This window comes from Pseudoxanthomonas wuyuanensis, assembly GCF_900215535.1.
Taxonomy (GTDB): Bacteria; Pseudomonadota; Gammaproteobacteria; order Xanthomonadales; family Xanthomonadaceae; genus Pseudoxanthomonas_A; species Pseudoxanthomonas_A wuyuanensis.
In genome coordinates, this window is sequence record NZ_OCND01000003.1 from 185,080 (window position 1) to 242,750 (window position 57,671).

The window sequence follows — 57,671 nt, forward strand, 5'->3', positions numbered from 1 at the left end:
CCCGGTGCCGCCGATGAACAGCTGCAGCAGGCACTGGCCGAGGTCAACCAGGGCTTGCCCGACTACGCACAGGTGCGCCGCTTCGTCCGCGCCGAGGTGCCTTTCAGCTTCGCCGATGGTCTGTTGACCAGCAATGGCCGGCCGCGCCGCGCCGCCGTCCTCGCGCGCTACGGCGATGCCATCGAACAGTGCTATCGCAGCGCAACCTTTCCCTCTCCCCAAGGAATCTCCGCATGAAGTTCCACGACCTGCTGCTGATGGAAACCCAGCGCGAGCGCGAGTCGCTGATCGCCATTCCCATCATCCAGTCCGCGCTGGCCGGCCAGATCGACCGGCAGGACTATGTCGCCTTTCTCACTCAGGCTTTCCATCACGTCCGCCATACCGTGCCCTTGCTGATGGCCTGCGGGGCGCGCCTGCCGGCACGGCTGGAATGGCTGCGCACCGCCATCGGCGAGTACATCGAAGAGGAAATGGGGCACCAGGAATGGGTGCTGGACGATCTGGAAGCCTGCGGCGCGGACCGCGATCAGATCGCCAACTCGGCGCCTGCGGAGGCCACCGAACTGATGGTGTCGTACGCCTATGACACGATCGCCCGCGGCAATCCGGTGGGATTCTTCGGCATGGTGCTGGTGCTGGAGGGGACCAGCGTGGCGCTGGCCACGCGCGCGGCGGAAACCATCGAGTCGTCGCTGGGCCTGCCGCGCAATGCCTTCAGCTACCTGCGATCGCACGGCGACCTGGACATCGAGCATGTCGGCTTCTTCGAGCAGCTGATGAACCGGCTGGATGATGAAGACGACCGGCGTGCCGTGGTGCACGCGGCCAAGCGCTTCTACAAGCTGTACGGGGATGTCTTCCGCACTCTGCGCCAGGATGCCCAGACATTGGCGGTGGCCGCATGATGCAGCTATCCGGCCGCACCGTACTGTTGACCGGCGCCAGCGGCGGCATAGGCGCGGCCCTGTGCGACGCCCTGGTCGCGGCCGGCGCGCGCGTAGTGGCCGTGGGCCGCAATGAGGCCCGGTTGTCGCAGATCGCGCAACGGCATCCGTCCGGAAAGGCGATCCCGTTGGTGGCCGACCTGTCCAACGATGCAGGATGCGCACGCGTAGTCGATACCGTCGGTCGTTTGCACGAGCCGCCCTCGGTGGTGATCCTGGCGCATGCGCAGAGCGCGTTCGGTTTGTTCGAGGAGCAGCCCCCATCTGTGGTCCGCGATCTGATCGGCATCAATCTGATGGCGCCCATCGCGCTGATCCACGGCCTGCTGCCGTTGCTCAGGCGCCAGGAACAGGCGGCGGTAGTGGCGGTGGGATCCACCTTCGGCAGCCTGGCGTTTCCCGGTTTCGCCGCCTACAGCGCCACCAAGTTTGGTCTGCGTGGCCTGATGGAGGGCCTGGCGCGCGAGTACGCCGATACCGGCGTGCGTTTCCAGTATCTGTCGCCGCGCGCCACCCGCACGTCATTCAACACGCCGGCGGTCGATGCGCTCAACCGCGAGATGAACGTGGCCCAGGATGAGCCCGGCAACGTCGCCGCGCAGCTGGTCGCGGCGATCGTGCAGGGACGACGACGGCTGCAGCTGGGCTGGCCGGAAAAGCTGTTCGCACGCCTCAATGGCGTCTTGCCGGGCCTGGTGGACCGCAACCTCAAATCGCAACTGCCCCTCATCCGGCGCCATGCGCGCCAATGAACGTTCCACACACGCTCCGGAGAATCCTCATGTCATTCACGTCACCCCATCTTTTCCGCCTGCTCGCAGGCTTGCTGCTGCTCGCGGCCTCGGCGCTGACGCTGGCGACCGAACCCACAACGCTTTCGCCACAGGTCGCCGCCGTGCGCGATCGCTGGGCCGAGGTCAACTACAACACTCCCAAGCCGCAGCGGGAAGCGGCATTCGAGGCATTGGTCAAACAGGCCGCCGCCGCGCGTGCCATGCGGCCGAAGGATGCCTCGGCACTGATCTGGGAAGGCATCGTGCTGTCCAGCACCGCCGGTGAGCGCGGTGGTCTGGGGGCGTTGGGGCTGGTCAAACAGGCGCGCAAGAACTTCGAGCAGGCACTGGCCATCGATCCCGATGCGTTGGATGGCTCCGCCTATACCAGTCTTGGCGCGCTGTACTACCAGGTACCCGGCTGGCCGGTGGGCTTCGGCAATGACGACAAGGCGCGCGAGCTGCTGCGCAAGGGCCTGCAGGCGAATCCCGAAGGCATCGACGCCAACTATTTCTACGGCGACTTCCTGCGCGACCAGGGCGACTGGACAGGCGCCGCCGCCGCGCTGGAAAAGGCCCTGGCCGCGCCGCCGCGTCCTGGCCGGGAACTAGCCGATCAGGGCCGCCGCAGCGAAGCCAGCGTGCTGCTGGCCAAGGTGCGTACGCATCTTGCCAGCGACTGAACCGCATCCCACACTGCCGGCATGCGTATCCTGCTGGTTGAAGACGATATTTCCCTGGGCGAAGGCATCCGCACGGCGTTGCGCCGCGCGGCTTACACGGTCGATTGGCTGCGCGACGGTGCCAGCGCATTGGCCGCCATCAAGGATGGCGGCATCGACCTGGCGGTGCTGGATCTGGGCCTGCCGCACATGGACGGTCTGGAGGTGATCCGGCAGACGCGGCGCTCCGGCGCCGAACTGCCCATCCTGGTGCTGAGCGCGCGCGAGCGCGCCAGCGATCGCGCGCTGGGACTGGATGCCGGCGCCGACGATTATCTTGGCAAGCCGTTCGATACCCAGGAACTGCTGGCGCGTGTGCGCGCATTGCTTCGGCGCAGCGGCGGGCGCGCAGTTCCTGTACTGGAGCTGGGCGAACTGGCGCTGGATCCTGCCAGTCTGTCGGTCACCTGGCGCGGCAAGCAGCTGGATCTGCCGCGCCGCGAGTTCGCCCTGTTGCGACTGTTGATGGAGCAGCGCGGCCGCCCCATCAGCCGCGATTCTGCGCAGCAGCGCCTGTACGGTTGGGATGAGGACGTCGCCAGCAACGCGATAGATGTGCACATCCATGCCCTGCGCAAGAAGCTGGACCCGGCGTTGATCCGTACCCTGCGCGGGATCGGCTACGCACTGGACGAGCGCATTGCGCGGCCAGCGGGCGGCGGAGATGTCGCATGAATTCGATTCGTCGTGTGCTGTTGGTTTCGCTGATCGGCGTGACTTCGCTGGTGCTGCTTGTGGCCGGGAGCTTCAGCTATCGCGCCGGCCTGCAGGAGGCAGGCGAGTTGTTCGACGCCAAGCTGGCCCATTCCTCGCGCGTGCTGATGAGCCTGGTGGACGAACCGCTGGCCGAACTGGCCGATCACCCCGGCGATCCGATCATGGTCAGCGTGTGGCATGGCAAGGCCGAAGGCGTGGGCCAGGCGCTGGCGTTTCCCAGCGGACATGCCTACGAAACCAAGCTGGCGTTCCAGGTCCGCGATACGCAGGGCCGGTTGCTGCTGCGCTCGGACAGCGGCCCCGCGCAATCGCTCGGGCCGCTGGAACCAGGCTACGCCGACGTGCGGATCGACGGTGAGCAATGGCGCACATTCACCCTGAGCTCGCCGGCAGGCTATTGGTATCAGTCCGGGGAACTCTCAGGCATTCGCGAGGAACTGGCCGAAGACATCGCCTTCGGTACGTTGCTGCCGTTGCTGCTGGCGCTGCCACTGCTGGCCCTGTTCGTCTGGCTTGCGGTCGAATGGGGAAGCCGCAGTCTGCGTCGTGTCTCCGACGCTGTGGAATCGCGCTCGCCGGATCGCTTGGAACCGATCCAGCTGGAGCGGGTGCCGCGGGAAATCCAGGGCATCGTCAAGGCGGTGAACGGCCTGCTGAAACGCCTGGACAAGGCACTGTCGCGCGAGCGCCGGTTCACTGCCGATGCCGCGCACGAACTGCGCACGCCACTGGCCGCGATCAAGGTGCATTCCTACAATCTGCGGCAGGCGCCGTGCGAAAGCGAACGCGGGCAGTCGCAACAGCAGCTGGATGCCAGCATCCACCGGATGGAACGTCTGGTAGGGCAGTTGCTGGCGCTCAGCCGGGTGGAAGGCGGTGCAGTGACCACCATGCGCCAGGCGGTCGATCTGGCGGCCATCGCGCAGCGGCAGTACAGCGACCACGCAACTCTGGCGGCTGCGCAGGGCAAGCGGCTGACGCTGGAAGCCGAATCGGTCAGTGTGCTGGGCGATGAACTGGCGCTGGAAGCGCTGGTGCGCAACCTGCTGGACAATGCCGTCCACTATGCACCGCCCAACGGCAGCGTGATGGTGCGGCTGGCATGTGAAAGCGACAGCGCGGTGTTGCTGGTCGAGGATTCGGGCCCGGGCATTCCGGTCGAAGCGCGCGAGCGGGTGTTCGAGCGTTTCCACCGCGAACTGGGTACCGGTGTGGAAGGCGGTGGTCTGGGGCTTTCCATCGTTGCCCAGACACTGCAATTGCACGGCGGCAGCATCGAACTGGACGAATCGCCCGAACTCGGTGGATTGCGCGTGCGGACGATCCTGCCGGCCATATGATTGGAGCGCCGTTGTTCCCGCCGACGCATCCGGCGTGGTTCAAGGGGCGAAGCTGCGTGCCAGGCTGGGGAGGATGACGGATTCGGCCATCGGATCGTAGCCGGTGTTGTTTCGGTGGACTGGCAGTTTCCCGACCAATCATCCCGTGCCTTGCCTTGTCATTCCGGTTGCAGCGGCGTGGTTTCGATGATTGCAGGGATGGTCCGAAAGCTGGCAATGGCGGTTCGAGGCCCCTATTCGACGCGGAAGGCCAGAGTGGCTTCCACCGCGCGCTTCCATCCGGCATACAGTTGCTCCCGCTGCCGTGCCGGCATCTGCGGCGCGAAGGTGCGCTCGACCTGCCGTTGCCGGGCGATCTGTTCGCGGCTTTCCCAGAAGCCGACCGCCAGGCCGGCCAGGTAGGCCGCGCCCAGCGCGGTGGTTTCCTTGACCATCGGCCGTTCCACCGCGATGTCCAGCAGATCGGCCTGGAACTGCGCGGTGAAATCGTTGGCGATGGCGCCGCCGTCGACCCGCAACGCGGTCAGCTCCAGGCCGGCGTCGGCCTGCATGGCGGCCAGTACGTCGCGGGTCTGGTAGGCCAGCGACTCCAGCACGGCGCGGATGAAGTGTTCCTTGCTGGTGCCGCGGGTCAGGCCGAACATCGCCCCGCGCACGTCGCTGCGCCAGTACGGTGCGCCCAGGCCGACGAACGCCGGCACGAAGTACACGCCGTCCGAGGATTGCGCGCGTTCGGCATAGGCCTGCGAATCGCCGGCCTTGCCGAACATGCGCAGGCCGTCGCGCAGCCACTGGATGGCCGAACCGGCGACGAAGATGCTGCCTTCCAGCACGTATTCCACTTCCCCATCGATGCCCCAGGCGATGCTGGTCAGCAGGCCGTTGTCCGAGCGCACCGCCTGCTTGCCGGTGTTCATCAGCAGGAAGCAGCCGGTGCCGTAGGTGTTCTTGGCCATGCCGGGTTCGAAGCAGGCGTGGCCGAACAGCGCCGCCTGCTGATCGCCGGCGACGCCGCAGATCGGTACGCGCCGGCCGAATACGCTCTGCGCGCCGGTGTACGCATAGATCTCGCTGCTGGAACGCACCTGCGGCAGCATGGCGGCCGGTACGTCCAGCATGCGCAGCAGGTCCGGGCACCACCGGCGCTGGTGGATGTCGTACATCAGCGTACGCGCGGCGTTGCTGTAGTCGGTGACGTGGGCACGGCCTTCGGACAGGTTCCACAGCAGCCAGCTGTCGATGGTGCCGAACAGCAGCTCGCCGCGTTCGGCGCGCGCGCGCGCGCCGGGCACGCGGTCGAGGATCCACTTGACCTTGGTGCCGGAAAAATAGGCGTCGATCAGCAGGCCGCTGCGTTCGCGCACCAAATCGGCATAGCCGTCGGCCTTTAGCCGCTCGCAGATGGATGCGGTCTGCCGCGACTGCCAGACGATGGCATTGTGGACCGCCTGTCCGGTATTGCGATCCCACACCACCGTGGTTTCGCGCTGGTTGGTGATGCCGACGCCGGCCAGCTGCGCGGCGCTTATCTGCGCCTTGGTCATCGCCTCGACGACGGTGCTCTGCACGCTGGCCAGGATCTCGCGCGGGTCGTGTTCCACCCAGCCCGGCTGCGGGAACAACTGCTCGAATTCGCGCTGGGCCATGCCGACCACCGTCCCGGCACGGTCGAACAGCATCGCGCGCGAGCTGGTGGTGCCCTGGTCGATGGCCAGGATGTAGCGCTTGTCCATCGGATGCGTTCCTCGGCAACTCCATGGGATGCGGTGAACGTGGCGAGCCGCATCGACCGCGTTCGATGCGTTTCGCGAGCTATGCGCATCCTACGACAATTGGCAAGACGGCTGCGGGAGGAGCAGCCCACCTCTGCCCTTGCGGGAGAGATCGACGCGCTTGCCGGCGGGAGAAGGGGAGAACGGGGCCGGGAAGCGGCAGATCAGGTTTCTCGAACGACGTTTCTGGGTGAACGCGACAGGCGCTGTGTCACGTATTCCTGCAGCTGCTCGCGCCCGGCCGCATCGATGCGCAGACCCAGCTTGGTCCGCCGCCACAGGATGTCGTCCGCGCTGCGCGCCCATTCGGCATCGACCAGATAGTCCGCCTCGGCCGCGTACAGATCGGAGCCGAAGCGCTTGCCGAGTCCGTCCATCGACCAGGCGCCATCGACGATCCGCAGCGCGCGGCTGCCGTAGTTGCGGCAGAGCCGCAGCGCCAGCGGGTCCGCCAGCCACGGCCGGCGCAGGCTGAAATCCTCGTAAAAGGCGCCGAAGTCGCCATCCGGAAAATCGCCGCCGGGCAACGGCGCCGTGCCGGTCCAGGCCGGGCGCGCCGTGCCGAGGTGCGGCGCCAGGATATCGACGGCTTCCTCGGCCAGCCGGCGTGCGGTGGTGAGCTTGCCGCCAAGCACATTGAGCAACGGTGCTCCGCCATGATCGAAGGCGAGCAGGTAGTCGCGGGTGATCTCCGAAGCCCGTTCGCTGCCATCGTCGAACAGGGGACGTACGCCGCTGTAGCTCCAGACCACGTCCTGCGCCTGCACAGGCTGGCGGAAATAGTGCGATACGGCTTGGCACAGGTAGGCGATCTCGTCGCCGTCGATGCGGGCGGCCGCCGGGTCGCCGCGGTACTCGACGTCGGTGGTGCCGATCAGGGTGAAGTCGTGCTCGAACGGGATGGCGAACACGATGCGGCGGTCGGGCTGCTGGAAGATATAGGCGTGGTCGTGCTCGAACAGTCGCGGCACGACGACATGGCTGCCCTTGATCAGGCGTAGCCGGTAGGCATGCGGCAGCCCGTTCTGCTCCAGGAACCGCGTCGCCCACGGCCCGGTGGCATTGACCAGGATGCGAGCCTGCACCTGCCGCACAACGCCGTCCTCGCTGCGCAGTCCGGCAAGCCAGCGGCCGTCTTCGCGCGTGGCCGACACGCAGGCGGTATGAGTAAGCACGGTCGCGCCGCGCTCGGCGGCGTCCATCGCGTTGAGCACCGACAGCCGAGCGTCCTGCACCCAGGCGTCGGAGTAGACGAAGCCGCGGCTGAAAGCTTCACGCAGCGGCCGTCCGGCGACATGCTTGCGCAGATTGATCGAACGCGAGCCGGGCAGGCCGCGCGCGCGCCGGCCGCCCAGGCGGTCGTAGAGGAACAAGCCCAGACGGATCATCCATGCCGGCCGCAGATGCGGCTGGTGCGGCAGCACGAAACGCAGTGGCCAGATGATGTGCGGGGCCATGCGCAGCAGCAGCTTGCGTTCGGCCAGCGACTTGCCGACCAGGGCGAACTGGAACTGTTCCAGATAGCGCAATCCGCCGTGGATGAGCTTGGTACTGGCGCTGGAGGTGTGCGCGGCGATGTCGTCGCGTTCGCAAAGCAGCACCGATAGCCCGCGGCCGCTGGCATCGCGGGCGATGGCAGCGCCGTTGATGCCGCCGCCGACGATCAGCAGATCGTAGCTGGGGGGGTGGTCGGGCATGGGGCGCTTGTATCGGGAAGTTCGCGCGAATCATTGCACGAATCACGTAGGGCGGAACCGCCGCATGCGATGCCGCCGATGGTTCGCGGAGATGGCGCGATCCGGTACGACCCGCACGGCGGGCTTCTAACAGCGAAGCTGGTCGTCCGCTTTGCGGGTCCCGCCTAACGGTTGCTGCGGATTTCCCTCCGCCCCGGTCGGCTGCCGGGGCGGTTCTTCAGGCATCTTCTCGAGCACCCGCGAAGCGGGGGCGGCAACGGTCAGTCGCGCAGCTCGGCGACATAGCAATGCGCCTGCATCTGCTCGATCACCGCCTGTGCTGCGGCGTCGGTGGACAGGTGTTGCCCGCTGGAGCTCAGATCGGCGGTGAAGGCGTGCGCGTTGAGCGCGCCATCGACGGCGCGTTCGATGCAGTCGGCCTCGTCGTACAGGCCCAGCGAGTGGCGCAGCAGCATCGCGCAGCTGAGGATGGTGGCGTAGGGATTGGCGATGCCCTTGCCGGCGATGTCCGGTGCCGAGCCGTGGATCGGTTCGTAGACGCCAATCTTGCCGTCGCCCAGCGATGCCGACGGCAGCAGGCCCAGCGAGCCGGCCAGCATCGAGGCCTCGTCGGTCAGGATGTCGCCGAACATGTTCTCGGTCACGATGACATCGTATTCGCGCGGCTTGGACAGCAGATGCATCGCCATCGCATCGACCAGCACGTGCTCCAGCCGCACGTCGGCGAACTCATCGCGGCCGATGCGGGCGGTGACATCGCGCCACAGCCGCGAGGTTTCCAGCACGTTGGCCTTGTCCACCGAAACCAGGTAACCGCGGCGCTGGCGCGCCAGCCTGAACGCGCTGCGCACCACGCGCTCGATTTCGTCGACGCTGTAGCTGCACAGGTCGCTGGCGCTGTCGGCGCTGCGGGTCTTGTCGCCGAAATAGATGCCACCGGTCAGCTCGCGCACGACCATGATGTCGACGCCGGTCAGCAGGTGCGGCTTGATCGGCGAAGCGTTCAGCGCCGCCGGATGCGGGCGCACCGGACGCAGGTTGGCGAACAGGCCAAGCCCCTTGCGCAGCGCCAGCAGGCCCTGCTCGGGCCGGATCCTGGCGTTCGGATCCGACCACTTGGGCCCGCCGACCGCGCCCAGCAGCACGGCATCGGCTTTCTGGCAGGCGGCCAGCGTGGCCGCCGGCAGCGGGTCGCCATGCTTGTCGATGGCGATGCCGCCGATATCGTGCTCGTGGAAAGCGAACTCGTGGCCATAGCGGCGCGCAACGGTGCGCAACACCGACAGCGCGGCGGCGGTGACTTCGGGGCCGATGCCGTCACCTGGCAGAACGACAATATTGGCTTGCATGGCGGGATTTCCTGGTTCAGAACGTGTGGGGTGTTGTCCGCTTGCCCGTGGATACGGGCGTGGGCGAATGGCTAGAGACGGTGTTCTTCGTAGCGGCCTATCTCGTCCGTACGGGCCAGCAGGTAGCCCAGTTCGTCGACGCCTTCGATCAGGCAGGTCTGGGCGAAGGCGTCCAGCGGGAAGCTGAAGGTGGACCCATCGGGCGTGCGCAGTTCGCGCGCCGCGATATCGATCACCAACTCGTCATCCGGGCGCTGCATCAGCGACTGCACGATGGCTTCGTCCAGCACGATCGGCAGCAGGCCGTTCTTCAGGCTGTTGCTGCGGAAGATGTCGGCGATTTCGCTGCTGACGATGGCGCGCAGGCCCAGATCGGTCAGCGCCCACGGCGCGTGCTCGCGCGAGGAGCCGCAGCCGAAGTTGCGGCCGGCCAGCAGGATGCTGCGGCCGGCGTTCTCCGGCCGGTTGAACGCGAACGCCGGATTGGGCGAGCCGTCGGCCTGCCAGCGCCAGTCGTTGAAGGCGTGCTTGCCCAGGCCGGCGCGCTCGGTAGTGGACAGGAAGCGGGCGGGGATGATCTGGTCGGTGTCGATGTTGGTCTCGCGCAGCACCACGCTGCGGGATTTCAATGTGTGGAAACCGGTCATGAGGAAAGGCCAGGAACGAGAGAGGAGGAACAGATGAAGAGGAACGAGTGAAGAGAAACGAGGAACGAGTGGAGAGGAGTGAGAAATGAGGGTGGGGAGTTGCTGCTTTTACTCATCACTCACTCCTCTTCACTCGTTTCTAGCTTCTGAGGAGTGAGGAGGAGGTGCCTTTACTCGTTTCTCACTCCTCTTCACTCGTTCCTCGCTTTTCAAGCCGCGGCGAACAGTTCGCGCGGGTCGCTGACGCGGCCGTTCACCGCAGCCCAGGCCGCGGTCAGCGGCGAGGCCAGCAGCGTGCGCGAACCGGGACCCTGGCGGCCTTCGAAATTGCGGTTGCTGGTACTGACCGCCAGTTGCCCGGGCGCGACCAGATCGCCGTTCATCGCGATGCACATCGAGCAGCCGGGCTCGCGCCATTCGGCGCCGGCATCGCGGACGATGCGGTCGATGCCTTCGGCTTCGGCCTCGCGCTTGACCTGTTCCGAACCCGGCACCACCAGCATGCGTACGCGCGGGTCGACCTTGCGGTCGCGCAGCACCGAGGCGACCGCGCGCATGTCGCTGAGCCGGCCGTTGGTGCAGGAACCGACGAACACCACGTCCACCGCAGTGCCTTCCAGCGCATGTCCGGATTCGAATGCCATGTAGTCCAGCGACTTCTGCGCGGCGGCATCGTTGGCGGCGGGAATCGGGCGGTCCACGGCGATGGCGGTGCCGGGGTGGGTGCCCCAGGTCAGGGTGGGGCGGATGTCGCGGGCGTCGATTTCGACCTCCACATCGAAGCGCGCGCCTTCGTCGCTGCGCAGCTGCGACCAGCGCGCCCTGGCGGCTTCGAACGCCTCGCCCTTCGGCGCACGCGGCGCCTTCGCCAGCCAGGCGTAGGTGGTGTTGTCCGGCGCCACCATGCCGGCGCGGGCGCCGGCCTCGATGGACATGTTGCACAGGGTCATGCGCTGTTCCATGTCCATCGCGCGGATGGTGGAGCCGCGGTATTCGATGACGTGGCCGGTGCCGCCGTTGACGCCGATCACGCCGATGATGTGCAGGATCACGTCCTTGGCGCCGACACCCGGCGCCAGTTCGCCGTCGACGGTGATCGCCATGGTCCTGGCCTTGCGCTGCAGCAGGCATTGGGTGGCCAGTACATGGCCGACTTCGCTGGTGCCGATGCCGAACGCCAGCGCACCGAACGCGCCGTGGGTGGAGGTGTGGCTGTCGCCGCAGACAATCGTCATGCCGGGCTGGGTGAAGCCCAGCTCCGGCGCGATGACATGGACGATGCCGCGATGATCCGAAGCCAGATCGAACAGCTCGATGCCGGTGGCGGCGCAGTTGCGCGCCAGCATGTCGACCTGGGATTCCGATGCCTTGGTGTAGTAGGGCAGCTTGCCATCGGGACCGGCCGGCAGGGTCGGCGTGGAGTGATCCATCGTTGCCTTGGTCAGATCCGGGCGGCGCGGCTTCAGGCCGCGCGAGGCCAGTTCGGTGAACGCCTGCGGCGAGGTGACCTCGTGGATCAGGTGCAGGTCGATGTACAGCACCGCGGGTGCGGCGTCGGTTTCGGGGACAACGACGTGGGCGTCCCACAGTTTGTCGAACAGAGTGCGTGGTGCGGTGGTCATGCGTGGATTCCGGAAGCGCCTGGCATGGTAGGTATCGGGAAGAACCCGTAGTCCGCTGCCGTCATCGCAGCGTTTCCGGGGGCGGCGGCGGTGCCCAGTGCGTTCATGCTGCCGCCATTTCCTGTTGCGCCGTACGCCGCTGCCGCAACAGGCGGTTGGCCACATCCAGCCAGGCCAGCGCGCTGGCTTCGATGATGTCGGGACTGGTGCCGCTGCCTTCGTAGTCCTTTTCCTCAAAGCGCACGCTCAGGTTGGCTTCGCCGCGCGCATCGGCGCCCAGGCCGACGCTGTGCACCTGGTAGCTCTCCAGCGTCAGGTCGACGCCGGTGGCGGCCGCCAGTGCGCCGAACAGCGCATCGACCGGGCCATCGCCTTCGGCGGTCTCGAACACGCGCTGGCCGTCCGGATCCGACAGCTCCACGGTGGCGCGCGCGCGATGGCCGGCATCGCTGACCGTCATCGATGCCAGCCGGTAGCCCAGCGTCTCGGCGCCTTCCTGCATCAGCGTCTGCAGATCCGCATCCTCGACCACGCGCTGCTTCTCGCACAGGGCCTTGAACTCGGCGAACACCAGGTCCAGTTCGCTTTCCTCCAGCAGATAGCCCAGCGCGCGCAGGCGCTGTTCGACCGCGGCGCGGCCACTGTGGCGGCCCAGCACCATCTGCGAGGACGGCCAGCCGACGTCTTCCGGGCGCATGATTTCGTAGGTGCCGCGATGGCGCAGCATGCCGTGCTGGTGGATGCCGGCCTCGTGCGCGAACGCGTTGGCGCCGACGATGGCCTTGTTGCGCTGCACCGGCATGCCGACCAGCCGCGACAGCAGTTGCGAGGTGGCGACGATGCGGCGGGTGTCGATGCCGGTATCGGCATCGAAGTAGGCGCCGCGCACCTTCAGCGCCATCACCACTTCCTCCAGCGCGCAATTGCCGGCGCGTTCGCCGATGCCGTTGACGGCGCATTCGACCTGACGCGCACCGCCCTCGATCGCGGCCAGCGAATTGGCCACCGCCAGGCCCAGGTCGTTGTGGCAGTGGGTGCTGAACACCACATCCCTGGCACCGGGTACGTTGGCGATCATGCGCTGGAACAATCCGCGGATTTCGTTCGGGGTGGTATAGCCCACCGTGTCGGGCAGGTTGATGGTGCCGGCGCCGGCGGCGATGGCCGCGGCGATCACCTCGGCCAGGAAGTCCTCCTCGGTACGCAGCGCATCCTCGGCCGAGAATTCGACATCGCCGACGAAGCCGCGCGCGAACGCCACGTTCTCGGCCACCGCATCCAGCACCTGCTGTTTGCTCATGCGCAGCTTGTGCTCGCGGTGCAGCGGGCTGGTGGACAGGAACAGGTGGATGCGCGGCCTGACGGTGCCGTCCAGCGCACGCACCGAAGCCTCGATGTCGGCGGGCCGGCAGCGCGACAGCACGCACAGCGAAGTGTCGCGCAGTTCGCGGCCGATCAGCCCGGCGGCCTCGCGGTCGGACTGCGAGCTGGCCGGAAAGCCGGTCTCGATGGCGTCCACGCCCAGCTCGGCCAGGGCGCGCGCCATCACCAGCTTCTGCTGCGGAGTCATGCTGCAGCCGGGCGACTGCTCGCCATCGCGCAGCGTGGTGTCGAAGATGCGTACGTACGCAGGCTTGGGGGCGGATTGGGAAGTCGTGTTCACCAGGTGGATTCCTCTTCTACTTCGACTGCGATACGCCGTGCCTTGACCGGCATGACGGTGGTGATGGGGGGTAGGGTGGAAACGGGAGACACCGCCGGCACGGCGGCCGCCGCTTCGGCAGTGCGCCGGCGCGGCTTGCGCGGCGGCCGCGGGCGCACTTCGGACAGCAGGCGCGCCAACACGGTGGCATCGATGTTGCCGCCGGACACCACCGCGCACTTGCGCTTGCCGGCCACGCGGCGGCCGGCCGCCAGCGCCAGCGCGCCGGCGCCCTCGGCGATGACGTGTTCTTCCAGCGCCAGCCGGACCAGGGTTTCGCGCAGTTCGGCTTCGCGGACGATGACGATGTCGTCCAGCAGGTTGGCGCACAGGCGGCGGGTGATGAAGCCGGGCACCTTGACCCGCACGCCGTCGGCCAGCGAGGCAACCGGGTCCTTGGCCGCGGTGTCGCCTTTCAGCGCGCGAACCATCGAATCGACGCCTTCGACCTGGGCGCCGACCACGCGCACGCCCTGCGATTTCAGCGCCAGCGCCACGCCGGAAGCCAGGCCGCCGCCGCCGATCGGAACGATCACCACATCCGGCGCATACGGTGCGATCTCGATGCCGACCGTGCCCTGGCCGGCGATGACATCGGGATCGTCGAACGCGGACAGGAAGCGGTAGCCGTTCTGTTCGGCCAGTTCGCGGGCGAACAGGAAGGCCTCGTCGTAGCTGTTGCCGTGCTGGCGCACGGTGGCGCCCCAGTGGGCGACGCCGGCAATCTTGGTTTCCGGCGCGCCATGCGGCATCACCGTGATCGCCTGCACGCCCAGCCGGTAGGCCGACCATGCCAGCCCTTGCGCATGGTTGCCGGCCGAGGCGCAGATGACCGGACGGCGATCGCCGCGTTCGCGCGCGGCCAGCAGCGCATTCAGCGCGCCGCGGACCTTGTACGAACCGGTGCGCTGCAGGTTCTCCAGCTTCAGCATCACGCCGAAACGCTCGGCGTGATGCAGCGGCGTGGCGGGCAGATAGCGCCGCAGCCGCGCCTGCGCCGCCAGCACATCGGCCACGGTGACGACGACGTCGCCGACGTCCGGATCGTTGCTGGCGGTGGCGAGACTGTCAGGCACTTTGAAGCCGGGAACGGGGAATCGGGAACGGGGAATGGAAGTGCGCTGGTGACGGTTGGAGAAGACGCCTCCGGGAAGCGGACGCTGCGATAGGACGGGCACGCGGCGCATCAGCAAAACGGAAGTTTCCGCTCGCCATTTGCCGCACCTCATTCCCGCTTTCGCTCGGCAATGCCTGCTTCATGTCGCAGCCTCCACCGTCTCCAGCGCCGTCACCACCACCGACTCGCAGTCGTAGATCTTCTGCATCTGCAGACGCAGGGATTCCGGCGGACGGTTGCCGTCCACCACCAGCTGCAGGCGCCAGCGGCCGTCGCCGGCGGCGGGTTCGCCGCTGATCGCCTGCGGGGTGAAGCCGCGGCGTTCGGCCATGCCGATCACGCGGGTCAGCGCGCCTTCGGCCGGTTTCAACACCAGGTCAAGCCGGTATCGCATGGGTCGTGGGTTCCTGGGTCTGTTTGGCCGGATTGGCGTCCAGCATCGTGCTGTTGGCGTGGTTGGGCGGCACCAGCGGCCAGACATTGGCCTTGATGTCGATGGCCACATGCAGCATCGCCGGACCCGGCTGGGCCAGCAGTTCGGCCAGCGCGTCTTCGACCTGGTTGCGCTGATCGATGCGGCGCGCCGGAATGCCGAACACCTGCGCCAGCGCGGCGAAGTCCGGGTTGTCGGACAGATCGATTTCGCTGTAGCGCTCGGCGAAGAACAGCTCCTGCCACTGCCGCACCATGCCCAGCGCGCTGTTGTCCAGCAGCACGATCTTCACCGGCAGCTTGCAGCGGGCGATGGTGGCCAGCTCCTGCACGTTCATCATGAAGCTGCCATCGCCGCTGACCAGCACCACGGTGCGGTCGGGGCAGGCGAACTGCGCGCCCATCGCCGCCGGCAGGCCGAAACCCATCGTGCCCAGCGCGCCGCTGGTCAGATGGTTGCGCGGATGGTTGAACTTGCAGTGCTGCGCCACCCACATCTGGTGCTGGCCGACATCGCAGGCGATGATGGCGTCGGCCGGCGCGACCTCGCTCAGCCGCTTCAGCAGGCCGGGCGCATAGATGTCGGTGCCGGGCGCGTCGTAGCGGAAACCGAACTTCTCGCGGTGCTGGTAGCAGCGTTTGCGCCAGTCCTCGCAGGTGCTGCGCGCTGCCGACAGCGCACGCAGGCCGGTGGCGACATCGCCGGGGATGGCGATATCGGCGGTGCGCAGCTTGGAGATCTCGTAGGCGTCGGCATCCAGGTGGATGACCCGCGCGAACGGCGCGAATTCGGCCAGCTTGCCGGTGGCGCGGTCGTCGAAGCGCGCGCCGACCACGATCAGCAGATCCGACTCCTGCACCGCCATATTGGCCGCGCGGGTGCCGTGCATGCCCAGCATGCCCAGGTAGTGCGGGTGGTTGCCGGGCAGCGCGCCCAGGCCGCGCAGGGTCAGCACGGTGGGGATTTGCGTGGCATCGACGAACTGGCGGAACGCGTCCACGGCATCGGCCAGGGCAATGCCGCCGCCGCCATAGATGACCGGCTTCTCGGCGCCGGCGATCGCCGCCAGCGCTTCGGCCAGCGCCGCTTCTTCCGGCGCGGCAGGACGCTCGACGGTGGCCGATACCGGGGCCGGCAGATGCGAGGCATCGGCCATCTGCACGTCCTTGGGCAGATCGATCAGGACCGGACCGGGGCGGCCTTCGCGGGCGATGCGGAAGGCTTCGTTGACGATGCGCGGCAGATCGTCGACATGACGGGCGATGAAACTGTGCTTGACGATGGGCAGGGTCAGGCCGAACACGTCCAGTTCCTGGAACGCGTCGGTGCCCATCAGCGGCGTCGCGACCTGGCCGGTCAGGCAGACCATCGGCACCGAGTCCAGCATCGCATCGGCGATGCCGGTGACCAGGTTGGAGGCACCCGGACCGGAGGTGGCCACGCACACGCCGACCTTGCCGCTGGCGCGCGCGTAACCGTTGGCCGCCAGCGCGGCGCCCTGCTCGTGCCGCACCAGGATGTGGCGCAGCTTCGAATCCACCAGCGCGTCGTAGAACGGCATGATGGTGCCGCCCGGGTAGCCGAACAGCGTTTCCACGCCTTCGGCTTCCAGCGCCCGGGTCAGCCAGCGGGCGCCATTGCACGGAGTCGCGGCAGTGGCGGCGGCGGCGTTCATGCGGCGGCGGCCCGGTCGTCGGGACTCGCGTCGTCGGTGTCCGGCTGCGAGGCGTTGGCCTGCAGCCACACCATCTTGGCGCGCAGCTGCTTGCCGACCGCTTCGATCGGGTGATCCAGATCGGCCTGCTTGAACTTGTTGTAGTTGGGCAGACCGGCTTCGTACTCGGCGACCCAGTTCTTGGTGAAGGTGCCGTTCTGGATGTCGGTCAGCACATCCTTCATGCGTGCCTTGACGCTGGCGTCTATCACGCGCGGGCCGCTGACGTAGTCGCCGTACTGCGCGGTCTCGGAGACGAATTCCAGCATGCGGGTGATGCCGCCTTCGTAGAACAGGTCGACGATGAGCTTCAGCTCGTGCAGCACTTCGTAGTAGGCGATTTCCGGCTGGTAGCCGGCTTCCACCAGGGTTTCGAAACCGGCCTGCACCAGCGACGACGCGCCGCCGCACAGCACGGCCTGTTCGCCGAACAGATCGGTCTCGGTCTCTTCCTTGAAGGTGGTCTTGATGATGTTGGCGCGGGCGCCGCCCAGGCCGGCCGCGTAGGCCAGCGCCAGCGCCTCGGCGTTGCCGCTCCGGTCCTGATGGACGGCGTAGATGCACGGCACGCCGCGGCCGATTTCGTATTCGCGGCGGACCAGCGCGCCGGGGCCCTTCGGCGCGACCAGCACCACGTCCAGGTCTTCGCGCGGGGCGACCAGGCCGTAGTGCACGTTCAGGCCATGCGCGAACAGCAGGCAGGCGCCCTGCTTCATGTTCGGCGCCAGCACGTCGTAGTACAGGTTCTTCTGCACCATGTCCGGGGTCAGCACGGCCACCAGGTCGGCATCCTTGACCGCCTCGGCCGGCGTCTTGACCACGAACCCGTCGGCCTGCGCCTTGGCCTCGGTCGGGCCGCCCGGCCGCAGGCCGACGGTGACGTCGAAGCCGGATTCGCGCAGGTTGAGCGCATGCGCGCGGCCCTGGCTGCCGTAGCCGACAATGGCAATCTTGGGTTGCGGGAGAGAGTTGGCGGCGGTGGTCATGTGGCGGAGTTCCTTGGGAGAGCGGGTTGATGGATGAAGGTGGTTGGATAGAAACCTGCGGCAACAAAAAACCCCGCATCTTTCGGTGCGGGGTTTTGCGAATCTGGCATCGTTTTCTGCTTACGCGCCTGTTCGTCCCGCACCTGTGGGCAAGGTAATAAGGACGAGGACGAGAATGGAGGCCGCGGGAATCGCGGTCTTCATGGCGTCCGGCAGGGGCGTGTGGCGTTGCAACATGCGGCAAGAGAAACACGCCGGTTTGCGTCTTGTCAAGCAAGCGGCAAGGATTTTCTGTAATGTCCTGACGGCCGGCATATTTGTATGGGGATGGTTGCAGATGCAACTATGAAAAACCCGCAGAATCGCCGCCCCCGCACCGCCTCGCAGCTCTCCGCAGACCATGCCTGAATACCGATCCAAGACCTCTACCCACGGGCGCAACATGGCCGGTGCCCGCGCGCTGTGGCGCGCCACCGGCATGACCGACGGCGATTTCCACAAGCCGATCATCGCCATCGCCAACTCGTTCACCCAGTTCGTCCCGGGGCATGTGCACCTGAAGGACCTGGGGCAACTGGTTGCGCGCGAAATCGAACGCGTCGGCGGCGTGGCCAAGGAATTCGACACCATCGCGGTGGACGACGGCATCGCGATGGGCCACGACGGCATGCTGTACTCGCTGCCCAGCCGCGAGGTCATCGCCGATGCGGTGGAGTACATGGTCAACGCGCACTGCGCCGACGCGCTGGTGTGCATTTCCAACTGCGACAAGATCACCCCGGGCATGCTGATGGCCGCGCTGCGGCTCAACATTCCCACCGTGTTCGTATCCGGCGGACCGATGGAAGCCGGTAAAACCAAGTTGGCCGATCACAAGCTGGACCTGATCGATGCGATGGTGATGGCGGCCGACCCGAATGCCTCCGACGAGCAGGTCGCGGCCGTCGAGCGCAGCGCCTGCCCGACCTGCGGCTCGTGTTCGGGCATGTTCACCGCCAACTCGATGAACTGCCTGACCGAAGCGCTGGGACTGTCGCTGCCGGGCAACGGCACCGTGGTGGCCACGCATGCGGATCGCGAGCAGCTGTTCCTGCGCGCCGGCCGCGTGGCGGTCGAGCTGTGCCACCGCTGGTATGGCGCCGAGGATCCGACCGCGCTGCCGCGCGGCATCGCCACTTTCCAGGCGTTCGAGAACGCGATGACGCTGGACATCGCCATGGGCGGTTCCACCAACACCATCCTGCATCTGCTGGCCGCCGCGCAGGAAGGCGAAGTACCGTTCGGCATGCGCGACATCGACCGCCTGTCGCGGCGCGTGCCGCAGCTGTGCAAGGTGGCGCCGAACACGCAGAAGTACCATATCGAGGATGTGCACCGCGCCGGCGGCATCATGGCCATCCTGGGCGAACTGGCGCGCGGCGGTCTGCTGCACACCGGAGTGTCCACCGTGCATGCGAAGACGCTGGGCGAGGCGATTGCCAGGTGGGACGTAACGCAGAACGCCGACGATGGCGTGGCCGAGTTCTACCGGGCCGGGCCGGCAGGCGTTCCCAGCCAGGTGGCCTTCAGCCAGTCGACGCGTTGGCCGTCGCTGGATACCGACCGCGCCGAGGGCTGTATCCGCGATGTGGCCCACGCGTACTCGCAGGAAGGCGGGCTGGCGGTGCTGTACGGCAACATCGCGCGCGACGGTTGCGTGGTCAAGACCGCCGGCGTGGACGAGTCCATCCATGTCTTCGAGGGCACCGCGCGCGTTTACGAGAGCCAGGACGCGGCGGTGAAAGGCATCCTGGGCGATGAAGTGAAGCCGGGCGATGTGGTGGTGATCCGCTACGAAGGCCCCAAGGGCGGTCCGGGCATGCAGGAGATGCTGTACCCCACCAGCTATCTGAAATCCAAAGGCCTGGGCAAACAGTGCGCGCTGCTGACCGATGGCCGCTTTTCCGGCGGCACGTCGGGCCTGTCCATCGGCCATGCTTCGCCGGAAGCCGCAGCGGGCGGCGCCATCGGCCTGGTCCGCGATGGCGATCGCATCCGCATCGACATTCCCCAACGCGGGATCGATCTGCTGGTGCGGGAAGAAGAACTGGCCGTTCGCCGCGGCGAACAGGACGCGAAGGGTTGGCGGCCGGCCCAGCCGCGCGCGCGCAAGGTCAGCACGGCGTTGAAGGCCTATGCGCTTCTGGCCACCAGCGCCGACAAGGGCGCGGTGCGCGACCGCGCGCTGCTGGACAGCGTCTGACGGCTACCGCACAGATATCGACGGCGGCCAGGCGTCGGATTCAGCGGGCCGGTCCGGGCTCGGTACCTCGGTGCTGGCCCCAAGAGGGTTGATGGCTCCGGATGGCGCCAACGCGCCGGCTTTGTCCGCCCGTCGGGCCGTTCGGCGGAAACCGCTCAAATTAGCGGCTGCGCTGCCGCTATCGGTAGGACAGTAGGACGCTCCCGGAGGGGAAGCCATGTCGTCGTCTGCAGCAACGGTCCCGGCGGGCGAAACCGCCGCGGCCTCATTCAGGTTGCCAGATGCACCGGTCGCTTTGTTGCGGCTGGATGCGGCCGGCGTGGTGAATGCCGCCAACCGGGCTGCGCTGGATATGCTGGGCGTCGATGCGCAGGCCTTGCACGGCGAGGCATGCGAACGGATCTGGGGTCTGCCCGCTGCAGCCCTGTGCGGGGAAGAAGGCGTATGGGTGGCGCCGGGCGAGGACGCGGCCAGGCGGGTGCGCTACCAGCGCGAACGCGATGGCAGCGGCTGGATGCTGTCATTGCCGCATCCGGAAACCGCAGCGCTGCTGCGCGATATGGCAATGCTGGGCCAGGACAGCGCGCCGTTGCCCACAGCGCCGGCGCTGCAGCCGCTGGCGCAGCGGTTGCGCGATGCGGCCACCGAGCGGCGACTGCTGGAAAGCATCGGCGAGCGGCTGAGCAACTGCGAGCTGGAACTGGCGCTGCCGGACGGGCAGCCGCCCTCGCCGACGCTGCGCCGGTTGTCCGCCGGCTTCGGCAACCTGGCCGAGGCCATCCGCCAGGCGGTGGCGCTGTCGGTCCAGATTGCCGCCGAAGTGCCGCATGTGGTCAGCGAGAACAGCGAACTGGTGCAGCAGTCGCAGGCCCAGGTGGCGGCGCTGGAAACCGTGCGCGAAGCCAGCGGACGGTTGATGGCCGGACTGCGTGGCGCAGGCGAGGAACTGCAGGCGGTGATTGCGGTGGCCGCCAACGCCAACGCCAGTTCGCGCCAGGGCGCCGAAGCCGCGCGCCTGTTGGGCGACGCCATGCGCGAAGTCGAGCGGCGCTCGGCGCGCGCCAGCGAGGTGATCGAAGTGATCGACTCGGTCGCCTTCCAGACCAATATCCTGTCCATCAATGCCAGCATCGAGGCGGCCCGTGCTGGCGAGGCCGGCCGCGGTTTCGCGGTGGTGGCCACCGAGATCCGCCGGCTGGCCGAACGCGCCGCGGTGGCTGCGCGCGATGTGCGCTTGATCATCGACCAGACCAGCGCGGCGTTGGGCGAAAGCGCGGTGTCGGCGCAGACCACCGAGCAGGTGCTGGGCGGCATCGGCGATCTGCTGGCGCGCGCCAGCGGCGCGATGGAATCGGTGGCCGAACGCGTCTCGGCGCAGGGCGATGAAATCGCCGCCATCGACCGCGCCGTCGAGGACGTGGTGGGACTGAGCCGAAGCAACCTGCAGCACGCAGCGCAGGTCGCCGAGCGTGGCGAAGCGCTGGCGCAGGGGGCGACCACGCTGCACGACTGCGTTGGCCTGTTCCGGTTGCCGGAAGACCCGATGCGCGTCCGCAGGCATGCGCGGGTTTATCAACTGGCGCAGCGGACGGTCGCAGGTATCGGCGCAGCGCTGGAGGCGGCGTTGGACGACGGGCGAATCGACGAGCAGGCCTTGTTCTCGCGCCAGTACACGCCGATTCCGGGCATCGAGCCGGCCAAGTTCAGCACGCCCTTCGACGCGCTCTGCGACGAACTGCTGCCGCCGCTGCAGGAACCGTTGCTGGCCCTGCACGACTGGATCGTATTCGCCATCTGCGCCAATCCCGACGGCTACGTGCCCACCCACAACCTGCGTTTCAGCCAGCCGTTGACCGGCGATGCCGCCACGGACCTGGTCGGCAACCGCACCAAGCGGCGGTTCAGCGACCGCGTCGGCCGCAGCGTGGGCGCGCACACCGATCCGTACCGGCTGCAGGTCTACCGCCGCGATACCGGCCAGATCATGTTCGATCTGTCGGTGCCGGTGTTCGTTGCCGGACGCCATTGGGGCGGTTTCCGGGTGGGCTATACGCTGGGGTAAGGCGCGCCCCGGGGGCTCGTCCAGTGGCGGCGGCTTCAGCCGCGAACTGCTGTGGCAAGGGCGTCGCGGCTGAAACCGTTCCCCCACAAGCTGCATTTTGCGGCCGGCTCGATAGCGGCGGACCCGCCGGACGGCGCCGGCGGCCCGCGCTTGTGGTGTAATACCGCCCGAAGCGGGGGTATCGCCAGCCCGGTGGGACGGCGATTGAGACAGACCCTTCGAACCTGATCCGGTTCAGACCGGCGTAGGGAAGCTTCGCAGGATGCGCCAGATCGCCAGATGCCTTGCCGATCCGTTGCTGTTCATGCGCCGCCGCTTCGTCCGTGATGCGAGTCCCCTCGCAGCCGACCGCACCCCGGTGCGGGCCATCCAAGAAACAGGACGATGCCGCCGATGAACGCCGTACCTTCCCCGCTGCAGCAGCAGACCGATCAGCTGTCCGAATCCGTGACCCGGCCGATTCCCGGTTCGCGCAAGATCTTCGTCGAAGGTTCGCGCCCGGACCTGCAGGTGCCGATGCGCGAGATCGCGCTGAGCCAGACGCCGACCATCTTTGGCGGCGAGGAGAATCCGCCGGTCACCGTCTACGACACTTCCGGCCCGTATACCGACCCGGACGCCCGCATCGACCTGTCGGTCGGCCTGCCGGCGCTGCGCGCGAAGTGGATCGAGGAACGCGGCGACACCGAGCTGCTGTCGCAGCTGAGTTCCGAGTTCGGCCGCGGACGCGAGGCCAACGCCAAGCTGGCCGGCGTACGTTTCCCCGGCCGCACCTTGCCGCGCCGCGCCAAGGCCGGCGCCAACGTCAGCCAGATGCACTACGCGAAGAAGGGCATCATCACCCCGGAAATGGAATTCGTCGCCATCCGCGAGAACCAGCGGCTGGAGGCTGTGCGCGACGCGATGCTGCTGGCGCAGCACCCCGGCGAAAACTTCGGCGCCAGCATCCAGAAGATCATCACGCCGGAATTCGTCCGCGACGAAATCGCCCGCGGCCGCGCCATCCTGCCCAACAACATCAACCACCCGGAAAGCGAGCCGATGATCATCGGCCGCAACTTCCTGACCAAGATCAACGCCAATATCGGCAACTCGGCAGTGAGTTCCGGCATCGCCGAGGAAGTGGAGAAGCTGGTGTGGTCGATCCGCTGGGGCGGCGACACGGTGATGGACCTGTCCACCGGCAAGCACATCCATGAAACCCGCGAGTGGATCATCCGCAATTCGCCGGTGCCGATCGGCACGGTGCCGATCTACCAGGCGCTGGAGAAGGTCGACGGCCGCGCCGAGGAGCTGACCTGGGAGATCTTCCGCGACACCCTGATCGAACAGGCCGAACAGGGCGTGGACTATTTCACTATCCACGCAGGCGTGCTGCTGCGCTACGTGCCGCTGACCGCCAAGCGGGTGACCGGCATCGTCTCGCGCGGCGGCTCCATCCTGGCCAAGTGGTGCCTGGCGCATCACAAGGAGAATTTCCTCTACACCCATTTCGAGGACATCTGCGAAATCATGAAGGCCTATGACGTGGCCTTCAGCCTGGGCGATGGCCTGCGCCCGGGCTGCATCGCCGACGCCAATGACGCGGCGCAGTTCGGTGAACTGGAAACGCTGGGCGAGCTGACCAAGATTGCCTGGAAGCACGACGTGCAGACCATGATCGAAGGCCCCGGCCATGTGCCGATGCAGCTGATCAAGGAAAACATGGACAAGCAGCTGCGCGAATGCGGCGAAGCGCCGTTCTACACGCTGGGGCCGCTGACCACCGACATCGCGCCAGGTTACGACCACATCACCAGCGCCATCGGCGCGGCGATGATCGGCTGGTTCGGTACCGCGATGCTCTGCTACGTCACGCCGAAGGAACATCTGGGCTTGCCCAACCGCCAGGATGTGCGCGACGGCATCATGGCCTACAAGATCGCCGCCCATGCGGCGGATCTGGCCAAGGGCCACCCCGGCGCGCAGGTGCGCGACAACGCGCTGAGCAAGGCCCGTTTCGAGTTCCGCTGGGAGGACCAGTTCCACCTGGGCCTGGACCCGGAAAAGGCCAAGGAATTCCACGACGAGACCCTGCCCAAGGACGCGCACAAGCTGGCGCATTTCTGCAGCATGTGCGGCCCGCATTTTTGCAGCATGAAGATCACCCAGGACGTGCGCGACTACGCGGCCGAGCACGGTGTGGATGAAACGGCCGCCCTGGATGCCGGCATGGCGGAGAAATCGGCCGAATTCCTGGCCCAGGGCGCGCAGGTCTACCGGCCTGGCTGAACCGCAGCGAAGGCAGGCAAGCCCGTCTCCGCCGCGGCCGGCGTATCGGGCTTGTCTGCGGGCGGGTTACGGAGCACCCTGTCGGCAAATCATCAGGGAGAGCCTTCATGCCTACCGTCACCGCCTTCGTACGCGCAGCGCTGGCGCTGGCGCTGCTGCTGATTCTGGCGGCTTGCGCCACCGGGCCGCGCATCAGCAGCGATAGCGATCCCTCCGCCGATTTCTCCCGCTATCGCAGTTTTGCGTTCTATTCGCCGCTGGCGATAGAAAGCCAGGGCTATACCACCTTGACCAGCGCCAGGATCAAGGCCGCTGCCCGCGCGCAGATGGAATCGCGCGGTTACGTCTACGACGAGAAATCTCCTGACCTGTGGGTCAACCTGAATGCCTACATGCAGGAGAAGACGGATGTGGTCAGCACGCCGGAAGTCGACTACGACTATTACTACAGCTATCGCGCGCGGCGTTATGTCGCCGTGCCGTACTGGCGCGACCGCACCGAGGTCTATCGCTATACCGAAGGCACGTTGAATGTCGATCTGGTCGACGCCGCCGGCAACAAGCTGGTGTGGGAAGGCGTGGCGGTGGGCCGGGTGGCGCGGGCCAAGCCGGAGGAGCGGGCAGCGCGGATCGATGCGGCCATCGCGGACATCTTCGCGCGCTATCCGTACCGCGCCGGCAGTGGCGCCGCGGCGACCAGGCCCTGAAGCACGCCCGGTACAAGTGACAGCGCGCCAACGATAGCCCGACCGGTTCATGCGGGCGTTGCGCGGCCAGGCGATGCCAATCTGTGACCGGCAGACAAAAAATTCGCGCCCGAGGGCGCGAATGGTGAAACGTATGTAATAGGACGTCGGCGAGAGAGAGAGGTTGCCTGTGTGGCTCCCGTTCAGGGGGAGCGCAAAGGGCACTGTAAGATCGCCGTCCTGAAAACGCTTTCCCAAACCCGTCATTGCGTTTTGCCAAACCTGTCGGTTCGATTTCCGGTAGGCATTCAGGCACATGACGGCGATGTAGCGGATGCGCAGCATACGGACGCATGTCAAGCCTAGAAGATCCGCGAGTCGACCGTTCCCCCGACATCCCTGCATCCGCAGACCGCCTGCGGATAGGCGATTGTCTGGTCGACGTTCCGCTGCGCGAGATCACGGCGCCCGGCGCGCGCCGTCCGTTTCGGATAACGCCAAAGTCGATGGGCGTGCTGTTGGCGTTGGTGGAGCAGGCGGGCAGGGTGGTCAGCCGCGACGCGCTGCTGGCCGGGGTCTGGCCCGATACGTTGCCGACCAATGACGTCATCACCCAGGCCATCACCCAGCTGCGCAAGGCATTCGGCGAACAGCGCGACAATCCGCGCTATATAGAGACCATCGCAAAGAACGGCTATCGCCTGCTGGCAGAAGTCGAGTGGCTGGACGGTGACGCCGGAGTCCAGCCGCCGGTGCCGCCCGTCCAGGTTGCGGCGGCGGCGCCGTCGCCGGCCACGGTCGGGACAGCGCCGGCCATCGACTTGCCGCCGACCGCTGTTGCCGGAAAGGGCAACCGGATGAAGGGCGCGGCGCTGGCGTTGGCGGCGTTGACGCTGATGGCGCTTGCCGCATCGGCGCTGTGGCTGGCGCAGCGCACGCGCCCGGGCGCCGCCGCCGCGCAGGTACCGGCGGCAGCTACGACCGCTCCGGCTCGGGCGTACCAGCTGATCACCTCGTCGCCTGGATTCGAGATTTTTCCTGCGCTCTCGCCCGATGCGTCCCAGGTCGCTTACGTCGTCATGCCCGACGGGAGTACGGGAGGGTCGCGCATCGTGGTGCAGACCACCGATCAAAGCCAGCCCCGGCCGTTGACCGATCCGCCGCGGGGGACCTGGGACAGTGCTCCGGCATGGGCGCCCAATGGTCGCGAAATCGCCTTCCTGCGCGTGGTCCCTGGAGAAAGCTGCCGGGTGATGATCATGTCGCTGAGCGGCGGCGCCGAACGCGAACTGACCCGCTGCGAGCCGCAAAGCCGTCCAAGCTTCGACTGGTCGCCGGACAGCGGTTCGCTGGTCTTCAGCAGCCTGGCCGCTGGCTCGGGCCCGCCCGGGCTGCGGTTGCTCGATCTGGCCACCGGACGGTGGCGGCACCTGGCGTATGGGGCCACCCGTCGCGATGTCGATCACCTGCCGCGCTTTTCGCCGGACGGCAAGTGGATCGCCTTCATCCGCAATGCGCCGCTGGGGGACCTGTGGCGGATACCGGCCGGGGGTGGCAAGGCCGAGCCGCTGACCCGGCAGCGTGCCGAATTCCGCGGCTGGGACTGGACGCCGGACAGCAAGGCCATCGTATTGGGGCGGCGCGTCGATGGCCATACCCGGCTGTACCGGCTGGATATCGCCACCGGCGGGCTGCAGGACTTCGGCGTCGAAGACGCGCAAACGCCGAGCATCGCGGTCAAGGCCGACGCACTGGCATTCGTGCAACGCAAGCCGCGGTTCGGCATCTACCGGCTGCCGCTGGATCCGGACGACAGCGGCGGCGGCATGGCGGCCGAGCGTCTGTTCGCATCTTCTGGCCGCGATGTGCTGCCGGCAGTGTCTCCCGATGGCACGCAGTTGCTGTTCGCTTCCGACCGTTCGGGGGATTTCGGTTTGTGGTGGGGCGACCCGGACCGTCCGGATTCGCTGCGCCTGATCGAGGGCCTGCACCCGGAATCGCGCCATCTTCCGGTGTGGTCGCGCGACAGCCGGCGCGCCCTGGTGGTGGGAACCGACCACCAGGGCCATTTCGGCCTGTTCGAAGTCCAGCCCGAAAACGGCCAGATCGCCGCGCTGTCGCTGCCGGTGAAATCGGAGGAATTGCTGACGGCGGCCTACCTGCCGGATCCGCGCCAACTGCTGGTGATCGCCGGCAGCGGCAACGATGGGCAGCGGCTGCTGTTGCTGGAAAAGAACGGCAACCGCTGGCGAACGCTGACGGCGTTGGAGGACGTGTCTGCAGTGAAGGTGGACTGGAGCCAGCAGCGCCTGTTGTTTACACGGCTGGGCGAAGACGGCTTGTGGCAGGCGGATCTGGCGTTGTCGCCGGCCAGCGTGCGCATCGTCGACCGGCAGTACCCGGTCAGCGACCGCTACCACACCTGGACCGTCAGCGGCGACGGGCAGATCGAGTATCTCGAATACCTGGCCTCCTGCGCGGCCAGTCTGCGGCACATCGGAGGCGGACGTTCGCATCCGCGTCCGCGTTGTCTGCAACCCCAGCAACTGGCCACCGTCAGCGGGTTCAGCGCAAACCGGCGCAACCGGGTGGTCTACCTGGCGCTGGCCGCCGAAGACGGAGCCGATATCGGTTTCATGCCGCTGCCCGAGGCGGCCAAAACCAAGCAGCGCGATTGGAGCAAGTACCTGTTGTGATTGAAGAACTTCCTTTCGGGATTTCTTCGTAACCGGCTTCGGCAAGATTTCGTACAAGTTTCCCGCAAACTTCCTGCGCCGCCGGCTTCGTTGGCGCAAAACGTCCGCTTCGATTTGGCAAAGTGAAGCGAACGATGGAGCAAAAGTCCTGGGCCGACCGCGGCCAGTTGCTGAAGCTGGAAACGAGCGAAGAACACGATCCCACCGGGTGCGTGGGCGTATCGCGGCTGGGCAGCGCCCAGGTCGCCGCGGATCTGTTCACCATCTGGGTGCAGTTGCGCGGCGCGGCCTGGGTGGAAGCCAAGGAAGGCAAGTTCCGTTTGCGCCCCGGTCAGTGGATCGCCTTCGAGAAGGATTCGCGTCCGCTGGTGCAGGCCGACCGGCACGGCTTGTGCATCGGCCTGAGCCTGAGCGCCGAAGCGCTGCGCAAGCTGTCGCGCTTTGCCGATTGCGGGTTGTTCGCCGGCCGCGGCCGGATGAGTCGCCATGAAACGTTGATCTCGTTGCGGCTGTGGCGCGAAGCCGGCCGCCGCCTGGCCGAACCGGATGCGCGCGACGATCTGTCGGCGCTGCGTCCGTTGCTGTTGCACCTGGCCAGTCTGCAGGGCGAGATGTCCGACCGCATCTCGCGCTGCCCCGGCCGTTCGCGCAGCCGCAAGCGGCAGGTATTCGGCCGCCTGCAGCGCGCCCGGCTGTACCTGGAAGGCAATTGCGACCGCGTGGTGCGGATCAGCGAACTGGCCGAGCTGACCAGTTTTTCCAGCTGGTATTTCTCGCGCACGTTCTACGGCCTGTACGACGAAAGCCCGCAGGCAGCCGCGGCCCGCATGCGGCTGGAACATGCCGCGACGCTGCTGCGCGATACCTCGATGATGGTGGGCGAAGTCGCCGCCGCTTCCGGCTTCGACAACTGCTGCAGTTTTGCGCGCGCCTTCCGCGCCCGTTTCGGCGTATCCGCGACCCGCTACCGCAGCGGCCTGCAGAGCGCGCGGACAGACTCGGCAAAGTCATCGGGCGCCGTACGCAAAGCAGCAATCTTCACCGGAACGTAAGTTTGCAGGGTGTTTTAACACACCCATAACGATTTACTCCGAGGAGAGATTGAATGAATCATCGCAACCCGCGTTCAGCGGTGCGGGTCGGCCTGCTGCCGGCCGCCGTCGCTATCGCATTGACGCCGGCATTCGCCGCCAGCGCCCAGGAACAGGCCGATGGCACCACGACGCTGGACCGGCTTGAAGTCACCGGTTCGCGTATCCGCGGCGCCAACATGGAGACGCAGCAGCCGATCATCTCGTTGAGCCGGCAGGACATCGAAAAGCAGGGCTTCACCTCGGTCGCCGACATCCTGCAGAACCTGACCTCGGCCGGTTCGCCGGCGATTTCCCGTTCGGAAGCGCTTGCATCCGGTGAAGACGTCGGCGGTTACTACATCGACATCCGCAACCTGGGCGCCCAGCGCACCCTGATCCTGCTCAACGGCAAGCGCCTCGGCGCCACGACGTCCGGCTACCAGGACCTGAGCCAGATTCCGATGTCGGCAATCGACCGCGTCGAAGTGCTGAAGGACGGCGCGTCGGCCATCTATGGTTCCGACGCCATTGCCGGCGTGGTCAACGTGATCACCCGCAAGCGTTTTGACGGCGCCGAAGCCCAGGCCTATGTCGGCCAGTACGGCGAGGGCGACGGCGAGACCCAGCAGTATTCCTTCACCGCAGGTTCCACCAACGACCGTGGCGGCGTGACGCTGTCGGTCGAGTACTACAAGCAGGAGCCCGTGTTCGCCAAGGACCGCGCCTTCAGCGCGTTCGGAAACGCCGGCCCGAACTATCCGGGTTCGGGCTGGAGCCCGGTCAGCCAGAATGGTTCGTTCTGCGATCCCTGCACGGCGCGTGGTGTCAGAGAGGGCGAGCCGGGTTATGTCGCTCCGGCAGACGTTCGCTGGTGGACGCTGCGAGAAGGCGGCGATCCGACCAACCGTGCCGACTATCGTCTGCACACCGCGGCCGACAACGCCAACGCCAACCAGCAGATGCTGTTGTCGACCGGCGTCGAACGCCGTTCGGTGTTCGCCAACGCCAACTACGACATTACCGACAACATCACGTTCAACGCGGACGTGCTGTACAACAAGCGCACGACCGATCAGCAGATCGCGGGCTATCCGTTCCAGTCGGCCAACTTTGGCGACATGTCTGCCGACAGCGCATTCAACCCGACTCCGGGCACGGATCTCGAATTCCGCCGCCGTCTGTGGGAAGTGCCGCGCACGACCCGGAGCGATCTGGAAACCTACCGCTTTGCCGGCACCTTCAGCGGCATCTTCGAGATCGGCAGCAAGATCTGGGATTGGGACGTCGGTGCGTTGATCAACCGCAACAACGTGACCAAGACCGGCCACGGCGACATGAGCCTGATCGCATCGCGCCAGGCGCTGGGCCCGTCCTTCATCAATGCTGACGGCGTGGCGCAATGCGGTAGCGCCGCCAGCCCGATTCCGTTGGCCAACTGCCGCCCGTGGAACCCGCTGCTGCCCAACGGCGTCGCTGGCCAGGGCTCGCTGTCGGATCCGGAACTGCAGAAGTTCCTGTTCCCGTATTTCACCGACACCGGCACCACCCGCACCACCAGCTACACCGCCAATCTGGCCGGTTCGCTGTTCGAGATGCCGGCCGGCGACCTGGGTATCGCGGTGGGCTACGAGCACCGCAAGGAGCAGGGCCGCTTCGTGCCGGACGCGTTCGCGCAGTCGGGCGAAAGCACCGGTCTGGCGGCAACCACCACCGAGGGTTCGTACTCGCTGGATGAAGTCTATCTGGAGCTGAACATTCCGGTCCTGGCCGACATGCCGTTCGCCAAGGAACTGACCTTCAATGTCGCTGGCCGCTACTCGGATTACAGCAACTTTGGCGATACGTTCAACGGCAAGTTCGGTTTCACCTGGCGTCCGATGGAAGAACTGCTGGTCCGTGGCACCTGGGCCGAAGGCTTCCGTGCCCCGACCATTTCGGACCTGTACGGCGGCACCGGCAGCAGCTTCGAGTCCTATACCGACCCCTGCGGCACCGGCGCGCTGAACAGCGTCAACGGCAATGCAGCCTGCACGGGCGCCGGCGTGCCGCTGGGCTATGTGCAGTTGGGCCAGGGCCTGCAGCCGTGCACCAACTATCCTTGCCAGACGCCGGATCAGTTCTTCTCCGGTTCCAACCCCAACCTGCTGCCGGAAACCTCCAAGAGCAAGACCGCAGGCCTGGTATGGAGCCCGCTCTGGGTGCAGGGCCTGGACATCTCGCTGGACTGGTACAACTACAAGTTGACCAACATGATCATCGAGGACAGCGTCGACCGCATCCTGCGTGATTGCTACGTACTGGGCAACGCCGAGCGTTGCGCAGGTATCGAACGCGCAGCCGACGGCCATATCACCAACCTGTTCTACAGCTTCACCAATCTGGGTCAACTTGAAACCGAAGGCTACGATCTGGGCGTCAAGTACCGTCTGCCGGAAACCTCGTTCGGCCAGTTCAACGTCGACTGGCAGACCTCGTACGTTTCCAAGTACGACGAACTGGGCCAGAACAGCGCGGGCGAGAACATCACCATCGGCCTGGTCGGCGAAGAGGGCGTGTTCCGCGTGCGTTCCAACCTGGGCCTGACCTGGCAGTTGAACGAGTTCGGCGTGTCCTACATGGCGCGTTACTACTCGGGCGTTTCCGAAGCCTGCGTGCCGAACCGTCCCTGCAGCGAGCCGGATCGTTACCAGAACGGCGAAGGTGCCGCCCGCCAGAAGACCGGCTCCAACACCTTCCACGACCTGCAGTTCAACTGGCAGGCGCCATGGAACGCCACCATCGCCGTCGGCGCCAACAACGTGTTCGACAAGGTCGGTCCGATCCTGTTCACCGCCCCGGACAGCTCGTTCCCGTACTACGGCGGCTTCGACATCGGCCGCTTCGTCTACATGAAATACCAGCAGCGCTTCTGATCCCTCCCAGCAGAACGCTGTCTGTTTCTACGGCCCCGCAAGGGGCCGTAGTTTTTTTGTGGCAGCCTGGCCTGGATTTACAGACACGAAAAAGCCGCCCGAGGGCGGCTTTTCCGTTGATGCCTGGCTGGTTCGTCAAGCCTGCTGCCGGTAGCGCTCGATCGAATCCAGCAGCACCTTCTTGGCGTCGGCGGCGTTGCCCCAGCCGTCCAGCTTGACCCACTTGCCCTTCTCCAGATCCTTGTAGTGTTCGAAGAAGTGGCCGATGCGTTCCAGCCAGTGCGGGCTGACCTGTTCGATGTCGTGGATGTGGCTGTAGCCGGAGAAGACCTTGTCCACCGGCACCGCCAGCAGCTTTTCGTCGCTGCCGGCTTCATCGCTCATCCGCAGCACGCCAACCGGACGGCAGCGGATCACCGAGCCGGGAATCAGCGGCAGCGGCAGCACCACCAGCACGTCGGCCGGGTCGCCGTCGCCGCACTGGGTATGGGGCACGTAGCCATAGTTGCAGGGGTAGCGCATGGGGGTGGAGAGGATGCGGTCGACGAAGATGGCGCCGCTTTCCTTGTCTACTTCGTACTTCACCGGTTCCGAATCCTTCGGAATCTCGATGATGACGTTGATTTCTTCCGGCGGGTTCTTGCCGGTGGAAACATGGTCCAGACCCATGGCTGCTCCAAGGTGCGATTGACTGACGGGGAGGCGAATTCTACGCGGTTGCGTGTTGCGGCGCAGCACCTGGCTGGCACGGCTGCGCCGGAACCCATGCCGCCGTGACGATATGCCCTGCAATCCGGGCGTAGGGGACGTCCTGCCCCCAACGCCCTGCCGCTGCCAGGCTCGCGGAATCGACGGCAACCGGCCGGGGCCAGCTGTTTGTGCACTCTGCAGCCTGCGCGACGCGGGCGTTGGGTGGGTCAGCCGCCACGGCGGCGTACCGCACTCTGCCGAAACCCGACGCCAGGTGGCCAGATCGTCGCCTCGCGCGACAATTGCCTGCGACCACGGCAGCCGCCCGAGCCTGCGCGATAGGCGTGGGCTACCGTGCCGTCGGCATGCATCTGCCGTTTAAGCGTTTCTTCACCCGTTGTTTTGCCATTGGGTCCTACGGTTGAGGCGCCTGAACATGGGTGCCCACAGGAGATACGTCATGAAGACCAGACGCGTATTCAGTGCCCCGGATATCGGCACGGCGGAAAATGCGCTCGATGCCGCCATCCGCATGGGCATACGACCGGATCATGCCGCGTTGGTGGGAGAGTCCGAAATCGAGATGCTGCAGGTACCCGACGCGCAGAAGGAAGCCTCGCCGACCGATTTCATGCCTGCGGCGCTCAGGGGCATCGTCGGCGGCAGTGTGATTGGCCTGATCGGCGGCATTGTCGGCATGGTGCTGCCGGCCGTGGGCATGCACTGGTCGGGCGTCGTGCTGACCACCCTGGTCGGTGCGACCGTCGGCGGCTGGTCGGCGGCCCTGGCCGGATCCTCGGTGCCCAGCGAAGTGCGCCGCGACTACAAGCAGGAAATCGCCGCCGGACAGTTGCTGGTCGTGATAGATGAAGAAGACGAGGCCGTACTTGAACGCGCGAGCGATGCCGTGGCCGCCGCCGGCACCCGCCGGCTGCAGGTTGTCCGCCACGGTTTGCTGCACTGATGCAGTGACTTCGTGTCTGCGGCCGTGAGCCGCCGGCACGGCCGTCAGCGGCGATCGGATGCCGCTGGCAGGCCGCACCGCGCTTGCGCCGCGGCCATGCGGCTGCATTCGGATGGTCTATCCGCAACCCCATCGATGGACTTGCGCCAGTGCTAGTCGCGCATGCGCCGGCAGACATCGAACCGCGAGCGTTGCGCTGCCGCACCCGTTGGCGGCCAGGCCGAGGCGAGCGGCTACCGGAACGGTTATCCTTGCGTTCCGCATAGCAGCGGCTTCCGCAGCCTGGGGAGGCTGCCTGTCGGCAAGGCGCCGGTCCTGGCATTTCTGCTGCTCCATCGAATCAACCCGACGACGACCGTGCGTGGAGCACGCCATCCATGAATTTGCCCTTGCACCTTGGTTTTGTTGGCGCGCTGGAAGCGGGAATCATCGCATTGCTGATCGGCATGCTGGCCTACGCCGGTTGGCACTGGCTGTGCCGCAAGCTGGGCTGGTCGGTAGGGCACGCCATCGGTTGGGCCTGCGTAACTGCAGTGGCGATCAGTGCAGGCATCGATGCCTGGAACCTGTTCTATCTGGGCATGATGAAACTGGAGTCGCCGCTGTATGCGCGCCTCGCCCTGCAAGGCATTCACGATGCCGGCAGTCTCGGTTCGCGCGTTGTGTGCGAAGTGGTCGGTGCGTTGGCCGGTGTCGTGCTCAGCTGGCACTGGTTCAGCGTTCGCTCAGCAAAGAAAAACGGCCGCGAAAATGGCTGAAACACGCCGTCAAAACGCCTAAATCACGAATGCATCACGCAATGTACGCCGTGCTGACGGAGCGCTCACGCATAGCTAACGAACGCAGTAATAGAAAAAAACTCGCTTGTGGTTAAGCCTGTGTGCACACAGATTTTTGCCTGCATGTTTTGTTCACGACGGTGCCGGCATGGTGGCACCGTGCGCTATGCAGCGCACTCCCAAAACAACGGAGCAAACCACAATGAACAACCAGAACCGTAAACCGCTGATTGGTCTGATCGCCCTGACCGCCGCCCTGGCGATGCCGCTGGCATTTGCCCAGAGCGCCACCGAAGAAGATGCCGCCACGCAGGCGCAGTCGCAGGTTGATGAAGCCACTCAGGACGCCGCTACCGGTTCCGCAGAGCAGTCGGCCACCCAGTCCAGCGGCAGCGCCGGCCAGCAGGGCTGGGCCGATCTGGACACCAATGGCGACGGCATGATCAGCAAGGAAGAGTCTGCCGCCAACGCCGGCCTCTCGCAGATTTTCGATCAGGCCGATGCCGATGCCGACGGCAGCCTGACCCAGGACGAATACAAGTCCTTCGTCGAGAAGAGCTACGGCGAACCGCAGCCGCAGCAGTAAATCAGGTCCAGCCAGGAAGGGCGGCGCAGGCCGCCCTTTCCTTTCGACGCGGCGTCGCATCCGTGCAGCGATAGGAGGCCACGGCGATGAAACTCCACCGCACCGCCCGATGGACAGGTTCGATATGCGTCCTGCTGGCAACGGCGGCCGCCGTTGCTCCTGCCTGGGCACAGAGCGCAAACCCGGCTACCTCGCTACCGCCGGCGGGCGATACGGCTACGCCGGTTCCCCGCAGTTTCGAGGAACTGGATGCCAACGGCGACGGCGCCATCAGCAAGGACGAAGCCGCGGTCGACCCTGCATTGACCCAGGCGTTCGGCACGCTCGATCAGGATGCCGACGGCAGACTCAGCGAAAGCGAGTACAGCGCCTATCAGGGCGGTAGCGATGGCTAGTCACTGCTGACGCGGCCGCGACCGGCCACTGCGTCCCTCAGAGGAGAAACGCGATATGAATCCGAACACCCGAAATCCCCTGCGCATGGCGCTGACACTGGGCGCGATGCTATCCGGCGCGATGCTGTTGACCGCGTGCGGCCCGAAGGATGAAGAAGTCGAGCCGATGCCGCCGGCGCCGATGGAAGAAACCCCGCCACCGGCGGAAACGCCGCCTCCGTACGACGATCCGGCGACCACGCCACCGCCGACGGACCCGGCCATGCCGCCGCCGGCCGATCCGAATGCGCCGCCGCCGGCGACCACCGGCGATGCCGATATGCCGCCGCCAGCCGAAGAGGGCGCACCGCCGGCAGGCAACTGAGCCGGGCGAACTGATCGATGACCGCAGACCGGCCCGGGAGATCCCGGGCCGGTCTGCGATTGCGCAGGGCAGGGAGTCGTTGCCGGCTGCAAGCGCCGCTATCCATCCGTTATCCTGATCGCCCTCCATACGAATGCGGAAACAGGTCGGCATGAGCGAAAGTCGCGGCATCCGCTGGGTCGGTTTTGACGGCGACGACACCCTTTGGAGAAGCGAGGACTACTACCGGGTTGCCGAGCAGGAATTCGAACGCATCATCGGCCAGTACATCGATTTGACCGATGCGGGGACCTTGCGGCATCTGTTGGCGGTGGAACGGCGCAACCTGAAAATCTTCGGCTACGGCGTGAAAGGCATGACGCTGTCGATGATTGAAGCGGCGATAGAACTGACCGGGGAAAGAATCAGCGCCCGCGACCTGCGCGGGGTCGTCGAAATCGGCAGGGCCACGCTGCAGCACCCGGTCGAGTTGCTGCCGGGTGTCCGCGAGGCGGTGGAAAGGATTGCCGCCACGCACGACATCGTTCTGATCACCAAGGGCGATCTGTTCCACCAGGAAGCCAAGATCGCCGGGTCGGGACTGGCCGATCTGTTTCATCGCATCGAGATCGTTTCCGAGAAGGACGCGCATACGTATACCCGCGTGGTGCGCGAACTCGGCGTGGATACGCGGCAGTTCCTGATGATCGGAAACTCCTTGCGCTCGGATATCGAGCCGGTCCTGCAAATCGGCGGCTGGGGCTTGCATGTGCCATACCACATCACCTGGGCGCATGAGTCCGAACACGGCCTGGGCGCGGCCGCGCAACGATGGCTGAGCGTCGCCACCGCGGCGGAACTGCCGGCTGCGGTCGCCGCAATCGACGCCAGTGCCGCCGCCGCCCCGATTCCGCTGGAACCGGCTTTGCCCGAAGCATTGACGGCGCGCGTAACCGCTCAGCCAGCGGGCGCCGCCGATTAACGCCGGGTGTATGCCGAAGGCCGGCTAAAACGGTTCCGTCGGGCGGGTTAAATAGGCGTTCACCATTGCCGATCCATCGTTTGGCCATACCCGCCGTTGTGCGGGAATACGGAGAAGGGAAAAATGTTCAGCTCACTCATTGCCCGCATCCTGGCGCCTGCCGTTTTCGCCGCTGGCTTGGGCATTGCGGCCTTCGCACCGGCTCCGGCCCGCGCCAGCGACGATCTGGTTCGCGTCATTGTCGACGTCGCGGATGTGATCTACCACGGCGGCAATCCGTACTACCGCCATGGCCGCGGCTATTACCCGGACAACCGCGTGATCATCGTACGCGACCGCTACCATCGTCCGACGTACTACCGCTATGTTCCGCGGACGGTCTATTACGCCGGTCCTCCCTATGGCAAGGCCCACGGCTACTACCGGAACGCGCCGCGCTACGACCATCGCTACGTACGTTACGACGACCGTCGCTATGACCGGCACTACGACCGTCGCTACGATCGCCGCCACGACTGGCGCGATGACGGTCACCGCGGCAAGAAACGCCATCGCTACGGTGATTGATTCTGAAGAATCGCCATATCCGGATCCGTTGGCATGGCGCTCGAATCGTTCGGGCGCCATCCGGCCTTGCTGCCGAAGCCGTGCCAGGCGCGGCAGCCAGGTTCTTCCGTCCGGCCAATGCATTCCGGCGCGATAGTGCGGCACAATGCGGCCATGCCGAACAAGCGTATCTGCCGCAATCTGCTGATCGGCCTGCTGCTGGCGGTTGCGGCGGGCGGCAGCCTGGCCCAATCCCCGGGAGAGTATTCGCCGCGCAGCGGCGATGCCTGGATTGACCGCCATCTCACCGACATCAATGCCTACGCGGAGCGTTACCCGGCCAGTTTCGCCGACGAGATGGCGCGCTACTACGCGGTTCCGCGCGGCTATGTCGAGGCGATGATGAAGCAGCCCGACTGGACCGCCGGCGATATCTACATGGCTTGCGCGTTGGCCAAAGTGGCGGGGCAGCCATGCCGCGCCGTGGTGCGCGAATGGTCGCGCGATCATGCCGAAGGGTGGCAATCGGTGGCCGAGCGGCTGGAAGCCGGACCGGGTTCAGCGCCGTATCGCCGGCTACGCCAGGGTTTGACCGAGACCTATGCCCGCTGGAGCCGGCCACAGCCTTCCGCACGCGACTGAGATGCCACTGGCGCCGGCGCGTCGCTTCCAGGGCGCGTCTTCAGGCGGCCTATTGCGTGGGCGATTTGCCGTACATGATCAGCAGCACCAGATCTTCTTCGCCCGACTGCTGGATGGCATGGCTGCTGCCGGGACGGGTCAGCATGGCGTCGCCCGGCCCGACCTGATGCTGCCGGCCATCCAGAACGTAGCGGCCATTGCCGCTGAGCACGTAGTAGATTTCGTCCTTGCGGTGCTGGTGCAGGCCGATGCCGGCACCTTTGTGCAGCACGCGCTTGCGGAACTCGAATGCCAGCCCCGGCACGTCGCGGAAGAACGGGTAGGCGGTGGTTTGGCCTGCGCCGCCATGCGGACCGGGTTGGTCGACGGCCAGCTCATCCTCGCTGACGACCAATGAGGGATAGCGTTGCGCCGCCTGGTCGGCCAGTGCGGTGGCCGGCGCGCCGCAATCGGTATCGCGCACCGCATGCGGCGCCAACGACGGATCCAGCCGCTTCCAGCCGTCCACCACCAGGCAGGCGATGGCCACCGCGCCGCGGCGCTGGAAGTGCACGTCATCGGCCTGCTGCTGTTCCGGCACATGCAGGTAATAGTCGCGCGATGGCGCTGGACCCAGCGCGCGCAGCCAGTCCATGCTGCTGCGGGTCAGATCGATCAGGCCGACGTTCTGCGCCGCGGCCAGTTCGCGTACGGCTTGCGCGTACGGGCCGTGGGTGTCGACCGGTTCGCTGCCGTCGAACCGGCGAACCGCGACCGGGGTAATCAGGATAGGGGTGGCGCCGTGTTGGCGCGCCAGATCCACATAGCGCATCAGCCACTGCCCGAACGCCTGCCGCGGCTCGTTGTAGCGTTGCGGGTCTTCGATTTTTGCGTCGTTGTGGCCGAACTGGATCAGCAGCACATCGCCGGTTTTGATCTCGCCGGCGATGCCATCCAGCCAACCCTGCTCGATGAAGCTGCGCGAACTGCGGCCGCTTTTGGCACGATTGCGGACGGCGAAGCTGTCATCGAGGAACGAATCCAGCGCCTGTCCCCAACCCTGACGCGGCGCGCGCTCCGGGCCGTATTCGCTGGCGGTGGAATCGCCGGCAATGAAGACCTGCCGCGGCGGATTGCCGGCGTGCGCCGTCAGCGCGAAGAAGGCGCAAACAAAACCGATGACGGACCATTTCGGCATGGAGGTGTCTCGTCTGCAATGCTTTTTTGTTCCTGTAGGAGCGACGTCAGTCGCGATGAGGCTCTACCGGTAAAGCCTCATCGCGACTGACGTCGCTCCTACAGGGAAACTTCGGCTCAGCGCGCCAGCCAGCCGCCGTCGACCGGAATCACCGCGCCGTTGACGTAGTCCGACGCCTTGCTGGCCAGGAACACCGCGGTGCCGCCGAGATCCGACGGTTCGCCCCAGCGCGCGGCGGGAATGCGGTCCAGGATGGCCTTGTTGCGCTCGGCATCGGCGCGCAGCTGCGCGGTGTTGTCGGTGGCCATGTAGCCGGGCGCAATGGCGTTGATGTTGATGCCCTTGCTGGCCCATTCGTTGGCCAGCAGGCGGGTGATGCCGGCGATGCCGGACTTGCTGGCGGTGTAGGAGGGCACGCGGATGCCGCCCTGGAACGACAGCATCGAGGCGATGTTGATGATCTTGCCGCTGCCCTGGGCGATGAAATGCTTGCCGGCGGCCTGCGACATGAAGAAGGCGCCCTTGATGTTGACGTTCATCACGTCGTCCCAGTCCTTTTCGCTGAACTCGACCGCGTCGGCGCGGCGGATCAGGCCGGCGTTGTTGACCAGGATGTCCAGGCCGCCGAGGCCGGCGACCGTCTCGGCGACGATGCGCTCGACCGGCTCGATGCTGATCAGATTGGCTTCGATGTTGAGGAAGCGGCGGCCGAGCGCGCGGACCTTTTCGCCGGTCTCCGTTGCTTCGACGATACCGGCACCGGCGATGTCGGCGCCGGCTTCGGCCAGCGCCAGCGCGATGCCCTGGCCAAGACCGGTGTTGGCGCCGGTAACCAGCGCGACCTTGCCTTGCAGACTGAATGGGTTGCTTGCCATGAGGTTCTCTCGGTTGAATGGGTACGACGGTGGTGTTGGGTGGGGCGGGGCCTGTTGGTCCCGTTTCGCGGACCTCGCTGCCCCGGACGGATGCTGGCGCTGGGATGCTGCGGGATTTGCCGGGCCCTGCCCGTCGCCGCGGGCCCGCCTACTTGAGCTGGCAGATGTCCAGCACGTTCATGTCGGTGTAGTCCAGGTTCTCGCCGCCCATTGCCCAGATGAAGCAGTAGTTGCTGGTACCCGAGCCCATGTGGATCGACCACGGCGGCGATACCACCGCCTCGTTGTCGGCGACGACGATATGGCGCTGCGCATCCGGTTGGCCCATGAAGTGGTAGATGCGGTCGTTCTCGCCCAGGTCGAAGTAGAAATAGACCTCGCTGCGGCGGTCGTGCAGATGCGGAGGCATCGTGTTCCAGACACTGCCGGTCTTGAGCACGGTCAGGCCCAGCAGCAACTGCGAGGATTGGCAGGTGGCCGGCACGATGTACTGGTAGATGGTGCGTTCGTTGCTGGTCTCCAGCGAACCGCGTTCCAGCGCCACCGCGTCCTTGATCGCCAGCGCCTTGGTCTCGAAGCGCGCATGCGCCGGGGTGGAAGTCAGGTAGAAGCGCGCCGGGTTGGCGGCATCGTCCGATTCGAACGCCACGTCTTGGCTGCCCATCGCCACGTACAGGCCATCCTTCGGTCCCAGCAGGTAGACGGTGCCGTCGACGGTGACCTTGCCGGCGCCGCCGCCAACGTTGATCACGCCCAGTTCGCGGCGCTCCAGAAATGGTTTTCCGGCGGCCGAGGCCGGCTCGGTCTGGCGCGGCAGTTCGACCTTCTGAGCCACCGGCGCGGCGCCGCCGATCACGAAGCGCTCGTTGTGCGAATAGTTCAGCTGCACGGTATCGGCGACGAACAAACCGCTGATCAGGTAGCGGTCGCGCAGCTGGTCGTTGCTGGCGCCGTCCATCATGTCGGGGTGGGTGGCGTGGTAGGTCTTGCAGTACATGGCAGGCTCCATGGAGGGCTTTGGGCGGGCGCGGGAGATGGCATCCGCGACGTGGGTAGGGCGATTCTAGCGTCTCAGGTAACCGGTGTCATTTTGCGCTGCGGTAGGGAGCCGGGAATCGGGAACTGGGAATTCGGGGGCGGGGGTGGAGCCGAACAGTTCCTGGCTGGATTCAGGAATACGGCTCGCTCAACGATTCCCTATTCCCGGCCTTATTCCGGCGGCTGGCAGGAATCGCGGATGACCAGGTGCGGGCGGATGCTGGCGGCGGTCAACGGATTGCCGCCGTCGGGATGGATCAGCATGGCGGCGGCGATGCGGCCGGTGTCGCGGGTGTTGCGGCGCACCGAGGTCAGCGCCGGCCACAGTCGCGAGGCCAGCGGGCTGTCGTCGAAACCGACCACCGACAGCTGGCGCGGAATGCTGATGCCGGCGCGCATGGCGACCTTGTAGACGCCGGCGGCCATTTCGTCGTTGCCGGTGAAGATGGCGGTCGGACGCTGTTTGCCGGACAGCAGTTTCTCGGCGGCGCTGACACCGGATTCGAAGGTATAGCCGGCTTCGATGATGCGCGATCTGGGCAGTTCTATGCCGCGCTTGGCCAGCGCCTCGACAAAGCCGTCGGTGCGTTCGATGGCCGAGCGGTAGGCGGCCGGGCCGGTGATCAGGGCGATATCGGTATGGCCCAGCGACAGCAGGTATTCGGCCGCTTCGGCGGCGCCATTGCGGTCGTGGGTGACCACCATCCGCGATGGCTCGTCCATCGACACCGAGGCGATGCGCGTGTAGCGCACGCCGATTTCGGCCAGCATGTCGGCCAGCGCCTGGTCCTCGGAAGCGCGCGGCACCAGCATCACGCCGTGCAACTTCTGCTGCTGGACGAAACGGCGCACGCCATCGATATAGCCCGGGCTGCGGCTGTCGCAGGGATGCACGACCAGTTCGAAACCCGAATCGCGCAACGCGTCCAGCGCGCCATACTGCATGTTGACGATGTACTGCGCGGTCGGGTTGTCGTAGACCATGCCGATCAGGAACGAGCGCCGGAACGCCAGTCCGCGCGCCATCGGATCCGGCACATAGCCCATCTCGCGCATCAGCGCCTCGACCTTCTCGCGGGTGTCCTTACGCACCAGCGGCGAGTGGTTGATGATGCGCGAAACGGTCTTCTTCGATACGCCGGAAAGCCGGGCGATGTCGTTGATGGTCGCGGCCTTGCCGTGGGCGGGCAGAGGGGCGGGACTTTCGGGCTTTTTGCGCGCTGGCATGGATGTCGTCTTGACGTGGTTCGTTGGGATTCTAGAGCGTGCGATGGGCTTTGGGGGGAGTGCCGGGATCCGCTGCCGCGCCGCCAGGCGGCGAGCGCGCTGCCAATTCAGTCCAGCGCGCGGTAGCGGAAGTTGCGGAAGCGGACCTGTCCCTTCCCGGCCGCGTACAGCGACGGCTTCAGCGCCAGGAAGCCGCCGGCCACGTTGTGGTGGTAGCCGGAGACTTCCATCTGCACGGGGTACTTGGTCCACGTCCTGCCGTCCTGGCTGCTGTGGATGGTCACGATATGGCGGTTGTGGGTGACCCGCAGCCAGAGTTTGCCGCCCCTGGCGCTGGGCTTGAGCGTGCCGGGGCGCTCAAGCCCGTAGCGGTGCATGACGAACTGCTCGCCGTTGCTGCCCACGCCGGCGTACAGGCGGTCGTTGTAGAACAGCAGGGCGCCGCCCTGGGCGCCGGGCTCGACCTCCATCTCCACTTCGAACTGATAGGCCAGATCGCCGGCGATGAGGCCCAGCGGCGAGCTGTCGCGCGGTGAGCTGCCCTTGCCGCGCAGGCTCAGCACGCCGTCGCCGAAGCCCAGGCGGTCGTATTCCCCCGGGGCAGGGTCGTAGAACGCCCATTGCGGGCCCAGCTTGCCGCTGCGGAAATCGTCCGACAGCGCCATGCCGTGCTGGCCGATGGCCATGCCGGCGGGCTTGCGCAGCGGCTGGCTGAGGTCGCCGCCCTTGGCGACGAACCAGCCATCGTCGGTCCATTCGATGGGATCCAGCAGTGCCTGCCGGCCCAGCGTCCAGAAGCCCTTCTCGTAGCCGTGGTAGATCATCCACCACTGGCCCGCGCTGTCTTCCACCAGCGTGGCGTGGCCGCGCGACCACCAGTACTGCTCGGCCGAGGTGGTGCGCACCACCGGGTTGTCGGGCGCGTTCTCCCACGGGCCATGGATGGAGCGGGAGCGCGCCACGATGACCATGTGCCCGGTCGGCGGGCCGGCCGTGCCGCCGACCGCGGTGATCATGTAGTACCAGCCATCGCGGAAGGCGATCTTGGGGCCTTCCTGCGCGTAGGCTTCCACGTCCCATTCTTCGGGATAGCGCCAGCCGTCGTAGACGTGCTTGACGTCGCCGACTGTGCTCAGGCCGTCATCGGCCAGCTGGACATAGTCGCCGCCGCTGAGGAACAGGTAGCGCCTGCCGTCCTCGCCGACCGCATGGCCAGGGTCGATGTGGCCGGGCAGGCCGATGTCGATGGGCTCGCTCCAGGGGCCGCGGATGTCGTCGGCCCAGACCACGTAGTTGCTGCGCAGGCTGCCTTCGGTGCCGCCATGGCGCGCGGGAAAATAGATGTAGTAGCGGCCCTGGTGCTTGACCAGGTCCGGCGCCCAGATCGACCCCACATTGCGGGTGATGGCGTGCCCGATGGGCTGCCAGTTGACCAGATCGCGCGAGTGCCACAACGGCAGGCCGGGGTAGGCGGTGAACGATGACAGCGTGAGGTAGTAGTCCTCGCCGTCGCGCAGCACCGATGGATCGGGACGGTCGCCGGCCAGCACCGGGTTCAGGAACGTGCCGTCGCCCAGGTCGGCCTGGCGCTGATGCTCGATGCCGCGTTTCCACGGCAGTGGCTGCGATTCCGCGGCCGACGCGGACGATGCCAGCAGCATCAGGGCGGCGGCGGTGGCGAACAAACCTTTCAGACGCACGGTAGCTTCCTCCTCATGGGTGCAACGGTGGTGCGGACAAGGAACGCCGCGCAGCGCCCCGGACCGGTATTCATGCCCGCAGCAGCTTCGGCAGCCACAGCGACATTTCCGGGAAGAACGCCACCACCAGCAGCACCGCCAGTCCGGCCAGCCAGAACGGCCAGATGCTGCGCATCGTTTCGGCGATGCTGATCTTGCCGATGGCGGTGCCGATGAACAGCACCGAGCCCACCGGCGGCGTGACCAGGCCGAGCCCGCCGGTCAGCACCAGCACCAGGCCGAAATGGATCGGGTCGATGCCATAGGCGCGCGCCACCGGCAGGAAGATCGGCGTGCAGATCAGGATCATCGGCGCCAGATCCATGAACGTGCCCAGCAGCAGCAATACGATGATGATCAGCAGCAGCACCATGGCCTTGCTGTCGGCGATCGACTGCAAGGCTTCCACCGCCGCCGCAGGAACCTGCAGGTAGGCCAGCAGCCAGCCGAACACCGCCGCGGTGGCGATGACGAACAGGATGACGCCGGTCGAACGCGCCGCATGCGTCACCGTGGCCAGGAACTCGCGCAGCTTCAGTTGCCGGTACAGCACGCTGGTGACCAGCAGCGCATACACCACCGCAACGGCCGCGCTTTCGACCGCGGTGAAGATGCCGGCGCGGATGCCGACGAAGATCAGCGCCACCAGGCCCAGTCCCGGCAACGCCGAGATCAGCCGCAGCAGCACCGCGCGCATGCCCGGGAAGGCTTCCACGCCATAGCCGCGCCGGCACGCCACCAGCCAGCCGGTGAACATCAGCACCACGGTCATCAGCAGCGCCGGCACGATGCCGGCGGCGAACAGATCGGCAATCGACAGCCCGCCGCCGGCCGCGGCCGAAAACAGGATCAGGTTGTGCGAGGGCGGCACCAGCAGCGCCACCAGCGCCGCGGTGATGCTGACGTTGACGGCGAAATCGCGGTCGTAGCCGCGCTTGATCATCTGCGGAATCATGGTGCCGCCGACCGCCGAAACGTCGGCGATGGCCGAGCCGGAGACGCCGCCGAAGAACAGCGACGACAGCACGCTGACCTGGCCCAGACCGCCGCGCATGCGCCCGACCAGCGAAGAGGCCAGGCTGATCAGCCGCTCGGAGATGCCGCCGCGCATCATGATTTCGCCGGCGAAGATGAACAGCGGAATCGCAATCAGCGACGGCGAACCGGAACCGGCGGAGATCTGCTGGACCATCACGATGGACGGCAGATCCAGATAGAACAGCGTCAGCAGCGCCGCGGCGGCCAGCGCGTAGGCGACCGGGACGCCGATGATCAACAGCAGCGCAAAGACGGAAAACAGGATCGCAATAGCCATGGGTCAGCGGGCTCCCGCAGCGGACAGGGAAGGCGCACGCAGCACCAGCAACAGGCGGTTGAACGCGAACAGCACCATCAGCGCGCCGCCGGCCGCCAGCGGCAGATAGGCGATGCTCTGCGGCATCGGCGCACCGGCAATGCGCACGTCCAGGCCGTCCAGCAGCAGCACGCTGGCCCAGTAGGCAATCACCGAACCGATCAGCATCATGACCAGCGGGGACACCGCATGGACCACGCGCCGGAGCGCCGGCGGCAGCGAATCGGCCAGCAGGAAGAAGCCGAAGTGGCGATTGGTGTGCACGCCGGAGGCCGCGCCCAGGCTCATCGCGGTGCTCAGCAGCAGCACCGTGACCGGTTCGGTCCAACTGGGCGAATCGTTGATGACGTAGCGGGCGAATACCTGCCAGCCCTGCACCAGGACCAGCCCCAGCAAGGCGGTGGCGGCCACGCCGATGGTCAGGTCGGAGAGGCGATCCAGCGCGCGCTGCGCAGGGCCGGCGGAAGCAGCGGGAGTCGTGTCTTCGGACATCGCGGGGTCTCAGGCGAGGTCGCGGATGCGACGGTAGAGGGGTTGGATTTCGCTGCGGCGGGTGTAGTCGGCCAGCAGCGGTTCGGCGGCCTTGCGGAAGGCCGCCATGTCGACCTCGTTGAACTTGACGCCGTAGTCGAGCACCGCCTGGCGCGCCGCGCTTTCGGATGCGTCCCAGTGCTGGCGCATGACCGCAACCGAACGGCGCGCGGCGTCCAGCAGCAGTTCGCGGTCGGCCGGCGCCAGCGCATCGAAGCTGCGCCGCGAAATCAGCAGCACGTCGGGCGCGTAGGAATGTTCGCTCTGCGACCAGTACGCCGCCGCCTCGAAATGGCGGCTGGAGTGGAAGCTGCGCATGTTGTTCTCGGCGCCGTCGATCATCTTCGTTTCCATGCCAGAGAACACCTCGCCCAGCGACAGCGGGGTGGGGTTGGCGCCGAACATGCGCAGCATGCGGATGAAGATGTCCGAAGCCGGCACGCGGATTTTCAGGCCGTGCAGATCCTGCGGCGTATGCAGCGGACGGCGCGCGTTGTAGAAACAGCGTGCGCCGGAGTCGTAGATGGCCAGACCGACCAGATCGCGCTTGGAGAAGCCTTCCAGCACCCGCGTGCCGACATCGCTGTCCATGGCCCGGCGCATATGCGCGACGGATTCGAACACGTACGGCAGCGACAGCGCCTGAGTCAGCGGAAACGCATTGTTCAAGGCGCCCGAGTAGACCCGGGTCATGTCGATGGCGCCGAAGCGGGCCATGTCGATGGCCTCGGATTCGCGGCCGAGCTGGCCGGAGTGATAGAGACGGATGCCGATGCGTCCGCCGGTTTCCTGTTCCAGTACCTGCCCGATCCAGCGCACCGCTTCGACGGTGGGATAGTTCTTTACGTGCACGTCGGTGGCGGTCAACACGGTGCCGGCCACCGCGTCCGGCTTGGCCGCCAGCGATGCCAGCGGCGCCGCGCAGGCAAGGCCAATGCCGGTGGACAGGAATCTGCGCCGATTCATCATGCCTTCGCTTCTCCGTTGGTTACGGCGCAAAAGCCGTTGCCGCCGCGGCGCGGCAGACGATATCGCCATAGCCATCGAAATGGATGCGTGCGGTCTGGCCGGCAACGATGTCGTGGATGCCGGTGGCATTGCCGGTGGCGATCAGTTCGCCGTGCTTGAGCGGGCGGCCGCGTTTGGCCGAACGCGCCAGCGCGAATGCGAACGCCGCGCGCAGGCCGCCGGGCAGCATCGTCGCGCCACCGCTGCCGACCAACTGGTCGTCGATGTAGGTCTGGCAGGTCAGTTGGGTTTCGTCCTGCTGCTGCCAGCGGGGTACCTCGGCGCCGACGATCAGGCCGTTGTTGTTGCCGAAATCCGACACCACCACGCGCGGCCCCAGCATGTTGATGGTGGCCAGCGGACTGCTGGCCACTTCCATGCCGATGAACAGCGTACTGGGCACGGCGGCGGCCTGCTCGGGCGTCCACTCGGCCTGGTCCGCGGGCACGTCGGCATCCAGACGCATCACGTATTCGGCTTCGACCGCGCCAAAGCCGCCGGAGAACACCTCAAAGTGAGGCGCCTGGAGCCGCGGATTGCTACCGGTGGCATTTTGCAGCGCGCGCTGGAAAATCGGACCCAGCAGACGTTCGTCGCCGGACTCGTCGCGGCGTTCGGCGGCGATGTAGCCCACCTTCCAGCCGACCACGCGATCCGGCCACTGCGCGATCGCCAGGTCCTGGACGCGGTAGGCGGTCGCCAGGTTGGCCGGAATCTGGCCGGGAAAGTCGGCCAGGGAACGGCCCTGGCGCCTGGCCTGCACGAACTGCGCCGCGATGGTGGCCAGTCCGGGCGTGTCGTCGGCCGGCGCTTCTTTCAGAACGCTTTCATCGCTGCTCAAGGGAATCTCCGCAATGTCTCTGTCTTTGTTGCGTTGCCGAGTGACAACGCTGGTCGATGGCCTGTATATGGTAAACCGGTGTCATCTGCAATACGCAATGCCGCATTCGCGTGCTGGCCGCACGCGTTTCCCACCGGTCCACAGGAGAGAAAACCCATGCCACGCCTGACTGCCGCCGCGATGACGCAGGCTTCCACGATGACCGGCGGCCGGACCGGTTGCGGCGATGGTATTTTGCGCCGCAGCATGGGCGCCCGCAGCCCCAACCGGGCCGCGGGCAGGTCGGCCAACCCGTGGATGCGCGGATTGCGCTTGACGGCAGATCTCGCCGCGGTTCTGTGGATTGCCTTGGCAGTCGCCTTGCCTGGCTACGCCGCACCTGCCGATGGCGAGCCCCCTGACGGCGAGCGCATCTACCTGTGGCCCGGCCGGACTGCGCCGGGTTCGAAGGGATTGCCGTTGACGCAGCAGGTCAGCGAGCGCAGCGACGATCCGGCCCGGCCGGACCGCGCGATTACCGGCGTCAGCCAGCCTTACCTGGTGGTGTACCGGCCCGGCAAACCCAACGGCATCGGCTTGCTGGTGACCCCGGGCGGAGGTTACCAGCGCATCGTGCTGGACAAGGAAGGCACCGCGCTGGCGCACGATTTCGTCGATGCCGGCGGCGTCACCCTGTTCGTGCTGCGCTATCGGCTGCCGGGCGATGGCCATGCCAGCGGGGCGGACGCGCCGTTGGCCGATGCGCAACGCGCGCTGCGGCTGATTCGTGCGCGCGCGCGCGAGTGGCAACTGGATCCGGCGCGGATCGGCGTGATGGGGTTTTCGGCCGGCGGCCATGTCGCCGCCAGCCTGGGCACGCGGTTCGAAGAAAAGGTTTACAAGCGGGTCGACAGGGCCGATGCGCTCAGCGCACGGCCGGATTTCATGCTGCTTATCTATCCGGTGATCAGCATGGACAGCGGGATTGCGCATGGCGGTTCGCGCGAACGCCTGCTCGGCGCGCAGCCTGAGCCGGAACGGGTGCGGCGGTATTCGGCCGAGCAGCGCGTCTTCGCAGACACGCCGCCGGCGTTCCTGCTGCATGCCGAGGATGACGCGGTGGTCGACTCCGAAAACAGCCTGCGCATGCATGCAGCGCTGCGCGCCGCCGGTGTGCCGGTGGAAATGCACCTGTATCCGCGGGGCGGCCATGGTTTTGGCGTGCGCGAAACCACCGGCCTGCCGGTCGCGCTGTGGCCGCAGCTGGCCTTGCGCTGGATGCAGTCGGCTGCCGGCAATCCTTCCATCACTGCTTCGGGAAACTGAACCATGCGTCTTGTCCGTGCCATCGTTGTGCTGAGCGGCCTGTTGAACGGCTTGTTGTTCTGGGGCGATGCCGCTGCCGCTGCGCCGGTCATGCGAGACGGCGTGGAGATAAAACCCATCCGCGCCAGCAAGATCATCCTGATCGGCGATTCGACCACCGCGGTGCAGGGCGGTTGGGGACCGCGCTTTTGCGCCGATCACGTCAGCTCGTTCCTGGCCTGCGTCAATCTGGCGCGCGGCGGCCGCAGCACCTACAACTACCGGGCCGAGGGTTCCTGGGACATCGCGCTGCACGAGATGCGCGGCGGCGCTTACGAGGCGACCTGGGTACTGGTGCAGTTCGGCCACAACGATCAGCCCGGCAAGCCTGGCCGATCGACCGATCTGGCCACTGAGTTCCCCGCCAATCTGCGCCGCTATGTCGAAGAGATTCGCGCGGCCGGCGCGCAGCCGGTGCTGCTGACGCCGCTGACCCGACGCCAGTTCGCCGACGGCCGGTTGGTCGACGATCTGGCGCCCTGGGCCGACGCGGTGCGCAGAGTCGCGGCCGAGATGAAGGTGCCTCTGGTGGATCTGCATGCGCGCAGCCGCGACGCGGTGCAGGGCATGGGACCGGTGCAGGCGATGCGTTTTGCGCAACTGCCCGCTGCGCCCGAGCAGGTGAGCGCCGCCCAAAGCGGCACCACCATCGGCGCAGCGCCGACGCCAACGGCACCCGCTGCGGCAAAGCCGGCCAGTCCGGCGGTACAGGACAACGCCGCGACTGAACCGATGGGCCAGGCCAAGCGCGCGTTCGACTACACCCACCTGGGATCGGAAGGCGCCGACTTCTTCGCCGCCATCGTCGCCGACGAACTGGCGCAGGCGGTGCCGCAGCTACGCAGGCAGTTGATTCCCTGACAGGTTGCGGCCGGCTGCGCTGGACCGCGCTTTCCGCCGCCTCCGGCAGCTCATGGCAGCTTGACTGCGTTGTTGAGCCGGGTCACTTCCTCGGCTTCGCCGTCCAGCGCAATGCGCACCTGGCTGGCATTGGCGGTCTGCGGCAGTTGCACAGTGGTCGTCCGCGGCAGCAGGTCGGTAGGCGCCTGCATCGGCGGCAGCGGCACGCGCGCCAGTTCGTGGCCACGCGCGTCTTCCAGTACCGCGTAGCCGGCCGGCGCGGCGACATGGCCCAGGCTGTGTACGGTCACCTCGATGGCATCACCGGCCACCCGCACATCGCCGCGGCCGATGCCCAGATCCGGACGCTGCTCGACCGGAGTACCGGCCGCGATCAGTTCGAATTCCATCACCACGGTTTGCCGCGGCGGGAACTGCACCTGCACCGACGCGCTTTTCTCCAGCGCAACCTCGCGCACATTGGCCTTGCCGTCTATGGCGTCGTCGCCGTTGCGGTCGATGCCCGAGCGCATCCGCCACTGTCCGGCGGTGACGTTCCAGCCGGTCATCTGCGCGCGCTGCGGTTTGCTGCCAAGGTTGTAGCCGATCACCTTGAAGCGGTCCGGTTGCGCGCCGGGGACCAGGATGGCGACCTGTTCGGCACCGTCATCCTGTTCGAAGCGCCAACTGACGGTATGCCCGGGCCAGCTCTGGTTGCGCTTGAGCGCAATGCCGCCCAGGCGCGCGCGCTGCAGTAACTCGCTGGGCGCCTCGACCCGGTCGGACCACCAGTGGCCTTCGGTGTTCATGTATTCGCGCTGCGCCTTGGCCTGGATGCCTTCGGCGTGCAGTTGCTCCAGATAGCGTTTGTCGCCGGTGGCCTGCCAGGCCATCAGACTGGCGAAGCCGCTGCCGCCCTTGTCGGCCGCTTCGGTCAGCTGCTTGCCCCAGTCCTGCTGCCGGCCCAGCGCATCGACGAAGTTCTCGCCCAGGTTGGACAATCCGCCCGGTCCGCTGCGGGCGACACGGTAGTCCAGCGGCTTCAGGTATCTGTCGTCACCGCTCCAGCGCCACGCCGCCCAGAACAGATGCATGGTGTCGCCGCCGCCGGAGCCTTGCAGCAGTTCGCCGCCACGGGTCTTGCCGGTGGCCCAGTTGATCTCGTTCGGCAGCACCCACCGGCCATCGTCGGCGATATAGGCATGGGCCAGATAGCCATCGGCCAGGCCGGTCACCAGTTTGCGGCCGGTCGGATCGGCGTTGTAGCTGCCCAGCAGGAACGCCGGATGCAGCGCAGGGAACGAGTAGGGCTTCTGCCACTGCCAGTTGGGTTCGCGATAGACCTTGTTGCCGCCGAACCAGTTGCTGGAGAACAGCAGATGGCCCTGGGGGTTGGGCAGAATGATGCGTTCGTCGAAGGCCCTGACCGTTTCCATCAGCCGTTCCAGCGTGCGCGGCTCGCCCCAGTTGAGGTAGAGCATGGCGCTGTTGCTGTTGATGCCTTCCTCGTAGGAATGCAGTTCGTCGGTCTCGATGGTCGACAGCCCGTTGCTGAACATGCCGTTCTTGTAGACCGCCTCGGCCACCGCCGTCAGCGAGGCGTTGAGCTTGTCCGGCAGCACGCCCATCAGCGCCAGCCCCGGCCATTGCTGGACCAGGTCGGTATCGTCGGACAGACCGCCGCCGAAATCGCCGTATTCGACCTGGCGGTTGTCGATCCACCATTCGATGAAACGGCGCACGTACTTCAGATCCTCGACCTGGCGGAATGCCCACAGCGGCACGCCCTTGGGCGGTTCCGGTTGCTGGAATGGCGGGCGGCCCTGGCTGTTGTAGCTGATGTAGTTCCAGTACAGCCGGCCCAGTTCGTGATCCGGATCCACCCGCAGCAGATCGCTCAGATCGGCATAGACGCGCGCATACAGGCGCTGGCGCTTGGAGGTGGTGTGTTCCTCGACCAGGAAGCCCCAGTTGTCGCGGACCTGGTTGAAGCGGTCGGCGATGTGCTCCCGGAGCGCTTGGTCGCGCGGCTTGAACACCATGCGGATCTCGGCGCCGTCCAGCGCCGAGGCGTTGAAGCCCGGCGCGGCCGAGGCGATGCTGATCCACAGGCTGTCGGCGGTCAGGATGCGGTCGCGCAGATCCAGCCACAATGTGCGCTTCTTGCCGGGCTCGACCGAGACGGCGACATCGATCATGTCGCGCGCCGGCCAGATCGGATCCTTGATGCGGATATTGAGCGGAATCACCTTGCCGTCGGGACCATCGTGTGTGGCAGGCAGGTCGAGTGCCGGGATGTCGATGGCCACGCCATCCAGGCCGTCGTACATGTTCTCCCAGCTGTGCGCCCAGCTGCGGATCAGCGGCTGCGCAGCGGGCGCATCGCCCACGCCCGACGGAATCAGCACATGCACGATGGGTGCAGGTTGCGCCGGCAATGAGGCCGCATTGCGCTTGCGCGAGCCGGCGCCCTTTGGCAGCGCCATCACCGTGCTGCGTTCGTTGTCCGGGTAACGGCCATCGATGTAGTCGCGCAGGCTGGCGATGTTGAGGTAGTCCGGCAGCGCCTGGCTGTTGATGAAATAGTGCTGCTTGACCGTGCCTTCCGGCTCGGCGGCGTCGCTGACGCGGTAGGCCCAGATTTCCTGGATCGGCGTTTCCGGTTCGGCATTGCTGAAGCGCAGGCTGCCGCCCTGCAGATCGGAGAAGCTGTCGACGCTGCGCACCACTCCCTGCGGACGCTGGAACAACGCCTGCGCCTGGCCGTCATTGCCGGTGCGGCTGAGCTGGCCGTACGCGGCGCCGCGAATCTCGATGCGGTTGACGGTTTCGTTGTCCGGGATGCTCAGGTCCAGGTTCTGTCCGCCTTCGACATAGGTGTTCCAGTCCGGCAGCTGGAAATAGTCGTCGCGGCCGGGCAGGCGCGAGCGGTTGTAGACCCCGGGCCAGGTGGTTTCGGCGATACCGTCGCTGCCCTTCCACATCCACTGCTTCAGGTCCTTGGTATCGGCGAACTCGACCTTGCGGATGCGGGTGACCGGCAACGTCAGCGCCGGCGGCGGCGCGCCTTCCCAGCCGTGCCGGTGCAGCCAGGCGCGATGATCGTTGCCGCCGGCAACCGCCGTCTTCGGTCCGCCATGGCGGGCCAGCGCGGCTGCGCCGGCGCCATCGAGCATGCGGTCGTAGATGCGGATTTCATCGAAGTCGCTGCCGCGCAGGAAGTTGTAGCGGCTCTGCACCTGGTAGGGCGCCATCACCCGGCCGGCCAGGCCCAGCTGATCCAGCGCCGCATCGTAGTCGGCGCGGGTGTCCTGGCGCGCGACTTCGCTGCCGTCCAGATACAGGCGCACGCCATGGTTCTCGTCCCAGGCGAAGGCGATGTGCTGCCAGGTATCGGCGCTGGGCAGCGTGTCCAGCTTGAACGACACCCGCGTGCGCGCCAGGTTGGCGTCGGTGACGAAGGCATCGAAACCCTGGCCGTTCCAGTCGATGCGCAGCCAGGCCATGTCCCAGCTGCTGTGATCGGCGTAGCCGACGCGGAAAATCACGAACGGCGCTTCGCCGACGGCATAGCGCGGGCGCCAGAAGAACGCCAGCGTACCGCGCTGGGCGTAGATGTTGCCCGGCGCGTTCCACGACAGTACGCCGTCGTCGGCCCATTCGATGGCGCTTCCGCGAACGCCATCGTCGACCCGCTTCACCTTGTCCTTGAAGTTGGGCACGGCGTCGCCGGCGGCGGTATCGGCAATGAAATCCTTGTCGGCCGAGACATGGAACAGCAACTGCGGCGCCTGCGCCGCGGCCTGGCCGATGGCGCCGCCCAGTGCCAGCGCCATCAACGAGCGGCGCAGGCGACGGGACAGGGTGGCAGGACGGGCGGCGGGGCATACGGACATCGGCATTTCCTTCTACGGTTGCATTGACGTTACAGCGGGGAGGCAGCGTGCGCAGCTGGCGCGGCCACGCATGCGGAGGTTTCGGCAGCGAAAGGCCGCCGGTCGCCGGGTATTTTTCTGGGTGCAGCCGTGGGCATTGACGGCATCCAGCGTAAACGACAGCGGTAGCTGCTGTTCCTGCGCCGCAGCAGATCCGGTGTTGGCAAGGCCGATATGGAACGCGGTGCGTGCGTTCTTCGGCTTTGCCAAGGTGTGCCAGCCTGACGGAGGGATAGGCGAGCCCGGTCGCCGCGCAGGACAGTGCAGCGGGCAGTAGGCAGAATCAGGGATTTCAATGCGGTGCGGTTCATCAACGGACCGGAACGAAGAAGGGAACCCAGGCAACAGCCCCTAGGTTCCCGAACGCGGGCGAGCCTTCCCGGACTCGCGCGCGGCGACGCTATCGTCGCGTTCTTCAGAGGGTTTCCTTCATTGGCAACTCGCTGGCGCCGCCGCAATGATCGCGGCGCGACCGGCCGTTTCTGGCGAGACATACGGCGTCATGCCGCCTTTGCCGGCGGTGGCGAATGCATAGCGGGCAAGGTCCATGCCTGCCGGAAACCGGTTGGCGGCGATCAGCTCCCTCGACAGCAGGTCATAGCCGGCGAACATGTCCGGCGTGGTGCCGAAGGCGAAGTTCAGATCCCCGGCGCTGCCTTGCGCCTGGCAGTTGCCATTCGCACCCCAGACGTAGCTGCCGGTGACGCGGATGCTGCCGCCGGTGTAGTCGCGGATCATGTTCGCAAGCCAGTAGGCCATGTCGTCGCCTTTGCTGTTGTCGACGTTGTTGAGGAACATGTTGTCCTCGAACGCGATCCGGCCGCCGACCCGGATGCTCAGCAGATCCTTGCGATAGCCGTAGAAGACGTTGTTGAACATATGCGACTGGCCGCGGCGCAGCAGCGGCACCCGGCGCAGGCCGTTGTAGGCCGCCTCGCCATAGTGCGCGTCGGTGGTCACATACAGATTGTTGTGGATGGTGGTGGTGATCTGCTCGTTGATGGTGCGGCTGTCGCTGGAGCCATGCAGGGAAGCACGCTTGACGTTGAGCAGCTTGTTGAACGACACGGTGATGCTGTGCGCGCCCACCTTGATGTCGTAGGCGGAGTCGCCGGTGTTCTCGAACGTGTTCTGGTGGATCCAGATGTCGTGCGAGGCGCCGGTGGAACGGGTCATGTCCGGATCCAGGTTGTGGTCCTCGACATGGCCGACCCCGACAAAGCGGTTGTTGGTGATGATCACGTTGCGGGTGGTGTGGGTGGGCGTTCCCGAACTGTCGGCGCCGAGCGCGAAGCCGCTGAACAGGAAGGTCGCGTTGCTGCCGCGGCCGTCGATGGTCGTGTTGGAGTCGATCATCGGGATCTTGATCGCGCTCAGGCTGCTGTCGTTGAGCTTGACGTTGAAGAAGGTGTTGTCGCAGGCCGAGCTGGAAACGCCGTGGTTGGCGCACCATAGCGGAGGACTGAGGCATTCGGCCTGGGTGGCGTTGTCCAGCGCCGCCAGCACCGCCGCATTGCTGCAGCCGAGCCGGTACATGGCGATATCGGTAGCAGCGGAAAAATCCCGCTTGTCGAACACGATCCACTTGTAGTCAGGCGAGCTGATCGCAGTGAGGATCTGCTGCTCGGGGGAGACGGAACCGCTTTTCGTGATCACCACCAGCTGGCTGCCGCCATCAGGGTCGTAGCCGCCGGTGGCCTTGTAGCCAAAACCCATCGGCCCACCCAGGGAATCGGCAAGACAGCTGACGATCTGCTGGTCGGTGGTCAGTACCGGCGATTCGCGCCAGTTGACGTTGGGGTCGTTGACCAGGGTACGGCAGGCTTGCAGCGCGCTGCCGCCGCCGCTGGACTGGATGGAGACGCTGGCTGCATTGGAGTTGTAGACGGTGCCGCTGCTGTCGGTCGCCTTGACCCAGTAATAGTAGGTGCCGCTGGCCAGGCCGCTGTCGGTGTAGCTGGTGCCGGTAATGCCGTTGGCGATGCGCACCCGGCCGGCAGGGTCGGGATCGGTGTCGCGATAGATCTGCTGCCCGCTGACGGTGATGCCATCGACCGTCCAGTTCAGATTGGCGCTGGTTCCGGACGCCGCCGCGCTCAGGGAGATGCTGCCGGATGGAGATGCGCTGGCGGCGTAGGTCTCGAACTCGGCCACGGCCGGAGTTGCGGACGAGCCGGTGATCTCGAAGTTGATCTTGGTCAGCGAGACCGGCGCAAAACTGATCGTCCTGGCGCCCGAGCCGCTGGCCAGCACCTGGCCGGTATCGTTGTTCACCAGGTTCCAGGTGCCGATACGGCCCTCATAGCCGGCCGGTTCGCGGATGACCGCCGTGGCGACCGTAGTCGCCGATGCCCATTTGACCGATACCCGTCCGGTGGCGCCGCCCGGCGACCACCAGGTGCCCATATTGCCGTCCAGGACGCTGCCATAGCTGGTGCCGCTGGCCTTGCTGGAGCCGTCGCTGCCGGCTCCCAGGCTGAGGTTGGTGCCGCTCTGGGCGTGCGCGATCGGCGCTGCCCCCGTTCCTATGCCTAAACACAGTAATGCTGCCAACAGACTACGCGATGCCGAGGTCTTCATATTCCCTCCCTACGTGGTTAGCGATCATGGCAAGCCATCCAGGCGGTTCCCGCTCGCACCCTCCGGGTGGAACGCATTGCGTACGCGGCTGCTGATGCGGAGCGGCCGAGACAGCAGGCAAGTCCCATCGCCATTGCGACGGGGCATGCCGGTTGACAGGGTCAGAACTTGTAGCGCGCGCCGATGTAGTACTGCCGGCCGGTATGTGTGTAGCGGTCCGGCAGCGACAGTTCCGAGTCGACGTAACGTTTGTCTTCGGTATCGAGCAGGTTGGTCGCTTCCAGGGTCAGCGACAGATTCTTGTTGACCCGGTAGGACATGTTGAAGTCGACGTTGCGGACGCTGTACTTGCCGGTCACATCCGCGGTGGTCAGCTGGTTGCCGTCCAGGTCCCAGACGTTTTCGCGGCTGAGGATGTCGCTGATGTAGCCATCGCGGTAGCTGCTGGAAACCCGCGCGCTGAACTTGCCGTTGTCGAAGTACACGGTTGCGTTGTACGAGTTGGGCGACAGGTTGACCAGGTCGTTTTCGGTGAACGTGGTGACCACGGTGGTGTTGCTATTGGCCGCGGTGCTGAACATGTACTGGATTTCAGACTCCACGTGGGTGTAGTTCAGCTGCACGCCGAAGTGGCGCCAGAAACCCGGCAGGAACGAGAACGGCTGCTGGTAGGTCAACTCATAGCCCTTCAGCGGGCCGCCCGGCGTGTTGTAGTAGCTCTGCACGTTGAACACGGTGTCGGCGGTGAAGCCGGCCGGCAGCAGGTCCAGCGAATAACCCAGGTCGCCCCAGGTGGACAGCAGGCGGGTGCGCTGGATGTAGCTGTCGATGTCCTTGTAGAACACCGCCGCCGACAGCAGGCCGCCTTCCTGGAAATACCATTCGGCGCTCAGGTCGTAATTGGTGGAGCGGAACGGATCCAGCTTGGGGTTGCCCAGGTTGATCGAGAACACCCTGCCGTCGTCGAAGTAGCCGGTCGGGCCGCCGCTGACGCCTGGCGACATGTAGGTCAACGTCGGTCGCGCCATCGTCTTGGCGGCGCCGAAGCGCAGCACGAAGTTGTCGGCCAGGTCCCAGGCCAGGTTCAGCGAAGGCAGCACGTCGTTGTACTCATGACTGACCACGCTACGCACCAGCAACCGGTCGCCGGCGGCGGCGGTGGCGCTGGCCACGCCGAAGAAGGTCTCGCAGTTGGCCGAGTTGTTGGCCGTACTGGCGGCCGCGCAGGGCGCCCAGCCCGAGGCCGTGATCTGGGTATTGACCAAGCGCACACCCAGGTTGCCGCGGAAGGCACGGTCCAGCAGGTCGGTGTTGAAGTCCAACTGCAGGTAGGTGCCCAGCGTCTTCTCGTTGACCTCGAAGTTGTTGTTGGATGAGCCGAAGTGGCCGATCCCGGCCAGGCGGTAGTCGCCGCCTTGCGCGCCGGTGTCGCAGTTGCAGTAGATGTCCAGCAGGTCGGCAATCTTGTTGAAGTCGGGTATCAGCCAACTACTGGGTACGTTGCCGCCCAGACCGCTGCCGAAGCCGGACAGCGTGGTGCTCATGTCGCCCACCGTCACGCCAGCGGGCAGCGACTGGGCCAGCCGACCGTAGCTGATATGGCGGTATTCCTCCGAACTCATGTCGTAGTTCTTGTACGCCAGACCGGTGCGGAAGGTGAAGGTGGGGTTGATATTGAACTGCAGATCGATCTTGGCAGTATCGAACGCATTCTTGACGTAACTCGGATTCAGCCGAACTTCGCTGATGTTGCTGCCGCGCGCGGTGCCGTTGCT

The 57,671-nt window shown here is 66.3% G+C and carries 46 protein-coding genes and 1 riboswitch (2 of these 47 only partly in view); of the genes, 23 read left to right on the forward strand and 23 right to left on the reverse strand.

Annotation, left to right across the window (positions count from 1 at the left end; all coding sequences use genetic code 11):
* The 6 genes in view from CRO39_RS08445 to CRO39_RS08470 are tightly spaced (at most 29 nt apart) and all read left to right on the forward strand, a layout consistent with a single transcriptional unit that may run on beyond the window.
* Positions 1 to 237, forward strand: partial view of an AMP-binding protein gene (locus CRO39_RS08445; protein WP_097121457.1) — the final stretch only. The gene continues 1,251 nt to the left of window position 1, outside the view; only the last 237 of its 1,488 coding nucleotides appear in the window; the start codon falls outside the window, past its left edge; the stop codon is at positions 235 to 237.
* Positions 234 to 908, forward strand: coding sequence for an iron-containing redox enzyme family protein (locus CRO39_RS08450; RefSeq protein WP_097121458.1), 675 nt, complete (start codon positions 234 to 236; stop codon positions 906 to 908). The genes CRO39_RS08445 and CRO39_RS08450 overlap by 4 nt, the downstream gene beginning before the upstream one ends.
* Positions 908 to 1,699, forward strand: coding sequence for an SDR family oxidoreductase (locus tag CRO39_RS08455; RefSeq protein WP_097121632.1), 792 nt, complete (start codon positions 908 to 910; stop codon positions 1,697 to 1,699). The genes CRO39_RS08450 and CRO39_RS08455 overlap by 1 nt, the downstream gene beginning before the upstream one ends.
* 29 nt (positions 1,700 to 1,728) lie before the next feature.
* Entirely contained in the window at positions 1,729 to 2,403 is a 675-nt protein-coding gene (locus CRO39_RS21200) for a tetratricopeptide repeat protein (RefSeq protein WP_176520181.1), read from the forward strand.
* Positions 2,404 to 2,424: 21 nt separating this feature from the next.
* Entirely contained in the window at positions 2,425 to 3,117 is a 693-nt protein-coding gene (locus CRO39_RS08465; protein ID WP_097121459.1) for a response regulator transcription factor, read from the forward strand.
* 17 nt (positions 3,118 to 3,134) lie between these two features.
* On the forward strand, positions 3,135 to 4,499 hold the full coding sequence (locus tag CRO39_RS08470; RefSeq protein WP_176520184.1) for an ATP-binding protein: 1,365 nt from the start codon (positions 3,135 to 3,137) through the stop codon (positions 4,497 to 4,499).
* Between the two features lie 233 nt (positions 4,500 to 4,732).
* On the opposite strand, the gene glpK is transcribed toward CRO39_RS08470, so the two are convergent.
* From glpK to ilvC, 10 genes are all read right to left on the reverse strand, one after another.
* Positions 4,733 to 6,232, reverse strand: a complete 1,500-nt coding sequence (gene glpK, locus CRO39_RS08475; RefSeq protein ID WP_097121461.1) for a glycerol kinase GlpK — start codon at positions 6,230 to 6,232, stop codon at positions 4,733 to 4,735.
* 203 nt (positions 6,233 to 6,435) lie between these two features.
* The gene (gene glpD, locus CRO39_RS08480; RefSeq protein ID WP_097121462.1) at positions 6,436 to 7,968 is read right to left on the reverse strand and encodes a glycerol-3-phosphate dehydrogenase; all 1,533 of its coding nucleotides are present in this window, start codon (positions 7,966 to 7,968) and stop codon (positions 6,436 to 6,438) included.
* Between the two features lie 260 nt (positions 7,969 to 8,228).
* On the reverse strand, positions 8,229 to 9,317 hold the full coding sequence (gene leuB, locus CRO39_RS08485) for a 3-isopropylmalate dehydrogenase (protein ID WP_097121463.1): 1,089 nt from the start codon (positions 9,315 to 9,317) through the stop codon (positions 8,229 to 8,231).
* Between the two features lie 71 nt (positions 9,318 to 9,388).
* A complete protein-coding gene (leuD, locus tag CRO39_RS08490; protein WP_097121464.1) occupies positions 9,389 to 9,964 on the reverse strand; it encodes a 3-isopropylmalate dehydratase small subunit in 576 nt (191 codons plus the stop codon).
* A gap of 209 nt (positions 9,965 to 10,173) precedes the next feature.
* On the reverse strand, positions 10,174 to 11,586 hold the full coding sequence (gene leuC, locus CRO39_RS08495) for a 3-isopropylmalate dehydratase large subunit (RefSeq protein ID WP_097121465.1): 1,413 nt from the start codon (positions 11,584 to 11,586) through the stop codon (positions 10,174 to 10,176).
* A gap of 103 nt (positions 11,587 to 11,689) precedes the next feature.
* Positions 11,690 to 13,249, reverse strand: coding sequence for a 2-isopropylmalate synthase (locus tag CRO39_RS08500; RefSeq protein WP_097121466.1), 1,560 nt, complete (start codon positions 13,247 to 13,249; stop codon positions 11,690 to 11,692).
* On the reverse strand, positions 13,246 to 14,364 hold the full coding sequence (locus tag CRO39_RS08505; RefSeq protein ID WP_097121467.1) for a threonine dehydratase: 1,119 nt from the start codon (positions 14,362 to 14,364) through the stop codon (positions 13,246 to 13,248). The genes CRO39_RS08500 and CRO39_RS08505 overlap by 4 nt, the downstream gene beginning before the upstream one ends.
* A gap of 180 nt (positions 14,365 to 14,544) precedes the next feature.
* A complete protein-coding gene (locus CRO39_RS08510; RefSeq protein ID WP_097121468.1) occupies positions 14,545 to 14,799 on the reverse strand; it encodes an ACT domain-containing protein in 255 nt (84 codons plus the stop codon).
* On the reverse strand, positions 14,783 to 16,513 hold the full coding sequence (gene ilvG / locus CRO39_RS08515; RefSeq protein ID WP_097121469.1) for an acetolactate synthase 2 catalytic subunit: 1,731 nt from the start codon (positions 16,511 to 16,513) through the stop codon (positions 14,783 to 14,785). The genes CRO39_RS08510 and ilvG overlap by 17 nt, the downstream gene beginning before the upstream one ends.
* Positions 16,510 to 17,538: a ketol-acid reductoisomerase gene (gene ilvC, locus CRO39_RS08520; RefSeq protein WP_097121470.1), complete on the reverse strand. Its 1,029-nt coding sequence runs from the start codon at positions 17,536 to 17,538 to the stop codon at positions 16,510 to 16,512. Before ilvC ends, ilvG begins: the two co-directional genes overlap by 4 nt.
* Before the next feature lie 400 nt (positions 17,539 to 17,938).
* Here ilvC and ilvD point away from each other — a divergent pair, with 400 nt between their 5' ends.
* The 7 genes from ilvD to CRO39_RS08555 all read left to right on the forward strand — a co-directional run bounded on the left by ilvD (position 17,939) and on the right by CRO39_RS08555 (position 31,480).
* Positions 17,939 to 19,780 (forward strand): dihydroxy-acid dehydratase, encoded by a 1,842-nt coding sequence (gene ilvD / locus CRO39_RS08525; RefSeq protein ID WP_097121471.1) that lies wholly within the window; start codon positions 17,939 to 17,941, stop codon positions 19,778 to 19,780.
* A 217-nt stretch (positions 19,781 to 19,997) separates the two neighbouring features.
* Complete coding sequence (locus tag CRO39_RS08530; protein WP_097121472.1) at positions 19,998 to 21,842, forward strand: methyl-accepting chemotaxis protein; 1,845 nt, start codon at positions 19,998 to 20,000, stop codon at positions 21,840 to 21,842.
* Positions 21,843 to 22,006: 164 nt separating this feature from the next.
* A riboswitch (TPP riboswitch) is annotated at positions 22,007 to 22,111 on the forward strand.
* A gap of 124 nt (positions 22,112 to 22,235) precedes the next feature.
* On the forward strand, positions 22,236 to 24,113 hold the full coding sequence (thiC, locus tag CRO39_RS08535; protein ID WP_097121473.1) for a phosphomethylpyrimidine synthase ThiC: 1,878 nt from the start codon (positions 22,236 to 22,238) through the stop codon (positions 24,111 to 24,113).
* A 107-nt stretch (positions 24,114 to 24,220) separates the two neighbouring features.
* On the forward strand, positions 24,221 to 24,820 hold the full coding sequence (locus CRO39_RS08540; protein ID WP_097121474.1) for a DUF4136 domain-containing protein: 600 nt from the start codon (positions 24,221 to 24,223) through the stop codon (positions 24,818 to 24,820).
* Between the two features lie 332 nt (positions 24,821 to 25,152).
* A complete protein-coding gene (locus CRO39_RS08545; protein ID WP_097121475.1) occupies positions 25,153 to 27,495 on the forward strand; it encodes a winged helix-turn-helix domain-containing protein in 2,343 nt (780 codons plus the stop codon).
* Between the two features lie 134 nt (positions 27,496 to 27,629).
* Complete coding sequence (locus CRO39_RS08550) at positions 27,630 to 28,547, forward strand: helix-turn-helix domain-containing protein (protein ID WP_097121476.1); 918 nt, start codon at positions 27,630 to 27,632, stop codon at positions 28,545 to 28,547.
* A gap of 53 nt (positions 28,548 to 28,600) precedes the next feature.
* Complete coding sequence (locus CRO39_RS08555; RefSeq protein ID WP_097121477.1) at positions 28,601 to 31,480, forward strand: TonB-dependent receptor plug domain-containing protein; 2,880 nt, start codon at positions 28,601 to 28,603, stop codon at positions 31,478 to 31,480.
* A gap of 135 nt (positions 31,481 to 31,615) precedes the next feature.
* Here CRO39_RS08555 and ppa read toward each other — a convergent pair whose 3' ends face one another.
* Positions 31,616 to 32,149, reverse strand: a complete 534-nt coding sequence (gene ppa / locus CRO39_RS08560; RefSeq protein ID WP_097121478.1) for an inorganic diphosphatase — start codon at positions 32,147 to 32,149, stop codon at positions 31,616 to 31,618.
* 481 nt (positions 32,150 to 32,630) lie between these two features.
* Here ppa and CRO39_RS08565 point away from each other — a divergent pair, with 481 nt between their 5' ends.
* The 8 genes from CRO39_RS08565 (at position 32,631) to CRO39_RS08600 (ending at position 37,407) form a co-directional block, all read left to right on the forward strand.
* The gene (locus CRO39_RS08565; RefSeq protein ID WP_097121479.1) at positions 32,631 to 33,134 is read left to right on the forward strand and encodes a hypothetical protein; all 504 of its coding nucleotides are present in this window, start codon (positions 32,631 to 32,633) and stop codon (positions 33,132 to 33,134) included.
* 377 nt (positions 33,135 to 33,511) lie between these two features.
* On the forward strand, positions 33,512 to 33,892 hold the full coding sequence (locus CRO39_RS08570; RefSeq protein ID WP_097121480.1) for a hypothetical protein: 381 nt from the start codon (positions 33,512 to 33,514) through the stop codon (positions 33,890 to 33,892).
* A gap of 223 nt (positions 33,893 to 34,115) precedes the next feature.
* Positions 34,116 to 34,499, forward strand: a complete 384-nt coding sequence (locus CRO39_RS08575) for an EF-hand domain-containing protein (protein WP_097121481.1) — start codon at positions 34,116 to 34,118, stop codon at positions 34,497 to 34,499.
* Between the two features lie 86 nt (positions 34,500 to 34,585).
* Positions 34,586 to 34,894 (forward strand): EF-hand domain-containing protein, encoded by a 309-nt coding sequence (locus CRO39_RS08580; RefSeq protein ID WP_097121482.1) that lies wholly within the window; start codon positions 34,586 to 34,588, stop codon positions 34,892 to 34,894.
* A gap of 55 nt (positions 34,895 to 34,949) precedes the next feature.
* Positions 34,950 to 35,258 carry a hypothetical protein gene (locus CRO39_RS08585; protein WP_141400755.1) on the forward strand — a complete coding sequence of 103 codons (309 nt, stop codon included), beginning with the start codon at positions 34,950 to 34,952 and terminating at the stop codon, positions 35,256 to 35,258.
* Between the two features lie 151 nt (positions 35,259 to 35,409).
* Positions 35,410 to 36,219 (forward strand): HAD family hydrolase, encoded by an 810-nt coding sequence (locus CRO39_RS08590; RefSeq protein ID WP_141400756.1) that lies wholly within the window; start codon positions 35,410 to 35,412, stop codon positions 36,217 to 36,219.
* Positions 36,220 to 36,342: 123 nt separating this feature from the next.
* Positions 36,343 to 36,786, forward strand: a complete 444-nt coding sequence (locus CRO39_RS08595) for a hypothetical protein (RefSeq protein ID WP_097121484.1) — start codon at positions 36,343 to 36,345, stop codon at positions 36,784 to 36,786.
* A gap of 153 nt (positions 36,787 to 36,939) precedes the next feature.
* Positions 36,940 to 37,407, forward strand: coding sequence for a hypothetical protein (locus tag CRO39_RS08600; protein ID WP_141400757.1), 468 nt, complete (start codon positions 36,940 to 36,942; stop codon positions 37,405 to 37,407).
* Between the two features lie 49 nt (positions 37,408 to 37,456).
* Here CRO39_RS08600 and CRO39_RS08605 read toward each other — a convergent pair whose 3' ends face one another.
* The 9 genes from CRO39_RS08605 to CRO39_RS08645 form a co-directional block, all read right to left on the reverse strand.
* Positions 37,457 to 38,584, reverse strand: coding sequence for a cupin domain-containing protein (locus CRO39_RS08605; RefSeq protein ID WP_097121486.1), 1,128 nt, complete (start codon positions 38,582 to 38,584; stop codon positions 37,457 to 37,459).
* A 116-nt stretch (positions 38,585 to 38,700) separates the two neighbouring features.
* Positions 38,701 to 39,459: a 2-dehydro-3-deoxy-D-gluconate 5-dehydrogenase KduD gene (gene kduD / locus CRO39_RS08610; protein WP_097121487.1), complete on the reverse strand. Its 759-nt coding sequence runs from the start codon at positions 39,457 to 39,459 to the stop codon at positions 38,701 to 38,703.
* A gap of 148 nt (positions 39,460 to 39,607) precedes the next feature.
* Positions 39,608 to 40,456 carry a 5-dehydro-4-deoxy-D-glucuronate isomerase gene (gene kduI, locus CRO39_RS08615; protein WP_097121634.1) on the reverse strand — a complete coding sequence of 283 codons (849 nt, stop codon included), beginning with the start codon at positions 40,454 to 40,456 and terminating at the stop codon, positions 39,608 to 39,610.
* A 212-nt stretch (positions 40,457 to 40,668) separates the two neighbouring features.
* A complete protein-coding gene (locus CRO39_RS08620) occupies positions 40,669 to 41,724 on the reverse strand; it encodes a LacI family DNA-binding transcriptional regulator (RefSeq protein ID WP_097121488.1) in 1,056 nt (351 codons plus the stop codon).
* Between the two features lie 107 nt (positions 41,725 to 41,831).
* Positions 41,832 to 43,385, reverse strand: a complete 1,554-nt coding sequence (locus tag CRO39_RS08625; RefSeq protein WP_097121635.1) for a family 43 glycosylhydrolase — start codon at positions 43,383 to 43,385, stop codon at positions 41,832 to 41,834.
* A gap of 109 nt (positions 43,386 to 43,494) precedes the next feature.
* The gene (locus CRO39_RS08630; RefSeq protein ID WP_097121489.1) at positions 43,495 to 44,778 is read right to left on the reverse strand and encodes a TRAP transporter large permease; all 1,284 of its coding nucleotides are present in this window, start codon (positions 44,776 to 44,778) and stop codon (positions 43,495 to 43,497) included.
* Between the two features lie 3 nt (positions 44,779 to 44,781).
* Positions 44,782 to 45,309, reverse strand: coding sequence for a TRAP transporter small permease (locus tag CRO39_RS08635; protein WP_097121490.1), 528 nt, complete (start codon positions 45,307 to 45,309; stop codon positions 44,782 to 44,784).
* Between the two features lie 9 nt (positions 45,310 to 45,318).
* Positions 45,319 to 46,317, reverse strand: a complete 999-nt coding sequence (locus CRO39_RS08640; RefSeq protein WP_097121491.1) for a TRAP transporter substrate-binding protein — start codon at positions 46,315 to 46,317, stop codon at positions 45,319 to 45,321.
* A gap of 19 nt (positions 46,318 to 46,336) precedes the next feature.
* The gene (locus tag CRO39_RS08645; protein ID WP_425479670.1) at positions 46,337 to 47,197 is read right to left on the reverse strand and encodes a 2-keto-4-pentenoate hydratase; all 861 of its coding nucleotides are present in this window, start codon (positions 47,195 to 47,197) and stop codon (positions 46,337 to 46,339) included.
* Between the two features lie 297 nt (positions 47,198 to 47,494).
* Between CRO39_RS08645 and CRO39_RS08650 the strand changes: the two genes are divergently transcribed.
* Positions 47,495 to 48,502 carry an alpha/beta hydrolase gene (locus CRO39_RS08650; protein ID WP_425479673.1) on the forward strand — a complete coding sequence of 336 codons (1,008 nt, stop codon included), beginning with the start codon at positions 47,495 to 47,497 and terminating at the stop codon, positions 48,500 to 48,502.
* Between the two features lie 90 nt (positions 48,503 to 48,592).
* On the forward strand, positions 48,593 to 49,402 hold the full coding sequence (locus tag CRO39_RS08655; RefSeq protein WP_238394581.1) for a rhamnogalacturonan acetylesterase: 810 nt from the start codon (positions 48,593 to 48,595) through the stop codon (positions 49,400 to 49,402).
* 50 nt (positions 49,403 to 49,452) lie between these two features.
* Here CRO39_RS08655 and CRO39_RS08660 read toward each other — a convergent pair whose 3' ends face one another.
* The 3 genes from CRO39_RS08660 to CRO39_RS08670 all read right to left on the reverse strand — a co-directional run.
* Positions 49,453 to 53,277, reverse strand: a complete 3,825-nt coding sequence (locus tag CRO39_RS08660) for a LamG-like jellyroll fold domain-containing protein (protein WP_097121638.1) — start codon at positions 53,275 to 53,277, stop codon at positions 49,453 to 49,455.
* A 468-nt stretch (positions 53,278 to 53,745) separates the two neighbouring features.
* Positions 53,746 to 55,896 carry a pectate lyase family protein gene (locus CRO39_RS08665; protein ID WP_097121493.1) on the reverse strand — a complete coding sequence of 717 codons (2,151 nt, stop codon included), beginning with the start codon at positions 55,894 to 55,896 and terminating at the stop codon, positions 53,746 to 53,748.
* Between the two features lie 161 nt (positions 55,897 to 56,057).
* Positions 56,058 to 57,671 carry the 3' portion of a TonB-dependent receptor gene (locus CRO39_RS08670; RefSeq protein WP_097121494.1) on the reverse strand. The gene runs 1,566 nt beyond the window's last position, so 1,614 of the gene's 3,180 nt are visible here — the last part of the coding sequence; its start codon lies off the right edge, out of view — the gene reads right to left on this strand; it ends in the stop codon at positions 56,058 to 56,060.

Bases quoted from the DNA above. Each gene is read 5' to 3' on its own strand.
- CRO39_RS08450 (WP_097121458.1), top strand. From the start codon at position 234: ATGAAGTTCCACGACCTGCTGCTGATGGAAACCCAGCGCGAGCGCGAG.
- CRO39_RS08455 (WP_097121632.1), top strand. From the start codon at position 908: ATGCAGCTATCCGGCCGCACCGTACTGTTGACCGGCGCCAGCGGCGGC.
- CRO39_RS21200 (WP_176520181.1), top strand. From the start codon at position 1,729: ATGTCATTCACGTCACCCCATCTTTTCCGCCTGCTCGCAGGCTTGCTG.
- CRO39_RS08465 (WP_097121459.1), top strand. From the start codon at position 2,425: ATGCGTATCCTGCTGGTTGAAGACGATATTTCCCTGGGCGAAGGCATC.
- glpK (WP_097121461.1), bottom strand. From the start codon at position 6,232: ATGGACAAGCGCTACATCCTGGCCATCGACCAGGGCACCACCAGCTCG.
- glpD (WP_097121462.1), bottom strand. From the start codon at position 7,968: ATGCCCGACCACCCCCCCAGCTACGATCTGCTGATCGTCGGCGGCGGC.
- leuB (WP_097121463.1), bottom strand. From the start codon at position 9,317: ATGCAAGCCAATATTGTCGTTCTGCCAGGTGACGGCATCGGCCCCGAA.
- leuD (WP_097121464.1), bottom strand. From the start codon at position 9,964: ATGACCGGTTTCCACACATTGAAATCCCGCAGCGTGGTGCTGCGCGAG.
- leuC (WP_097121465.1), bottom strand. From the start codon at position 11,586: ATGACCACCGCACCACGCACTCTGTTCGACAAACTGTGGGACGCCCAC.
- CRO39_RS08510 (WP_097121468.1), bottom strand. From the start codon at position 14,799: ATGCGATACCGGCTTGACCTGGTGTTGAAACCGGCCGAAGGCGCGCTG.
- ilvG (WP_097121469.1), bottom strand. From the start codon at position 16,513: ATGAACGCCGCCGCCGCCACTGCCGCGACTCCGTGCAATGGCGCCCGC.
- ilvC (WP_097121470.1), bottom strand. From the start codon at position 17,538: ATGACCACCGCCGCCAACTCTCTCCCGCAACCCAAGATTGCCATTGTC.
- ilvD (WP_097121471.1), top strand. From the start codon at position 17,939: ATGCCTGAATACCGATCCAAGACCTCTACCCACGGGCGCAACATGGCC.
- CRO39_RS08530 (WP_097121472.1), top strand. From the start codon at position 19,998: ATGTCGTCGTCTGCAGCAACGGTCCCGGCGGGCGAAACCGCCGCGGCC.
- thiC (WP_097121473.1), top strand. From the start codon at position 22,236: ATGAACGCCGTACCTTCCCCGCTGCAGCAGCAGACCGATCAGCTGTCC.
- CRO39_RS08540 (WP_097121474.1), top strand. From the start codon at position 24,221: ATGCCTACCGTCACCGCCTTCGTACGCGCAGCGCTGGCGCTGGCGCTG.
- CRO39_RS08545 (WP_097121475.1), top strand. From the start codon at position 25,153: ATGTCAAGCCTAGAAGATCCGCGAGTCGACCGTTCCCCCGACATCCCT.
- CRO39_RS08550 (WP_097121476.1), top strand. From the start codon at position 27,630: ATGGAGCAAAAGTCCTGGGCCGACCGCGGCCAGTTGCTGAAGCTGGAA.
- CRO39_RS08555 (WP_097121477.1), top strand. From the start codon at position 28,601: ATGAATCATCGCAACCCGCGTTCAGCGGTGCGGGTCGGCCTGCTGCCG.
- ppa (WP_097121478.1), bottom strand. From the start codon at position 32,149: ATGGGTCTGGACCATGTTTCCACCGGCAAGAACCCGCCGGAAGAAATC.
- CRO39_RS08565 (WP_097121479.1), top strand. From the start codon at position 32,631: ATGAAGACCAGACGCGTATTCAGTGCCCCGGATATCGGCACGGCGGAA.
- CRO39_RS08570 (WP_097121480.1), top strand. From the start codon at position 33,512: ATGAATTTGCCCTTGCACCTTGGTTTTGTTGGCGCGCTGGAAGCGGGA.
- CRO39_RS08575 (WP_097121481.1), top strand. From the start codon at position 34,116: ATGAACAACCAGAACCGTAAACCGCTGATTGGTCTGATCGCCCTGACC.
- CRO39_RS08580 (WP_097121482.1), top strand. From the start codon at position 34,586: ATGAAACTCCACCGCACCGCCCGATGGACAGGTTCGATATGCGTCCTG.
- CRO39_RS08585 (WP_141400755.1), top strand. From the start codon at position 34,950: ATGAATCCGAACACCCGAAATCCCCTGCGCATGGCGCTGACACTGGGC.
- CRO39_RS08590 (WP_141400756.1), top strand. From the start codon at position 35,410: ATGAGCGAAAGTCGCGGCATCCGCTGGGTCGGTTTTGACGGCGACGAC.
- CRO39_RS08595 (WP_097121484.1), top strand. From the start codon at position 36,343: ATGTTCAGCTCACTCATTGCCCGCATCCTGGCGCCTGCCGTTTTCGCC.
- CRO39_RS08600 (WP_141400757.1), top strand. From the start codon at position 36,940: ATGCCGAACAAGCGTATCTGCCGCAATCTGCTGATCGGCCTGCTGCTG.
- CRO39_RS08605 (WP_097121486.1), bottom strand. From the start codon at position 38,584: ATGCCGAAATGGTCCGTCATCGGTTTTGTTTGCGCCTTCTTCGCGCTG.
- kduD (WP_097121487.1), bottom strand. From the start codon at position 39,459: ATGGCAAGCAACCCATTCAGTCTGCAAGGCAAGGTCGCGCTGGTTACC.
- kduI (WP_097121634.1), bottom strand. From the start codon at position 40,456: ATGTACTGCAAGACCTACCACGCCACCCACCCCGACATGATGGACGGC.
- CRO39_RS08620 (WP_097121488.1), bottom strand. From the start codon at position 41,724: ATGCCAGCGCGCAAAAAGCCCGAAAGTCCCGCCCCTCTGCCCGCCCAC.
- CRO39_RS08625 (WP_097121635.1), bottom strand. From the start codon at position 43,385: ATGCTGCTGGCATCGTCCGCGTCGGCCGCGGAATCGCAGCCACTGCCG.
- CRO39_RS08630 (WP_097121489.1), bottom strand. From the start codon at position 44,778: ATGGCTATTGCGATCCTGTTTTCCGTCTTTGCGCTGCTGTTGATCATC.
- CRO39_RS08635 (WP_097121490.1), bottom strand. From the start codon at position 45,309: ATGTCCGAAGACACGACTCCCGCTGCTTCCGCCGGCCCTGCGCAGCGC.
- CRO39_RS08640 (WP_097121491.1), bottom strand. From the start codon at position 46,317: ATGATGAATCGGCGCAGATTCCTGTCCACCGGCATTGGCCTTGCCTGC.
- CRO39_RS08650 (WP_425479673.1), top strand. From the start codon at position 47,495: ATGCGCGGATTGCGCTTGACGGCAGATCTCGCCGCGGTTCTGTGGATT.
- CRO39_RS08655 (WP_238394581.1), top strand. From the start codon at position 48,593: ATGCGAGACGGCGTGGAGATAAAACCCATCCGCGCCAGCAAGATCATC.
- CRO39_RS08660 (WP_097121638.1), bottom strand. From the start codon at position 53,277: ATGTCCGTATGCCCCGCCGCCCGTCCTGCCACCCTGTCCCGTCGCCTG.
- CRO39_RS08665 (WP_097121493.1), bottom strand. From the start codon at position 55,896: ATGAAGACCTCGGCATCGCGTAGTCTGTTGGCAGCATTACTGTGTTTA.